The 55329-nt window shown below is 68.6% G+C and carries 52 protein-coding genes (1 of these 52 only partly in view); 6 read left to right on the top strand and 46 right to left on the bottom strand.

Annotated features, from left to right (window positions below; all coding sequences use genetic code 11):
* The 6 genes in view from BLQ61_RS00260 to BLQ61_RS00235 are tightly spaced (at most 27 nt apart) and all read right to left on the bottom strand, a layout consistent with a single transcriptional unit that may run on beyond the window.
* On the bottom strand, window positions 1-797 hold the 5' portion of the coding sequence (locus BLQ61_RS00260) for an acyl-CoA dehydrogenase family protein (RefSeq protein WP_091565236.1). Its footprint begins 385 nt before the window's first position; only the first 797 of its 1182 coding nucleotides appear in the window; it begins with the start codon at window positions 795-797; its stop codon lies off the left edge, out of view.
* Window positions 798-817: 20 nt separating this feature from the next.
* Window positions 818-1990: a lipid-transfer protein gene (locus BLQ61_RS00255; RefSeq protein WP_217629370.1), complete on the bottom strand. Its 1173-nt coding sequence runs from the start codon at window positions 1988-1990 to the stop codon at window positions 818-820.
* 22 nt (window positions 1991-2012) lie between these two features.
* A complete protein-coding gene (locus BLQ61_RS00250) occupies window positions 2013-2429 on the bottom strand; it encodes a MaoC family dehydratase (protein ID WP_091566409.1) in 417 nt (138 codons plus the stop codon).
* A 14-nt stretch (window positions 2430-2443) separates the two neighbouring features.
* A complete protein-coding gene (locus tag BLQ61_RS00245; RefSeq protein ID WP_091565230.1) occupies window positions 2444-3556 on the bottom strand; it encodes an acyl-CoA dehydrogenase family protein in 1113 nt (370 codons plus the stop codon).
* A 21-nt stretch (window positions 3557-3577) separates the two neighbouring features.
* Window positions 3578-4528, bottom strand: coding sequence for a Zn-ribbon domain-containing OB-fold protein (locus BLQ61_RS00240; protein ID WP_091565227.1), 951 nt, complete (start codon window positions 4526-4528; stop codon window positions 3578-3580).
* A gap of 27 nt (window positions 4529-4555) precedes the next feature.
* A complete protein-coding gene (locus BLQ61_RS00235) occupies window positions 4556-5356 on the bottom strand; it encodes an SDR family oxidoreductase (RefSeq protein ID WP_091565225.1) in 801 nt (266 codons plus the stop codon).
* A gap of 121 nt (window positions 5357-5477) precedes the next feature.
* Here BLQ61_RS00235 and BLQ61_RS00230 point away from each other — a divergent pair, with 121 nt between their 5' ends.
* Window positions 5478-6296, top strand: coding sequence for an enoyl-CoA hydratase (locus tag BLQ61_RS00230; protein WP_091565223.1), 819 nt, complete (start codon window positions 5478-5480; stop codon window positions 6294-6296).
* A gap of 40 nt (window positions 6297-6336) precedes the next feature.
* On the opposite strand, the gene BLQ61_RS00225 is transcribed toward BLQ61_RS00230, so the two are convergent.
* Together BLQ61_RS00225 and BLQ61_RS00220 are read right to left on the bottom strand one after the other, a co-directional pair.
* Window positions 6337-6714 (bottom strand): SgcJ/EcaC family oxidoreductase, encoded by a 378-nt coding sequence (locus tag BLQ61_RS00225; RefSeq protein WP_245703745.1) that lies wholly within the window; start codon window positions 6712-6714, stop codon window positions 6337-6339.
* A gap of 14 nt (window positions 6715-6728) precedes the next feature.
* Window positions 6729-7502, bottom strand: a complete 774-nt coding sequence (locus BLQ61_RS00220; protein WP_091565218.1) for an SDR family oxidoreductase — start codon at window positions 7500-7502, stop codon at window positions 6729-6731.
* 237 nt (window positions 7503-7739) lie between these two features.
* Between BLQ61_RS00220 and BLQ61_RS00215 the strand changes: the two genes are divergently transcribed.
* The gene (locus BLQ61_RS00215; RefSeq protein WP_091565216.1) at window positions 7740-9866 is read left to right on the top strand and encodes an oxidoreductase; all 2127 of its coding nucleotides are present in this window, start codon (window positions 7740-7742) and stop codon (window positions 9864-9866) included.
* Window positions 9867-9997: 131 nt separating this feature from the next.
* Here BLQ61_RS00215 and BLQ61_RS00210 read toward each other — a convergent pair whose 3' ends face one another.
* Window positions 9998-10771: a glucose 1-dehydrogenase gene (locus tag BLQ61_RS00210; RefSeq protein ID WP_091565214.1), complete on the bottom strand. Its 774-nt coding sequence runs from the start codon at window positions 10769-10771 to the stop codon at window positions 9998-10000.
* Window positions 10772-10906: 135 nt separating this feature from the next.
* Window positions 10907-12331 carry an aldehyde dehydrogenase family protein gene (locus BLQ61_RS00205; RefSeq protein ID WP_091565212.1) on the bottom strand — a complete coding sequence of 475 codons (1425 nt, stop codon included), beginning with the start codon at window positions 12329-12331 and terminating at the stop codon, window positions 10907-10909.
* Window positions 12332-12494: 163 nt separating this feature from the next.
* Here BLQ61_RS00205 and BLQ61_RS00200 point away from each other — a divergent pair, with 163 nt between their 5' ends.
* The 3 genes from BLQ61_RS00200 to BLQ61_RS00190 all read left to right on the top strand — a co-directional run bounded on the left by BLQ61_RS00200 (window position 12495) and on the right by BLQ61_RS00190 (window position 15959).
* A complete protein-coding gene (locus tag BLQ61_RS00200; RefSeq protein WP_245703744.1) occupies window positions 12495-13835 on the top strand; it encodes a spinster family MFS transporter in 1341 nt (446 codons plus the stop codon).
* 26 nt (window positions 13836-13861) lie between these two features.
* Window positions 13862-14713: an SDR family NAD(P)-dependent oxidoreductase gene (locus tag BLQ61_RS00195; protein WP_091565209.1), complete on the top strand. Its 852-nt coding sequence runs from the start codon at window positions 13862-13864 to the stop codon at window positions 14711-14713.
* Between the two features lie 130 nt (window positions 14714-14843).
* Window positions 14844-15959, top strand: coding sequence for an aromatic ring-hydroxylating dioxygenase subunit alpha (locus BLQ61_RS00190; RefSeq protein ID WP_091565206.1), 1116 nt, complete (start codon window positions 14844-14846; stop codon window positions 15957-15959).
* A 108-nt stretch (window positions 15960-16067) separates the two neighbouring features.
* On the opposite strand, the gene BLQ61_RS00185 is transcribed toward BLQ61_RS00190, so the two are convergent.
* The 25 genes from BLQ61_RS00185 to BLQ61_RS00065 form a co-directional block, all read right to left on the bottom strand.
* On the bottom strand, window positions 16068-16784 hold the full coding sequence (locus BLQ61_RS00185; RefSeq protein ID WP_091565204.1) for an EthD domain-containing protein: 717 nt from the start codon (window positions 16782-16784) through the stop codon (window positions 16068-16070).
* A 64-nt stretch (window positions 16785-16848) separates the two neighbouring features.
* Complete coding sequence (locus BLQ61_RS00180; RefSeq protein ID WP_091565201.1) at window positions 16849-18162, bottom strand: MFS transporter; 1314 nt, start codon at window positions 18160-18162, stop codon at window positions 16849-16851.
* Between the two features lie 14 nt (window positions 18163-18176).
* A complete protein-coding gene (locus BLQ61_RS00175; protein ID WP_091565199.1) occupies window positions 18177-19886 on the bottom strand; it encodes a GMC family oxidoreductase in 1710 nt (569 codons plus the stop codon).
* A 286-nt stretch (window positions 19887-20172) separates the two neighbouring features.
* Complete coding sequence (locus BLQ61_RS00170) at window positions 20173-20916, bottom strand: SDR family NAD(P)-dependent oxidoreductase (RefSeq protein ID WP_091565196.1); 744 nt, start codon at window positions 20914-20916, stop codon at window positions 20173-20175.
* Window positions 20917-21073: 157 nt separating this feature from the next.
* Window positions 21074-22318 (bottom strand): helix-turn-helix transcriptional regulator, encoded by a 1245-nt coding sequence (locus BLQ61_RS00165; protein WP_091565193.1) that lies wholly within the window; start codon window positions 22316-22318, stop codon window positions 21074-21076.
* Between the two features lie 40 nt (window positions 22319-22358).
* Window positions 22359-23561, bottom strand: coding sequence for an acetyl-CoA C-acyltransferase (locus tag BLQ61_RS00160; RefSeq protein ID WP_091565191.1), 1203 nt, complete (start codon window positions 23559-23561; stop codon window positions 22359-22361).
* 73 nt (window positions 23562-23634) lie between these two features.
* Complete coding sequence (locus BLQ61_RS00155; RefSeq protein ID WP_091565188.1) at window positions 23635-24120, bottom strand: MaoC family dehydratase; 486 nt, start codon at window positions 24118-24120, stop codon at window positions 23635-23637.
* Between the two features lie 3 nt (window positions 24121-24123).
* A complete protein-coding gene (locus BLQ61_RS00150; RefSeq protein ID WP_091565184.1) occupies window positions 24124-24909 on the bottom strand; it encodes an SDR family oxidoreductase in 786 nt (261 codons plus the stop codon).
* A 134-nt stretch (window positions 24910-25043) separates the two neighbouring features.
* Window positions 25044-26216: an acyl-CoA dehydrogenase family protein gene (locus BLQ61_RS00145; protein WP_091565181.1), complete on the bottom strand. Its 1173-nt coding sequence runs from the start codon at window positions 26214-26216 to the stop codon at window positions 25044-25046.
* Window positions 26213-27367, bottom strand: coding sequence for an acyl-CoA dehydrogenase family protein (locus BLQ61_RS00140; RefSeq protein ID WP_245703742.1), 1155 nt, complete (start codon window positions 27365-27367; stop codon window positions 26213-26215). Before BLQ61_RS00140 ends, BLQ61_RS00145 begins: the two co-directional genes overlap by 4 nt.
* Window positions 27368-27437: 70 nt before the next feature.
* A complete protein-coding gene (locus BLQ61_RS00135) occupies window positions 27438-28313 on the bottom strand; it encodes an SDR family oxidoreductase (RefSeq protein WP_091566403.1) in 876 nt (291 codons plus the stop codon).
* Between the two features lie 62 nt (window positions 28314-28375).
* Window positions 28376-29974 carry an amidase gene (locus tag BLQ61_RS00130; protein ID WP_091565174.1) on the bottom strand — a complete coding sequence of 533 codons (1599 nt, stop codon included), beginning with the start codon at window positions 29972-29974 and terminating at the stop codon, window positions 28376-28378.
* Window positions 29975-30099: 125 nt separating this feature from the next.
* Window positions 30100-31254, bottom strand: a complete 1155-nt coding sequence (locus BLQ61_RS00125) for an acetyl-CoA C-acetyltransferase (RefSeq protein ID WP_091565171.1) — start codon at window positions 31252-31254, stop codon at window positions 30100-30102.
* Complete coding sequence (locus tag BLQ61_RS00120) at window positions 31251-32390, bottom strand: acyl-CoA dehydrogenase family protein (RefSeq protein WP_091565168.1); 1140 nt, start codon at window positions 32388-32390, stop codon at window positions 31251-31253. Before BLQ61_RS00120 ends, BLQ61_RS00125 begins: the two co-directional genes overlap by 4 nt.
* A gap of 23 nt (window positions 32391-32413) precedes the next feature.
* The gene (locus BLQ61_RS00115) at window positions 32414-33568 is read right to left on the bottom strand and encodes an acyl-CoA dehydrogenase family protein (protein ID WP_091565164.1); all 1155 of its coding nucleotides are present in this window, start codon (window positions 33566-33568) and stop codon (window positions 32414-32416) included.
* A gap of 55 nt (window positions 33569-33623) precedes the next feature.
* Window positions 33624-34382, bottom strand: coding sequence for an enoyl-CoA hydratase family protein (locus BLQ61_RS00110; RefSeq protein WP_091566401.1), 759 nt, complete (start codon window positions 34380-34382; stop codon window positions 33624-33626).
* Window positions 34383-34417: 35 nt separating this feature from the next.
* Entirely contained in the window at window positions 34418-35545 is a 1128-nt protein-coding gene (locus tag BLQ61_RS00105; protein WP_091565161.1) for an NAD(P)H-dependent flavin oxidoreductase, read from the bottom strand.
* Window positions 35542-36450: an enoyl-CoA hydratase gene (locus BLQ61_RS00100; protein WP_091565156.1), complete on the bottom strand. Its 909-nt coding sequence runs from the start codon at window positions 36448-36450 to the stop codon at window positions 35542-35544. Before BLQ61_RS00100 ends, BLQ61_RS00105 begins: the two co-directional genes overlap by 4 nt.
* A 1-nt stretch (window position 36451) precedes the next feature.
* Window positions 36452-37222 carry a CoA-transferase subunit beta gene (locus tag BLQ61_RS00095; RefSeq protein WP_091565155.1) on the bottom strand — a complete coding sequence of 257 codons (771 nt, stop codon included), beginning with the start codon at window positions 37220-37222 and terminating at the stop codon, window positions 36452-36454.
* Window positions 37223-37234: 12 nt separating this feature from the next.
* A complete protein-coding gene (locus tag BLQ61_RS00090; protein ID WP_091565154.1) occupies window positions 37235-38113 on the bottom strand; it encodes a CoA transferase subunit A in 879 nt (292 codons plus the stop codon).
* A gap of 29 nt (window positions 38114-38142) precedes the next feature.
* Window positions 38143-39057, bottom strand: a complete 915-nt coding sequence (locus BLQ61_RS00085) for a VOC family protein (RefSeq protein WP_091565153.1) — start codon at window positions 39055-39057, stop codon at window positions 38143-38145.
* A gap of 333 nt (window positions 39058-39390) precedes the next feature.
* On the bottom strand, window positions 39391-40479 hold the full coding sequence (locus BLQ61_RS00080) for an alkene reductase (protein ID WP_091565152.1): 1089 nt from the start codon (window positions 40477-40479) through the stop codon (window positions 39391-39393).
* Between the two features lie 19 nt (window positions 40480-40498).
* Window positions 40499-41158 (bottom strand): nuclear transport factor 2 family protein, encoded by a 660-nt coding sequence (locus BLQ61_RS00075; RefSeq protein WP_091565139.1) that lies wholly within the window; start codon window positions 41156-41158, stop codon window positions 40499-40501.
* 14 nt (window positions 41159-41172) lie between these two features.
* Window positions 41173-41958 (bottom strand): SDR family NAD(P)-dependent oxidoreductase, encoded by a 786-nt coding sequence (locus BLQ61_RS00070; RefSeq protein ID WP_091565136.1) that lies wholly within the window; start codon window positions 41956-41958, stop codon window positions 41173-41175.
* 28 nt (window positions 41959-41986) lie between these two features.
* Window positions 41987-42721 carry an SDR family NAD(P)-dependent oxidoreductase gene (locus BLQ61_RS00065; protein ID WP_091565135.1) on the bottom strand — a complete coding sequence of 245 codons (735 nt, stop codon included), beginning with the start codon at window positions 42719-42721 and terminating at the stop codon, window positions 41987-41989.
* Window positions 42722-42854: 133 nt separating this feature from the next.
* On the opposite strand from BLQ61_RS00065, the gene xth reads away from it, so the two are divergent.
* Window positions 42855-43634 (top strand): exodeoxyribonuclease III, encoded by a 780-nt coding sequence (gene xth / locus BLQ61_RS00060; RefSeq protein ID WP_091565129.1) that lies wholly within the window; start codon window positions 42855-42857, stop codon window positions 43632-43634.
* An 82-nt stretch (window positions 43635-43716) separates the two neighbouring features.
* Here the strand turns inward: xth and BLQ61_RS00055 are convergent, their stop codons facing one another.
* From BLQ61_RS00055 to BLQ61_RS00005, 11 genes are all read right to left on the bottom strand, one after another.
* The gene (locus tag BLQ61_RS00055; protein WP_091565127.1) at window positions 43717-44676 is read right to left on the bottom strand and encodes a ferritin-like domain-containing protein; all 960 of its coding nucleotides are present in this window, start codon (window positions 44674-44676) and stop codon (window positions 43717-43719) included.
* 183 nt (window positions 44677-44859) lie between these two features.
* Window positions 44860-46368, bottom strand: a complete 1509-nt coding sequence (gene ntrC / locus BLQ61_RS00050) for a nitrogen regulation protein NR(I) (RefSeq protein WP_091565125.1) — start codon at window positions 46366-46368, stop codon at window positions 44860-44862.
* Between the two features lie 20 nt (window positions 46369-46388).
* On the bottom strand, window positions 46389-47462 hold the full coding sequence (gene glnL, locus BLQ61_RS00045) for a nitrogen regulation protein NR(II) (RefSeq protein WP_091565124.1): 1074 nt from the start codon (window positions 47460-47462) through the stop codon (window positions 46389-46391).
* 83 nt (window positions 47463-47545) lie between these two features.
* Window positions 47546-48046, bottom strand: a complete 501-nt coding sequence (locus tag BLQ61_RS00040) for a hypothetical protein (protein ID WP_091565123.1) — start codon at window positions 48044-48046, stop codon at window positions 47546-47548.
* Between the two features lie 92 nt (window positions 48047-48138).
* Window positions 48139-49554 (bottom strand): type I glutamate--ammonia ligase, encoded by a 1416-nt coding sequence (glnA, locus tag BLQ61_RS00035; protein ID WP_091565122.1) that lies wholly within the window; start codon window positions 49552-49554, stop codon window positions 48139-48141.
* 126 nt (window positions 49555-49680) lie between these two features.
* Window positions 49681-50502 carry a competence/damage-inducible protein A gene (locus BLQ61_RS00030; protein ID WP_091565121.1) on the bottom strand — a complete coding sequence of 274 codons (822 nt, stop codon included), beginning with the start codon at window positions 50500-50502 and terminating at the stop codon, window positions 49681-49683.
* Window positions 50499-51350 carry an EI24 domain-containing protein gene (locus tag BLQ61_RS00025; RefSeq protein ID WP_091565119.1) on the bottom strand — a complete coding sequence of 284 codons (852 nt, stop codon included), beginning with the start codon at window positions 51348-51350 and terminating at the stop codon, window positions 50499-50501. The genes BLQ61_RS00030 and BLQ61_RS00025 overlap by 4 nt, the downstream gene beginning before the upstream one ends.
* 48 nt (window positions 51351-51398) lie before the next feature.
* Entirely contained in the window at window positions 51399-52385 is a 987-nt protein-coding gene (locus BLQ61_RS00020; protein ID WP_091565117.1) for a sterol desaturase family protein, read from the bottom strand.
* Window positions 52382-53215, bottom strand: coding sequence for a polysaccharide deacetylase family protein (locus BLQ61_RS00015; protein ID WP_175488176.1), 834 nt, complete (start codon window positions 53213-53215; stop codon window positions 52382-52384). The genes BLQ61_RS00020 and BLQ61_RS00015 overlap by 4 nt, the downstream gene beginning before the upstream one ends.
* A complete protein-coding gene (locus BLQ61_RS00010; RefSeq protein ID WP_091565109.1) occupies window positions 53202-54182 on the bottom strand; it encodes a YncE family protein in 981 nt (326 codons plus the stop codon). Before BLQ61_RS00010 ends, BLQ61_RS00015 begins: the two co-directional genes overlap by 14 nt.
* Before the next feature lie 194 nt (window positions 54183-54376).
* Window positions 54377-55132, bottom strand: a complete 756-nt coding sequence (locus BLQ61_RS00005) for a 16S rRNA pseudouridine(516) synthase (RefSeq protein ID WP_091565107.1) — start codon at window positions 55130-55132, stop codon at window positions 54377-54379.
* Window positions 55133-55329 lie beyond the last annotated feature (197 nt).

Below are 55329 nucleotides of genomic sequence, written 5' to 3'. Positions count from 1 at the left end.
TTGGCCCAGGCCAGCACCTTAGTGAATGGTGCGAAGACCTTGTCGGACCAGGCGCCCAGGCCCAGCCGTTCGTGGTTAAGCTGATCGGTGATCAGCTTCCAGCCGCCGTCGAGCTTGCCGATCAGCCGGTTCGCGGGCACCCGCACGTTGTCGTAGTACGTGGCCGATGTGAAGTTGCCGACGGTCTGGATCAGCGTATGCGAGAAGCCTTCGGCTTGGGTGTCCAGCACCATGATGGAGATGCCTCGGTGGCGCGCCAGATCGGGGTTGGTGCGCGCCGCCAGCCAAACGTAGTCGGCGGATTCGATGCCCGATGTCCAGAGCTTTTGCCCATTGACCACGAAATGCCCGGTCTGCAGGTCGCCGTGCAACGTGGCCTGGGTCTTGAGCATCGCCAGGTCCGAGCCCGCGCCGGGCTCGGAGTAGCCGATGGCAAAGATGATGTCGCCGCTGGCCATACCGGGCAGGAAGGCCTGCTTCTGCTCATCGGTTCCATGCTCCATCAAGGCGGGGCCAACGGTACTGATGGTGACGAACGGCAGCGGGGCACCGGCGATGTTGGCTTCCTCGAAGAAGATCAACTGCTCGGTGGCGGACAAGCCCTGCCCGCCGAACTCCTTGGGCCAGCCCAGCGCCAGCCAGCCGTCCCGGCCCATCTGCCGGATCAGGGCACGGTACTCGTCGCCGCCCTCGGCGCCGCGCATGCGCGCCCTCAGTTCGGGCTGCATCAGGTTCTGGAAATAGTCGCGCACCTTCAGGCGCAGCGCCTGCTGCTCAGGGGTTAGATCAATCATCATGGTTGGCACTCCCCTTCGGTTTAGGCTGCGTCGCCCAGGATCAGGCCGCTAGTGGGCACGCCGGTGCCCGCTGTGACCACCATGTTGTGCACGTCGGCCACTTGGTTGACGGAGTTGCCGCGCACTTGGCGCACCGCCTCGGCGATGCCGTTCATGCCGTGGATGTAGGCCTCGCCTAGCTGACCGCCGTTGGTGTTGATGGGCAGGCTGCCACCACGCGCATGCTCGCCCGCGCGGATGAAGTCCTTGGCCTCGCCGCGCTTGACGAAGCCGAACTCCTCCAGCTGCGGCAGCACGAACGGCGAGAAGTGGTCGTACAGGATGGCGCTTTGCACGTCCTTCGGACCCAGGCCGCTTTGCTGCCAAAGCTGGCGCGCCACGTGGCCCATCTCGGGCAGGCCAGTGATGTCCTCGCGGAAGAACGAGGTCATGCTCTGCTGTCCCTCGGACATTCCCTGCGCCGCTGCCTTGATATAGACCGGCTTGGACTTCAGGTCGCGCGCGCGCTCGCTGGAGGTGATGACCATGGCCACCGCGCCATCCGACTCCTGGCAGCAGTCCAGCAGGTGCAGCGGCTCGCAGATCCAGCGGCTGTTCTGGTGGTCCTCCAGCGTGATCGGCTTGCCATGGAAGAACGCCTGCGGGTTCGTCGCCGCGAAGTCGCGCACGGCCACGGCCACGCGGCCAAAGTCCGCGCTGGTGGCTCCGTAGGCGTGCATGTAGCGGCGCGCGAACATGCCCACCCAGGCGGCCGGCGTGTGAAAGCCGTGCGGCATGTACCAGCCGTAGTTCACGTTATCAAAAAACGGGGTGCTGCCAAAACCATAGCTGCCCGAGCCGAAGCGGTACCAGCTGCGCTCGTTCATGGCGCGGTAGACCACCACCGTCTTGGCGACACCGGTGGCCACCGCCATGGCCGCGTGCAAAAGGGGCGCGCAGGCCGCGCCGCCGCCGTGCGGCGCTTGCGAGAAAAAGCTCACGTTGCGCGCGCCCAGCAGGCGGGCGATCTCGTACTCGGGCACCTTGTCCACCGTATAGGACGAGAACCCGTCCACGTCCTTGGGATCAATGCCGGCGTCGGCTAGCGCAGCCAGCGTGGCCTCCATGGCCAGGCGCAGTTCGGTGCGGCCGGAATTCTTGGAAAACTCGGTGGCGCCCAGGCCGGCGATGGCGGCACGGCCGGAAATGTTCATGTCGTTCACGCAAATTCTCCTGTCAGGCCAGCGCCACCTGCACGGTGCCGCTGACATGCGGGCCCATGCCGTTGGTGCCCTTGATGGTGACCTGCACGCTGCGCGTGGCTTCGTCCTTGGCGGTCACGGCGCCGGTCAGGCGCATGCTGTCGCCGGGATAGTTGGGCGCCCCCAAGCGGATCTTCAGATCCATCAGCCGCGCCTGTGGGCCCGCCCAGCCTTCGACGAAGCTCTGCACCAAACCGTTGGTGGTCAGGATGTTCATGAAGATGTGCGAGGAACCCAGCTCACGCGCCGCCTCCAGGTCATGGTGACCCGGAAAGTAGTCGCGCGTGGCCAGCGCGCCGCCGGCGATCAGCGGCACGGTGATGGGCACGGTCTTGGCGGGCAGCTCGTCGCCGGTCTGCACGGTATCGAAACGGAGGTTGGAGGTATCCATGGTCTGCATCGCTTTCACCGGTCTTCGGGCAGGTCGTACTTCCAGCCCAGGTTGTCGTGGTCGGCCAGCCACTGGCCCAGCGCCTGCAGGTGGTGTTCGGCGCTGCCGCCCTCCACCGCCAGCGCACGGCCCCAGAACAGAAAGCGGTGGATGGGGTAGGTCACGTCCACGCCCATGCCGCCGTGTACGTGCTGCGCCACACGGCCCACTTTCAGCCCCAGCTCGTGGGTCTGCGCTCGTACGGCGTGTGACTGCGGCGCGCAGGGCAAGCCCTGGTCCAGGCGCCAGACCAACTGATACAGCGCGCTGCGCTGGGCCTGCATGAGGATGTAGTTGTCGGCCATCTGCCCCACCACCAGCTGGAAGGTGCCGATGGCCCGGTCGAACTGCTTGCGCTCGCTGACGTACTGCACGGTGCGCTGCAGCTGCTCCTGCGTCACGCCCTGCTGCAGCGCGCCCAGGCAGGCGGCGGCGTGCTGCTGTACCCAGGCCAGTGCCGGCGCGTCCAGCACGGCCAGCGCCGGCGCGTGGTCAAAGGCCAGATCGGCCACGGCGCAATAATCCTGGCGCATGCCGTCGACGCGCGCCACGCACTGCCCGTCGAGCGCCACCAGCACCAGACGCTCGCCGCCGTTCGCCGCTGCAGCGATCAGCGCATGGCTGGACTGGCCGGCCAGCGCCACCGCGTCCAGTCTGCCGCAGAGCCTGCCGTCCTGCAGGCGCAGCCGCGCGCCGCGCGCGTCGTTGGTGGCCTGCAGCGACAGGGCCAGCAGCTGCCCGCCCATGGCGGCTTCAGCCACCTCCTTGGCCTCTGCGGAGCCGGAGGCGAAGCGCGACAGCGCCGCCACCCCGATCTGCTGCTGCCACAGTGGCACCTGCGCCAGCGCCCGGCCCTGCTGCTCCAGCACGGCCAGCAATTCCGTCATGCCCAGACCCAGCCCCCCCGCGTCCTCCGGTACGACGATGCCGTGCAGGCCGGCGGTCAGGCATTGCTGCCACAGCTCCTGCATGAACGGCTGACCCGACAGGTCGTGCTCGCGTAGCTTGTCGTCGGTACAGTAGTCAGCGAACAGGCCTTGCGCCATGTCGGCGAAGGCGCGCTGGTCTTCCGTGAACTGAAAATCCATGTATAGGGTCTCCTTAGAGCGTCAGGCCACGGGCCGGAACTGCGGCAGCACCAGTTCGCCGTCGTTGAAGGCGTTGAACTCGACCTGCACCTTCTGGCCGATCTGCACGTCTTGCGGCTTGATGCCCACCAGTTGGGCGATCAAGCGCGAACCCTCCTCCAGTTCGATCAGGCCGATGGGGTTGGGGTGATCGAACGGAGGCACCTCCGGGTAGTGCATGACGACGAAGGAATACACCGTGCCGCGCCCGCTGGCCTGCACCGTGTCCCATTCGAAGGAATGGCAGCTCGGGCATACTGGGCCGGGCGGGTGATGCAGCTCGCCACAGCCTTTGCAGCGCTGGATTAGCAGCTTGCCTTCCCTGGCGCCCTCCCAGAAGAAACGGTTGTCGTCGCTCACGCCCGGCATGGGACGGCGCGCCTTTTGCGGGGCCTCGGCCGGTGCAGCCGCGGGCTTGGGCTGCTGCGCCGGGCGAAACTTGAATACGCGGAACAACAGCTGGCCCACGTGCTCGTCCCGGCCGTTCTTCGCGCCGATGGAGTAGTAGTCCATGACCAGCGTGACGAAGTGACCGGTGCCCAGGGCGGTGGTCTTTTGCTCGCCGACGCTGTCCAGGCGGGTGGTGTAGTACAGGTCCTCGCCCTCGACCACGTCGCGGTCGAAGGTCAGTTCGGAGTTCACCGCCACCACCGAGCCAAAACCCTGGCCTTCCAGCAGCTTGAGCACCTCATACGGGTTTTCGGTGGTCGAGCCAGGCGGGTAGTTGTTGGCCACCGGCCCTTCCATGCACCACACCTGCAGCATGGCGGGCGGCGCGATGGCCTGGCCGGCGGCGTTCTGCTTCACCGCCACGCCCATGATCTCGCACCACTGGCGGATCATCGGCGCGTTGACCTTGTCCCAGGCATAGACGCGCCCGTATTCCTTGCCCACCAGCGCGCGCACCTGCGCCATCCAGTCCTGGTCCGTCACGTTCGACTCCTTGTGTGAAATGGGTTCTCAGCCGGCCGCGGCCGGCCGCTGCGCGGGCGTGGCGTTGGCCGCACCCAGGAAGGCCGGGCGCTCACCACCGCCGTGCAGCAGCAGGTTGCTGCCACTCATGTAGGCCGCGCGTGGCGAGGCCACGTACAGGCACGCCTGCGCGATGTCCTCAGGTTCGGCCAGGCGGCCGGCGGGGATGGTCTGGCCGACGGCGGCGATGCCCGCCTCGTCGCCGAAGTGCAAGTGGGACTGCTCGGTGCGCACCAGCCCGGGGCTCACCGCCACCACGCGCACCTTCGGGCCCCACTCGACGGCCAGCGAGCCCACCAGGCTCAACACCGCCGCCTTGGCCGCGCCATAGGCGGCCGTGCCGGGCGACGGGCGCAGCGCGCTGATGCTGCCGATGCAGACGATCACCCCCCCGCCGTCCTGCTGCTGCATGACGGCGTTGGCCGCCTGTGCGGTGTGCAAAACGGAAAACAGGTTCAGGCGCAACACGCCCTCGTGAAAGCGCGGCGACACGGTGGCCGCGTCCACCGCAGGCGCGCCGCCGGCGTTGTTCACCAGCACGTCCAGGCGGCCGTGGCGGTGCTGCACCTCGGCGACCAAGTCCTTGACGGCCTGGGCCTCACGCACGTCGCAGGCGAAGAAGTCGGCCGTGCGGCCCTGGGCGGCAGGCAGGTCGTCCGGCTGGTGGCGCCCGCATACCACCACCGTAGCGCCAGCCTGCAGGAAGGCCTGGGCAATGCCACGGCCGATACCCTTGGTGCCCCCGGTGACCAGCACCACCTGGCCCTGAAATTCTTGTGTCATATCCATGGCCGGAAATTTAGGTTTCGGCCTGTGCAGCAGATACGTCCAAAAGGACGATGCAGCTGGACTACGGGAAAACGACCATGTTCAATCCCGACGTGCCTCGTCAATACGCCAACGCCCAGCCATGCAGACCCCACCCGACAACCACCCACTCAAGGCCGAAGACAGCGCCGAGCCAGAACTACTGGTCGAGCACCTGCCCGACGGCGTGGCGCTGGTGCGCCTGCACCGCCCGCAGGCCACCAACGCGCTGAGCCTGTCGCTGCAGGCCGCGCTGTCGCGCACCTTCCTTGCGCTGGGTCAGGACGCCGCTGTGCGCTGCATCGTGCTGACCGGCGGCGACAAGGTCTTCGCCGCTGGCGGCGACATCAAGAGCATGGACGACTGCGGCCCCATCGAGATCCTGCAGCGCCATACCGAGCGTGTCTGGGCGCCGATCGAGAAGTGCCCCAAGCCGATCATCGCGGCGGTCTGCGGCTATGCCTTCGGCGGCGGCGCGGAACTGGCCATGCACTGCGACATCATCGTCGCTGGCCAGGGCGCCAGCTTCGCCCAGCCGGAGATCCGCATCGGCATCATGCCGGGCATCGGCGGCACACAGCGCCTGGTGCGCGCGGTGGGCAAGTTCAACGCCATGCGCATCCTGCTCACGGGCCGGCCGGTGTCGGCCGCCGAGGCACAGCTGATGGGCCTGGTCAGCCTGGTGGTCGAGGACGCACAGGTGCTGGACGAGGCGCTCAAAATGGCACGTCAGATCGCGGCCATGCCGCCGCTGGCCGTGGAGCAGATCAAGGAGGTGGTGATCGCCGGCATGGACGCCTCGCTGGACACCGCGCTGATGCTCGAACGCAAGGCCAACCAAATCCTGTTCGCCACCCGGGACCAGAAGGAAGGCATGAACGCCTTCATCGAAAAACGCCCGGCCCGCTTCGAGGGCCGCTGACGCCCGGCGGGCCGATAGGCCAGCCGGGCTCTCTGCTCCGTCAGCCCTCGGTGCGCGTGTTGTCCGGACCGAAGAAGGCGCGCATGTGCGTGATGCGCCCCTCGGCATCGAAACGGAAATGGTCGATGGGCGCGATGACCAGGCGCCGCGGCCCTTGCTGCAGTGTGACGGTGAAGGCGAAGGCCGCCTCGCCCGCCACCGCGCGCACCGCGCCCTGCAGCGCCACCTCCAGCTTCATCGCCAGGGAGCGGGCATAGAACGCGCGGATAGCCTCGTGGCCGCGCTGCGGCTCGGAGCCCACCGGGTCCTCCACCTGGGCATCCGGCGCGTACAGGGCAACGATGGCCTCCAGATCGGCGGCATTGAGCGCAGCAATGTAGCGCTGGACGACAGCCTGCATGTGTTCAGTGGTCGGCATGGCGGTGTTTCCTTTCAAAATTGGGTGGGGCGCATCTGCGCGTCGATGCCGCCGTCGATGCAGATCTGCGCGCCATGCACATAGCTGGCGCCGCTGCCCATCAGGAAGGTGATGACCGAGGCCATCTCGGCGGGCTCGGCGCGTCGGCCCAGCGGCGGTACGAACTTGGCGATGGACTCGCCGAAGCGCGGATCTTGCAGCCCGGCCTGCAGCAGCGGCGTCTCGGTGGCGCCAGGGGCGACGGTGTTCAGCCGCACGCCTGCCTGGCCCCAACTGCCGGCGCGCTTGCGCACCGCCACGGTGAGCGCGTTCTTGCTGCCGGCGTACGCCAAGTTGCCGCCGTGTTCGCCGGCGCCGCGTACGATGGCCTGGGCTTGTGCCTCGTCGCCGCCCTCCAGCGCCTGGGCCAGCGGATTCTTGTCCCACAGCAGATGCGCCGAGGCGACAGAAGAGATGACCACCGCCGCGGGCGCCGTGCCGCGCTGCAGCGCCGGCAGCAGGCCATCGAGCAGTTCCACCGCGCCGAAGTAGTTGACCGAGACCACCTTGCCGACGTCGGGGGTCTGCGGCCCCAGACCGGCGCACAGCACCAGGCCGTCAAGGCGGCCGCCGCAGCGCGCCAGCGCTTCGTGCAGCGCCTGCTGGCGCCCGGCGGACGTGGACAGGTCGGCGACGATTTCCGCGTCGCGGATATCGATGCCGATGATCTGGTGGCCCGCGGCCTCCAGGGCTTGTCGGGTGGCCGCGCCGATGCCGGTGGCGCAGCCGCTCATGAGGGTCAGGGGCATGGTGTCTCTTTCGTCTTGGGATGGATGGAAAAGCCGGCCAGCAACGGGCCCGCGGCGCGCATCAAAGCCGAGCCCACGGCGGCGCGCCACGTACAAACGGACGACGTACTTCCCCCAGCACGCGCGCAGACTGACACTTCCTACACTGCGCCGCAGCAAGCGCGCGCATGCCGTGCACGCCGCGCACGCGCACTGGCAGTGCCGGACCCACGACCACAACCCACTCCCCTGTCCACCATGACCCATCCCTACGCCTCCCTGTTCCAACCTGGCCGCATCGGCACCATGCAGGTGCGCAACCGCATTGCCATGGCCCCCATGGGCGAAAACTACGGCGGCACGGATGGCATGTGCACCGAACGCACGCAGGCGTACTACGAGGAGCGCGCCGCCGGCGGCACCGGGCTGATCATCATGGGCACGGCCTCCATCGCCTGGCCGGCCGGCACCAGCGAGCCCTACCAACTGGGCGTATCGAAGGACGAGTTCATCCCCGGCCTGGCCGAGGTGGTGCGCCGCGCGCACGCGCATGGCGCCAAGATCGCCATCCAGATCAACCACAGTGGCAAGGTCGCGGCCAACGACCGGTCGCAGGGCCGCGAGATGTGGGTGCCCTCTCTTCCGCCCGAGGTGGTGCCGCACGAGTCCATGCGTACCATCACGCCCAAGGAGTTTTCCACCTTCGTCGGCGTCGGCCCCTATCCCGATCGCTACCGCGTGCTGGGCCACGCCGACATTCGCCAGGCGGTGCAGTGGTTCGGCGACGCCGCCGTGCGCGTGCAAAAAGCCGGCTTCGACGCGGTGGAGGTGCATTGCGCGCACAACTACCTGATCGCCGGCTTCCTGTCGCCGTATTTCAACCAACGCACCGACGAGTACGGCGGCAGCTATGAGAACCGCACGCGCTTCCTGCGCGAGGTGCTGACCGAAGTGCGCCAGCGTGTCGGCCCCGACTTCCCCGTCTGGGTACGCCTGGACTCGCAGGAGATGCACACCCCCGGCGGTATCACCCTGCAGGAGGCGCTGCAGACCGCTCGGCTGTGCGAGCAGCTGGGCGTGAACGCAATCAGCGTCTCGGCCTACGCGCGCCTGACCACCGGCAGCGCCTTCACCGACGCACCCATCCCGCAGCAGTGCAATGCCTTCCTGGACTATGCGGGCGAGTTCAAGAAGGCCGTGAGCCTACCCATCATCGTTGCTGGCCGGCTGGACTTCCAGGAAGCGGCGAAGGCCGTGGCCGAGGGCCAGATCGACTTCGCCGCCCTGGGCCGCCCGCTGCTGGCCGATCCGGCGGTGGCCGCCAAGCTGGAGCGCAACGCGCCGCAGGAGCTGCGCCCGTGCATCTACTGCTACGTCTGCGTGAGCGAAATTTTCGTCAACCGTGGCGTGAAGTGCGCGGTGAACGCCCGCACCGGGCATGAGTTCGAGATGCCGGTCGTGATGGCCGAAAAGCCGCGCCACCTGCTGGTGGTGGGCGGTGGCCCCGCCGGCATGGAGGCAGCGCGCGTGGCGGCCGAGCGTGGCCACCGCGTGACTCTGGCCGAGCGCAGCGACCGCCTGGGCGGCACGCTGTTCTTTGCCGCCTTGGCCTACCCCGAGAACGGTCGCCTGCTGGACTACCTGGTCGGGCAGATGCAGCACCCGCGCATCGACGTGCGCCTGAACACCACCGTGGACCGCGTGCTGCTGGAGGCGCTGCAGCCCGACGAGATCCTGGTGGCCACGGGCGCGCGCCGCTCCGCGCCGGCCATCCCCGGCGCCGAGCAGGACCATGTCTGGAGCGGCGACGAGCTGCGCCGCCTGATGACCGGTGACCGCGCCGACGAGATCGCCCGCACCAAGCTCAGCCTGGCCGAGCGCGCCATGTTCAAGGCCGGCGGCATGCTGCGCGTCACCGACAGCACCAGCGCCATCCAGAGCCTGTCCAAGCTGTGGATGCCCTTGGGCAAGCGCGTGGTCATCGTCGGCGGCGGGCTGGTCGGACTGGAGCTGGCCGAGTTCCTGCTCGACCGGGGCCGCCAGGTGACGGTGCTGGAGCCCGGCAGCCACCCGGGCAGCGAACTGTCGATTGTGCGCCGCTGGCGCGTGGTCGAGGCGGTGAAGGCGCATGGCCAGCTCAAGTTGAACGCTCAGGTGCAGCGCATCGAGCGCAAGGAGGTGGTATGGACCGACAAGGCCGGCCAGGAGCAGCGCACGCCAGCGGACTCGGTGGTGCTGGCCATCGGCGCCGAGCCAGACGCTAGCGTGGCCGACGCGCTGCAGCAGCTGACCCGAGTGCCGCTGCGCCGCTTGGGCGACTGCGCCGACCTGGGCTATATCGAGGGCGCGGTGCATTCGGGCCACCACGCCGCACTGGCCCTGTGAGGAGCCCCTTTCACTCACTATTGTTTCGATAGCTGAAGGCCCGTGCCAAAAAAGGGCTAGAGGCACATTTCGCTCAAAACCACGAAAAAAGGAACCCAGCGGTTCCTTTTTTTGCTGCCCAGGGTGCCGGTTCAGAAGTTGGGCGCCTCGACCCCGCCGTCCACGCCCAGCACCTTGCCGGTGATCCAGCTGGACGCGGGCGAGGCCAGGAACAGCGTGGCGGCGGCGATGTCCTCGGGCTGGCCCAGGCGGCCCAGCGGCGTGGTGCGTTCCATGCGCTCCTTGCGGTCGGCCGTCAGGTACGGGGCGAGGGCCTCGGTCATGATGGTGCCGGGCTCGATGGCGTTGATGCGCACCGCTGGGCCATAGTCCTGCGCCAGGTTGCGCGTCAGGTGGTTCAGCGCCGCCTTGGCGGCCGAGTAGGCGCTGAAGTTCTTCTGGATCAGGCGCGCGGCCATGGACGAGATATTGATGACCGAGCCGCCGCCGGCCGCCTCCATGGCCGCCGCCGCCTTCTGGATCAGGCTGTAGGCCGGCACCACGTTGAACGCCAGCACCTCGCCCAACGCCTTGCCGCCGACCTTGCGCGGATCGTTCGGGCCGCCGCCGCCGACGTTGTTCACCAGGATGGTGAGCTTGCCCAGCTCGGCCACGGTGCGGCTGACCAGCTGGTCCAGGTCGGCCTCCTGGTTGGCGTCGCCCGGCACCACGATGGCGCGCCGGCCCAGGGCGGTGATCTGGGCGTGCACATCGTGCAGGTCGGCCTCGGTGCGGGCGAACAGCGCCACGTCTGCGCCGGCGCGCGCCAGCATCAGCGCGCAGGCACGGCCGATGCCCTTGCCGGCGCCGGTCACGGCGGCCACCTGACCCTGCACGGAAAACTGGTCGAACACATTCGCGGTCATCGCGTCTCCTTGGACATTCTCATCGGCAACAAAAAACGGCGCACGCGGCGCCGCGCGGATACGCGGCGCATCGTGCGCCGGAGTGCGGTGCGCCACATCCGCCAAACAGACCATGGCGCCCTGCGGGCAGCAGGCTCAGGGCGTGACGGACGCCAGCAGCGTAGGCAGCAGCTGCGCGTGGTAGGGCGGCAGCATGCCCCACTCGCGCCGCGGATCGTGCCCGCCGGCCTTGTAGACCGCGCGCGCGTGACTGAACTGCAGGAAGCCCTCGCGCCCGTGGTAGTGGCCCATGCCCGAGGCACCCACGCCGCCGAACGGCGCGTCGTGCAGCGCCGGATGCATGGCCACGTCGTTGATCGACACGCCGCCCGACAGGGTGTGGTCGAGCACCCACTGGCATTCCTGCTCGTCGCTGCCGAAGTAGTACAGCGCCAGCGGCCGGTCGCCGTCGTTGATGCGCTGCACGGCATCCTGGATGCGCTCGAAGGTACGCAGCACCATCGCCGGGCCGAAGATCTCGTGGCGCGAGATGTCGCAGTCGGCAGGTGGGTTGACCACCAGCGCCAGCGGCATGCGCCGGTCCTGGCCGCTGCTGGCGCTGCCCACCTCCACCACCCGCGCGCCGCGGCTGCGCGCGTCCTGCACGTAGCCCTGCACGCGCGCGAAGTGGCGCGCATCGATCACCGGCGTCAGGTCGCGGTTGCCCTCGACGCTGGGGAACAGCGCGCCGTACTGCGCGGCCAGCGCCTGCAGCAGGTCTTCCAGCCGGCTGGCGTGCACCCAGACGGTGTCGGCCGAGACGCACAGCTGACCGGAGTTCAGCGCCTTGGCCACGGCGATGCGCTCGGCGGCGGCAGCGATGTCGGCGCTCTCGCTGACCAGCACCGGAGACTTGCCGCCCAGCTCCAGCGTGACCGGCACCAGGTTCTTTGCGGCAGCGCCCATCACGGCTTTGCCAACGGCGGTCGAGCCGGTGAACACCAGGTGGTCCCAGGCTTGGGCGGAAAACTCGGCCGCCACGTCGGCGCCGCCCTGCACCACCGCCAGCACCTGCGGATCGAAGCGCTGGGCTACCGCGTCGGCCAGCACCCGCGCGGTGCGCGGCGCGATCTCCGAGGGCTTGAGCACCGCTCGGTTGCCGGCGGCAAAGGCACAGGCCAGCGGCGACAGCAGCGTGAACAGCGGCGCGTTCCAGGTGCCGATGATGCCGACCACGCCCTTGGGCTGGTAGCGCACCCAGGCGCTGGCGCCGTAGGCATCGAAGGGCTTGACCGCCTCGCGCGGCGAGTCCGCCAGCCAGCCGCGGAAGCTGTCGCGCGCATGTTTCAGCGACGCCAGCGAACCCAGGATGTCGTTGGCCAGCGAGAACTCCACCGGCCGGCCGCCGAAGTCCTCGCCCATGGCTTGGCACAGCGCCTGGTGTTGCTCGACCAGCAGGTCGATGACCTGCTGCAGGCGCTGCGCGCGCACGTCGGCGCCGACTGGGCCCTCGGCGATGAAGGCGGCTTTCTGCAGCTGCTGCAGCTGCGTCAGGGACAGGGCGGGAGGGGCTTGCGTCATGGTGTCTCCAGGGGTTGTGCGGGTCGTGCCGTCGGGCCTGCGCGCGGCTGCGGGCTTGCGCCCGGGCAGCTCGCGCGTCCCGCCATGCTGCGGCCTATGGTTTACCCCATCTTCGTCCAAAAGGACGATGGCGCTGCCTGACCCGGCTCGCACGATGCGGTGCATGACTACCGCACACACCCAGCCAGAGGTCAACTGGCGTACCCACCTGAGCCTGGGCTTGCTGGCCACGGTCTACATCTTTTCCTATATCGACCGTCAGGTGGTGTCGATTCTGATCGAGCCGATCAAGCGCGAATTCAGCGCCTCGGACACGGAAATCGGCCTGCTGACCGGTCTGGCGTTCGGCCTGCTGTATGCGGTGCTGGGCATCCCGGTGGGTCGCCTGGCCGACCGGCGCAACCGGCGCAGCATCATCGCCGTATGCTGCGGCCTGTGGAGCCTGGCGACCATGGCCTGCGGCATGGCCACGATGTACTGGCAGCTGCTGCTGGCGCGCATGAGCGTGGCCGTGGGCGAGGCCGGCAGCATGGCGCCGTCGATTTCCATGATCTCCGACCTGTACCCCCCGAAGCGCCGCTCGCTGGCCATCAGCATCTTCATGATGGGGCCCAACCTGGGAGTGCTGGTCGGGCTGGCGCTGGGCGGCCTGATCGCCCAGCATTACGGCTGGCGCGCTGCGTTCCTGGCCTTCGGCATCCCCGGCGTGGTGTTGAGCCTGATCGTCTATCTGCTGGTCAAGGAGCCGCCACGCGGCGCCTTCGAGCCCGGCGGCAACCAGCACGCGGCGGTGCCGCCCGGTCCGGTGAACGAGCCGCTGCTGCGCCAGCTGGCGCGCTTGCTGTCGCTCAAGCCGTTGCGCCTGGTGGCGCTGGGCTGCGGCGTGGCGGCCATCACTGGCTACGGCTACGGCATCTGGGCGCCGAGCTTCTTCATGCGCGTGCATGGCATGGGCATCGCCCAGGCGGGCCTGTTCTTCGGCCTGGCCAGCGGCATCGGCTCCATGGCCGGCGCCCTGTTCTGTGGCTGGCTCAGCGACCGGCTGTGCCAGCGCAGTACGCGTTGGCAACTGGGCCTGCCCACCCTGGGCGCAGCCGTGGCGCTGCCCTTGGGTATCTGCATCTTCCTGTGGCCGACGGCGGACTACTGGGCGCTGGGCACGGCGCGCGTGCCGCACGCCATGCTGTTCGTGATGCTGTTCGCCTTCTTCGCCAGCTGGTGGCCGACCCTGTCGTACAGCGCCGTCAGCCAGATGGTCAGCGCCCGCGAGCGCGGCGTGGCGGCCTCGCTGTTGAACCTGTTCGTGACGCTGCTGGGCGTGGGCCTGGGCCCGCTGGTCACCGGCAGCCTGAGCGACCATTTCTCCAGTGTCTACGGCGGCGATGGCCTGCGCTGGGCACTTGTGTGCGTGGTGTCGGTGATGGGCATCACGGTGCTGCTGCTGGGCGCTGCCTCCGGCCCCTACAAGCTGCGCCTGCAGCAACTGCAGGCGGCAGCCGCCTGATGCCCGCCTTCCCTTTGGATATCCGCATGACCCACCCCAGCCCTGTCGTCTTCATCACCGGCGCCAGCCGCGGCATCGGCGCCGCCACGGCGCTGCATTTCGCGCGCCAGGGCTGGCAGGTGGCCTGCACCGCACGCACCCTGCACGAGGGTGCCCAGCTGCAGCACCAACTGCGCCGTCCCGACGGCCAATTGCTGTCTGGCAGTCTGGCCTCGACCGCCACCGCCATCGAGGAGGCTGGCGGCACGGTCTTCGCGCACGGCATGGACCTGATGGACCTGGCCTCCATCGACGCCGCCGCCGACGCCGTGCTGGCGCACTTCGGCCGGGTGGACGTGCTGATCAACAATGCCGTCTACCAGGACCGCGAGGTCAACCACCTGCTGCCCGAACTGCAGCCCGAGGCGCTAGCCCGCGCGCTGCACGGCAACGTGGTGGCGCCCTTCCACCTGGCGCAGCGCGTGCTGCCGGCGCTGCTGGCGCAGGGCGACGGGCGCATCGTCAACGTCTGCTCGGCTGCCGGGCAGTTCAACCCGCCGGTGCCGGCCGACCAGGGCGGCTGGGGCTTTGCCTACGGCGCTTCCAAGGCGGCCATCGCCCGCCTGGCCGGGTGCATCAATACCGAATACCGGGGCCGGGGCATCTGCGCTTTCAGCGTCAACCCCGGCGTGGTCGGCACCGAGGCGGTGCGCGCCACGCTGGGCGACGACGGTGTGCTGGCGCAGCGCTACGGCATGGCCACGCCCGAGGAGATCGCCCGCGCGCTGTTCTGGCTGGCCACGGCCGAGGAGGCGCCCCGGCTGGCGCGGGCCCCGGCCATGATCGACCTGCAGCCGCTGCTGGAGCAGCAGGCGAAAACGGCCGCGGCACCAGCCTGAGGGCCCGCCGATCGGGCGAATCGTTTGCGCTAGATCAAACCCGCGCCGGCACGCTCGTCCAAACAGGGTATGCCCGCCAGGCGCGAGTTTCCGAAGATCGTCCCGTCCACCACCCACAAGGAGACACCCCATGGCAACCACGAAAGAGTACCGGCTCGGCGAGTTCACCTTCCCGCGCGGCTGGTTCATGATTTCCGACTCCGAGGCACTCAACACCCACAAGCCCGTGGCCGTGCGCTTCTTCGGGCAGGATTTCGCGCTGTACCGCGGCCGCGAGAGCGGCAAGGTCGTCCTGCTGGACGCCTACTGCCCGCACATGAAGACGCACCTGGCGGCGCGCAACACCACCAGCTACGTGGTGCTGGACGGCGGTGGCAGCAACGTCGAGGGCGACGGCATCCGCTGCCCCTACCACGGCTGGCGCTTCGGCGCGGATGGCAAATGCAACCACATCCCCTATCACGACGGCCCGATCCCGGCGGCGGCGGCCGTCAAGAGCTGGCGCGTGGAAGAGCGCTACGGCGCGGTCTGGGTCTGGTATGACCCCGAGGGTGGCGAGCCCGACTATCCCCTGCCCCAGTTCGACTACTGGGACGATGAGAGCGTCGTCAACGGCGTGTGGGACCAGGTCGGCGAACTGGCCCAGCACCCGCAGGAAGTCGTGGACAACATCTGCGACTACGGCCACCTGAGCCCCATCCACGGCTCGACCGTGGAGCACTACGAGAACGAGTTCAAGGGCCACCACGCCATCCAGCGCCAGAGCGGCGGCCACCGCACGCTGGTGGGCGAAGGTGGTGCCAGCGACAAGCTGCAGACTATCACTTCCTACCACGGCCCCGGCATCCTGGTGTCGCAGCTCAGCGGCATGTTCGACTCGTTCATGATGATCATGCACACCCCCATCGATGATGGGAAGGTGCGCGTGTGGCATAACCTGCTGGTGCGCACAGCGCATGGTGGCAAGCCGACGGCGGCGGACTTGGTTTCGGCACGGCAGTTCCAGCAGGCCAGCATGGCGGCGTTCGCGCAGGATTTCGAGGTCTGGAACCAGAAGGCCGCTTGCCTGAATCCGCTGTTCATCCCCAGCGACGGCCCGTTCATGAAGGCACGCGTCTGGTACAAGCAGTTCTACAACCCGCGCGCCAAGGCCCAGGAATTCCTGGAGCAGTGCGAGGGCATCTATGTACCCAAGGGCATCGCACCCTTCACGCCGCAGCAGCGCGCGGAGGCAGTGCCGGCCTGACGCGGCACTGCAGGTGGCGCACCCCGCCGTGCGCCACCACACCAGCTTTGGCTACAGCCCATGCTGCCCGGCATGGGCTGTTTGCGTTTGCCGGCGACCCGGTGGGTGTCAGGGCCGGGCGTGCGTCACCTGCGTCAGCACCAGTACGCTGCTGCCCCAGGCCGGCGGCTGCATGTGCAGCGCCCGCGCTGCCGCGCGCGCCTCGGGCAGCGACGCGAACCACCACTCCATGACCTGGCGGAAGCGGTAGCCCGGCGGCGGCAGCTCGCGCACCAGGTTGCGGACGATGCGCTGTGCCTGCCCCAGCGCGCCGCTGTTCCAGCCGTACGGCGGCGCGAGCATGGCCGTGTCGGCATCCTGCCAGTCCTGCGGCGCCGGCTGGTGCTGCACGAAGCCGGTCAGGATCACCTGCCCGATGCGCGGTGGACCGGGCGGCAAGGACGCCTGCTGGTGCAGCACGTCCTGGCTGGCCAGCAGCGTGAAGCCGCGCACATGGCCGTCGAACACGCGCAGCTCGTCGGGACGCATGATGGCCAGCGTCTCCGGATCGTCCCAGATATCGCGGCCGGCGGCGCGATCGGCCAGCACCATCAGGTTCACGCCGTCGTACTCCTGCGACAGCACCGCCTCGTCGGCCGACAGCACGCGCGCGCACTGTGCCACCGAACGCACGCGCCGGCCCACGTTGGCGCACTGGCGGCCCAGCGCCGAATGCTCGCGCCAGGCCTGCGGGAAGTCCTGCGGCGCCAGCCGTGGGTTGCGCCGCGCCAGATAGATCATTTTCCAGACCGGCTGCATGTCGCCTTGGTGCGTGGCATCGGCCATGGGGTTGTCCTGACAAGCCGCTCGGGATGGTGTAAGTGGAAAAGAGCACATGGTGGTCAAGGGCTTATCCGGCGGCCGGCACCTGCAGCGCTGGCCAGCCTGCCTGGGCCTGGTGCAAGGCGACCGGGTAATGGGTCAGCGCGCGCACATAGGCCCACAGGCCGGGTAACAGCAGGCAGACCATGCACAGCAGCGCATAGCGCAGGCCCTGCCCGCCGGTGGCCGCGTTGAGCAGGTCGCTCAGCCAGCCGGTGGCGATCGGGCCCAGGCCATTGCCCAGCACGGCGCCGGCCATCAGCACCATGGCGCTGGCCGTGGCGCGGCGCTGCGGCGGCACCACCAGGCTCAGCGCGGCATAGGTGGCGGGCGCCCAGGTGGGCGAAAAGAATGCGAACAGCAGCATGCTGGCCAGTGCCGGCACGAAAGCCGCGTTGCCCAGCAGCAGGTAGCCGAGCACGAATACCAGCGAGATCGACACGCCCAGCAGCGGCACGCCGATCTGCCAGCGCTCATCGCGCCGCGCCAGCCGGTCAGTCAGCCAGCCCGAGGACAGGCTGCCGCACACCGACAGCACCGCAGCCACCGCCGAGATGCCGCCTGCCTGCCCCAGGGTGAGCTGAAAGTGGCGTGCCAGCAGCGCCACGTTCCAGACCCCGACCGCCAGATTGACGATGAAAAAGCACGCCGAACCGACGATCAGGCAGCGGGTGATCGGCTCGTGCCAGATCAGCCGCACGGCCGGCTGGTGCGCTGCGCCCGAACGCCCGTTGGCGTCGGCCGGGGATATTCCGCTGCGCACGGGCTCGCGCACCGACCAGCGCAGCAATAACGAGAACACCACGATCGCCAGCCCGACCAGTGCCAGCGTGACGCGCCAGCCCCACCACTGATACAGCAGCGGCCCGATCAGCAGTGCCAGCATGGCACCGAACGCGCCGCCGACGCCGAACACCGACATGACGCGCGAACGCTCGGATGGCCGGTACAGATCGGCCAGCATCGACATGGAGGCTCCCCCACCCCCGGCATCGCCCACCGCGGCGCCGCACCGCGACGCAGCCAGCCCCAGGGGGCCGGTGGCCAGCGCACCCGTGGCCGCCACCATTCCGCCAATTCCCCGGCACCAGGCGATCAGGCCGCGGCGCTCGATCCGGTCGCCCATCCGGCCCAGGGGGATGCCCAGCATACCGAACGCCGCAGCGAACCCCAGCCCGGTGATCAGTCCGATCTGCAGGTCGCTGAAGCCGAATTCCTGCTTGATGGGCTGCAGCAGCACCGCCAGGATCTGCCGGTCCATGAACGACAGCGCCGACAGCGCAGTCAGCAGTAGCAGCACATAGCGGCGCGCCGGATCGGCGACAAAGGTGGAGTGGGACATGGGACAGACGGGTTTCAGGAAGCGATTGCAGCGGCCTCGGCGGCATGTGGCAGGGGCGCGGAGTGCGGCAAGGTCAGGGGCGGCAGGGCCGGACGGCCGAGCACCAGGTCAGCGCCCTTGTCACCGATGACCACCGACGCGGCATTGGTGTTGCCCGAGACCAGGTGCGGCATGACCGAGGCGTCGATCACGCGCAGCCCGTCCACGCCGCGCACGCGCAGGTCCGGCGTCACCACCGCCAGCGGATCGTCGGCACGGCCCATGCGGCAGGTGCCGCTGGCGTGGTGCCCCGAGCCCAGGTACTGCGCCAGCCAGTCGAGCAGCTCGGCGTCGGTCTGCACCTCGGGGCCAGGGCGCGTCTGCGCTTCTATCCATTCGGCCAGCGCCGACTGGCGCGCGATGTGCATCACCATGCGCATGCCATGCAGCAGCGCGATGCGGTCGCGCTCATCGTGCAGATAGTTCATGCGCACACTGGCCAGTGCCAGCGGGTCAGCACTGCGCAGGCGCAGCTGCCCGCGCGAATGTGGACGCACCTGGTAAGGCGCCATGGTCATGCCGGGAAAAGGCTCGGTGCGGTAGGTCTTGCCGTCGCGCATGAAGGCCTCGATATCGCCCGTCACCGGCAAGCCGTGGATCTGGATGTCGCGGTAGGGCAGTGCCGGGTCGCTGCTGCACCACGCGGCGAATTCGGACGCGGGCATGACCATGGCGCCGCGGCGCGTCAGAAAGTAGCGCGTCACCGCTGCCAGCATGCCAAGGCCGCGCAGCGAGGCATTCAGGCTGGGCGTGCCAGCCTTCAAACGCCAGGACATGGGCACGATGGCGTGGTCCTGCAGGTTCTCGCCCACGCCGGGCAGGTCGCGCACCACCTCCAGGCCCAGTTCGCGTAGGTGTTCCCCCGGCCCGATGCCCGACAGCATCAACAACTGCGGCGACTGCAGCGCACCCGCACACAGCAGCACTTCGCGCGTCGCGCGGGCGCTGTGCCGGCCGCTGGTTGCGTCCTGCCACTGCACGCCGCAGGCGCGGCCCTCGTGCACCTGGATGCGCGTCACCTGCATGTGCATGCGCACCGCCAGGTTGGCGCGGCGCATCGCCGGCTCGATGGCGTTGCGCGCGATGGAGGAGCGCCGGCCGCCTTGCACGTTGACCTGAAACAGCCCTGCACCGTCCGGGTGGCCGTTGTTGAAGTCCGGGCAGCGCGGCAGGCCGGCCTGGACTGCGGCCTCGACCATGCGCTGCGACACCGGGTGCGCGGCCGGCAGGTCGCTGGCGGTCAGCGGTCCACCGCGGCCATGCCAGGGGCGGGCGAAGTGCGGCGCCTGGCTGCACTGGCCCTCGGTGCGCACGAAGTGGGGCAGCAGCTCGTCATAGCTCCAGCCGGTCGCACCCAGCGCGGCCCAGCTGTCGTAGTCGCTGCGGTCGCCGCGCACGTACATCATGCCGTTGATGGACGACGAACCGCCCAGGCGCTTGCCGCGCGGCAGGTCGATGCAGCGACCGCCGGCGTAGCGCTCAGGCTCAGTGCGGTGGCCCCAGGAATATTTCGGGTCATGCACCATCTGCCCCCAGCCGGAAGGCATGTCCACCAGCAGGTCCTTGTGCGTCCCGCCGCCTTCGAGCAGCAGCACGCGCGTGCCGCTGTCCTCGCTCAGCCGGGCGGCCAGCAAACCGCCGGCGGAGCCGGCACCGATCACGATGTAGTCGAAACACTCCGCCACGCGGCATCTCCTGGAATGCGGGCAATGGACGCACATGCACCTGCCCATCTGCAAGGCTGCCACGCACCGGCGCTGCGCACCTACCCGTTTCAGACTAGGGACAAGCCTGCGTGTGTGCAATAACTCAGAACGTGTGAATAAATCCGGCGTGGCCGAGCAGTCCGCGAAGACGCAGCCGATCCAGGCGCAAAGCGCAGCCATGGCGCGGGCTATGGCGAGCATTTGCAACAACGAACGGGTGTGTTTTGGCGGGATGAGCGGGCATGGCGGGTTCTTTCACACGTTCTCAGGCCACCAGGGAGCCGCCGTTCACCGCCAGCACCTGGCCATTGACCCACTCGGCCTCTGGCGAGGCCAGGTAGACCACGGCCGCGCCCACGTCCTGCGGCGAACCCGCGCGCCCGACTGAGGTGCCCTTGCGCGCGATCTTCTCGGAGCCTTCCCAGTTGTTCATGGTGCCCAGCGACAACGCGTTGGCGGTAACACCATGCGGCCCCACCTCGCCAGACAGGTTGCGAATGAAGCCCGCCGCAGCAGCCTTGGCCGCGCCGTAAGCGCACAGACCCATGCCGGTGGCAGTACGCGCCGCATCGGAGTTGATGGCCACCACACGGCCCCAGCGGCGCTCGATCATGCCGGGCAACAGGGCCTGGCAGGCGTGCATCAGACCGTGCAGATTGAGCTGCAGCCAGGCATTCCATTCGGATTCGGGCGACTGCAGGAACGGCGTGTAGCCCCAGCCCTGCGCCGGGATGCCGGCGTTGTGCACGAAGATATCCACGGCACCTGCCTGGTGCAGCACCTGCTCGACCATGGCAAAGATCGCGCCGCGGTCCGTCATGTCGGCCGCGGCGGCGTGGGCCTGAAAACCTGCGTCGCGCAATTGCCGGGCCGCCGCTTCGGCACGGTCGGCATGGAAGTCGTTCACGATGACGGTCGCGCCCTGCGTCGCCAGCGCTTGCGCCACGCCGAACCCCATGCCGCGGCCGGCGCCGCTGACCAGGGCCACTTTCTTGTCCAGACGGAACATTGCTGCCTCCTCTCATGTGATTGCTGTGACAGGAGGGCAATGTGCGGCTTCGTGGCGCAGGCTTCATCCTCCGAAAGGACGAGCGGGATCCTTTCGTGCCCCTTGCACAACGGCGCCGGTCACCGCCCCGGCGCGCCGATCAGGAAGAAAAGGCCGCCTACTTGTCGCCTAACCAGGCGACGCTGTTGAGGAAAATGCGCACCAGCTCGGTCTGGCGCCGCACGCCGGTCTTGGAGAAGATGGAGCGCAGGTGCGCGCGTGCGGTGTTGCGCCGGATGTTCAGCAGCTCGGCGGTTTCTTCCAGCGACAGGCCATTGGCCAGCTGGATGGCCAGCGCGGTTTCGGCTGGCGTCAGCTGGAACAGCTGCTGCGCCAGTTTGACCGGCGGATCGGCCTTGCCGCTGGTGTCGCGCACGAAGACCGCGACACTGGGCCGCTGCTTGCCTTCGGTCCACTCATCGGCCGACATGCTTTGCACCACCACGCCCCAGTTCAGCTGGCCGGACTGGCGGCTGATCGCCATGCCCTCGGTCATGCTCAGGCGCGATACGCGGGTGTGCAGCAGCGCATCCTTGATCAGGCGCTGCAGCTTGCGGTTGTCGTTGGCATAGGTCGCCTCGAGCATGCCGCCGCTGACCTTCAGGCCGTCCTGCTGCTCCAGGATGCTGGAGGCGGCCGGGTTGCTCTCAATCACCTGGCCGTTCTGGTCCAGGATGATCACGCCGACCATCAGCTGCGCCATGGCGCGGCTGTACAGCGAGATGACCTGGCGGTCCTGGTTCATCGACAGGTGCAGGTTCAGCGCGCGCTTGATGTGCGGCAGCAGCATGGTGCCGAACTCGCGCTCGCGCGGACCGAAGTTGGGCATGCTTTCGGGCCGCGTCACCCGCAGGCCATAGACGCAGCCGTCCTTGGTGACCACGTCGGCCGCCAGGACGTGGAACACGCCCAGGTCCCGGCACCAGTCGAGGTAGTAGCGCGAATTGCGCCACTCATTCTCGGGCACCAGGTCGCCCAGCGTGGTGATGCGGTCGGTGGCCAGATCGCGCAGGGGGCTGAGGCCGATGTTGGTGCTGCCGCTCAGAAATTCCTGGCGGTCGGCGGCGGCGGAGATGATCAGCCCGACATCGTCGCCATTGCCGGGGCGCACGATCAGAGAGGCGAAGTTGCCGCCTAGCTGCTTGCGCAGCGCGGCCAGGAAATCCTTCCAGGCCTGCGGGTCCAGCGCTGCCTCGTACAGCAGCGCGGACAGCTGGCTGAACTGCTCCACGGTGATGAAGTCTTCGGCCGCGCTGGCGCTGACCGGCGGCCGCTCGACCACCGGCAGGTCCTTGAGCACGCACGCCAGGGAGCCTGCCGTGTAGCCCGCAAAACCCATTCTGGCAAATGCACTGTCACTCATGAGGCACCGACCTGTTGCTGGCGATATGTGACGACTCGACTCAGTGGATCTCGAACAGCCCGGCGGCGCCCATGCCGCCGCCGATGCACATGCTCACCACGGCATAGCGCGCGCCGCGCCGGCGGCCTTCCAGAAGCGCATGGCCCACCAGGCGCGCGCCGGACATGCCGAAAGGATGACCAATGGCGATGGCCCCACCGTTGACGTTCAAGCGGTCGTCGGGAATGCCGAGGATATCGCGGCAGTGGATCACCTGGCAGGCAAAAGCCTCATTGATTTCCCACAAATCAATGTCCTTCACCGACAGTCCATGCTGCTGCAGCAGCTTCGGGATGGCGTAGACCGGGCCGATGCCCATCTCGTCGGTGCGGCAACCGGCCACCGCCACGCCGCGGTAGGTGCCCAGCGGCTCCAGGCCGCGCTCGCGTGCCTGCTCGGCGCTCATCAGCACGCTGACGCTGGCGCCGTCGGACAGCTGGGAGGCATTGCCAGCGGTGATGAACTGTCCCTCGGGCACCCACTGGCCGTTCTTCCACACCGGTCGGAGCTTGGCCAGGCTTTCCAGCGTGGTGTCGGTGCGGTTGCCCTCGTCCTGCGTCAGGGTCACCTCCTCGGTGCCGACGACGTTGCCTTCCTTATCGAACAGTTGCTTGATGCTGGCGAGCGGCACGATCTCTTCGGCGAACAGGCCCCTGGCCTGCGCCGCCGCCACGCGCTGCTGGCTGCGCAGGGCGTATTCGTCCTGCGCCTGGCGGCTGATGCCGTAGCGCTGGCTGACCAGCTCGGCGGTCTCGATCATCTGGATGTAGGCGGTGGGCTCGGCAGCCAGCACAGCCTTGGACTGGGCACGGTAGCTGTTCTTGTGCTTGTTCTGCACCAGCGAGATCGATTCCAGCCCGCCAGCCACGGCCACGTCCAGCTCGCCGGCCATGATGCTCTTGGCGGCGGTGGCGATGCTCATCAGGCCCGAGGCGCACAGGCGGTCGATGGCCATTCCGCCCACGCTTTCCGGCAGCCCGGCGACATAGGTGCACAGGCGGCCCAGGTTGTAGCCCTGCGTGCCCTGTTGCGCGGCAATGCCGAGGATGACGTCGCCCACATCCGCGCCGTCCACCTTCGCCTTGTCCAGCGCCGCGCGGATTACGTGGCCGCCCAGCACCGGCGCCTCGGTGTCATTGAAGGCGCCGCGGAAGGCCTTGCCGATGGGGGTGCGTGCGGTGGAAACGATGACTGCGTCTTGCATGGGAAGTGCTTTCTTTCAGATTCAGGAATGGGCGAAAACGGGAAACGGGCCAACGGCAGCGCGCCGCTGCCGCTCAGAAATACAGCCGGCTGATGGTGTCTACGACGCAGCCGGGCTTGTCCTGGCCCTGCACCTGGACGGTGATGCGCACCGTCACCTGCACGCCGTCGTCGCCGATGGCGCTGGCCGCCACCACCTCGCCGCTGCCGCGGATGTTCGAGTCGACACGCACCGGCGCCGGAAAGCGCACCTTGTCGCAACCATAGTTCACGCCCATGCGCAGGCCCTCGTAGCGCACCAGCTGCGGCAGGAACAGGTTGGCCAGCGACAGCGTCAGATAGCCATGCGCCACGCAGGCGCCGAACGGGCCGGAGCGTGCCCGCTCGGGATCGACGTGGATCCATTGCTGGTCGCCCGTGGCGTCGGCGAACTGCTGAATACGCGCTTGGGTGATGGGCATCCAGCTGGTCTCGCCCAGGGGCTGGCCCACAGCGGCCAGCACCGCGGCCACGGAATCGAACACCACGCCGGCCGGCGCCCCGGAAGTCGTCGCGCTCATGCCTCAGGCCCTCTGCGAGCTGACCGACACCACCTCGCCGGTCATGTAGGACGAGTAGTCGCTGGCCAGGAACACCATGACGTTGGCGACTTCCCAGGGCTCAGCGCCACGGCCGAAGGCTTCCTTCTCGGAGAGCTTTTGCAGCAGCTCCTCCGAAGCCGATTTTTTCAGGAAGGCATGGATGGCGATCGACGGCGCCACGGCGTTGATGCGCACGCCGTGCGGCGCGGCCTCCAGCGCCGAGCAGCGCGTCAGGGCCATCACGCCGGCTTTGGCGGCGGCGTAGTGCGCCTGCTCGACCTGCGCGCGCCAGCCCAGCACCGAGGCGTTGTTCACGATCACCCCCTTGCCGCGCGGCTGCATATGCCTGAGGGTGGCACGCGTCATGCGGAAGGTGCCGGTCAGGGTGACGTCGATGACCTTGTGCCACTCCTCGTCAGGCATGTCCACCACCTTGCAGCTGGTGCCCAAGCCTGCGTTGTTGATGAGCACGTCGATGCCGCCCATGACCTGCTGTGCGGCGTCGATCAGCCCTTGCACCTGATCCTCCTGACTCACGTCGCACAGCTGGCCGTGCACGTTTTCCAGGCCAGTCTCGCGCTTGATCTGGGCCACGGCCTCCTGTAACCGGCGCTCGTGCACGTCGGAAATGAACAGCGCCTGGCAGCCCTCCTCGGCGCAGCGTTTGGCAGCGGAAAACCCGATGCCGGCGCCAGCGGCAGCCGTGACAAGGACGGTCTTGCCCTTGAGCAGGCCGTGCGGGGCAACGTAGGAAGGTACAGAGGTCATGGCAACTGCTGAAAAAAAGTAAACAGATTGCCGTCGATCATCAGCCCCCGGTTGCGCTGCAACATCGTCTGCCTGGACGATGCCGGGTGTATGTCAAAAGTCGGGCGCCCACGCGCCCTCTACACACGCCGCGCCTATCGCGGCATGCCCAGGCCGCGCTCGGCCATGAGGTTCAGCTGGATTTCGTTGGTGCCGGCATAGATGGTGTCGGCCCGGCTGACCAGCCACAGCTGCTGCAGCGCTGCCAGGTCGGCATCGTCCTGCAGGAGCAGGCCGGCATCGCCCAGCACGTCCATCGCCAGCTCGCCCAGGTCCCGGTGCCAGTTCGACCAGGCGTACTTGGACACCAGCGTGACCCGCGCCGGCGCGTCGGCAGCCAGGGCGCGCAGCGCGTGGCTGCGCAGAGTCTGGAGACCCAGCGCGACCACCGCCAGCCGCTGGCGCAGCAGCGGGTCGCGTGCCGCGCCATTGCGCCGCGCCAGCGCCAGCAGCAGCTCCAGCTCGTGCCGGAAATGCGCCTGCTGGCCCAACGTGGAGGCGCCGCGCTCGCAGCCCAGCAGGTACATGGCCACCTTCCAGCCGTCGCCCACCGGGCCCAGGTGCAGGCTGCCCTCGGTGCGCGCGCCGTCGAAGAAGACTTCGTTGAACTCGGACGTCCCGGTGATCTGGCGGATCGGCCGGATCTCCACCCCCGGCTGGTGCAGCGGCACCAGCAGCAGCACCATGCCCTGATGGCGGCCACCGGCCGCCGCACCTTCCTGCGTGCGCGCCAGCACGAAGATCCAGTCCGACTCGTGTGCCCACGAGGTCCAGACCTTCTGGCCGTCGATGACCCATTCGCCGGTGGTTTCGTCGCGGCGCGCCCGGGTGCGGATGGCCGCCAGGTCGGAGCCGGCACCGGGCTCGGAATAGCCCTGTGCCCAGTAATCCGTACCGGCCAGGATGCCAGGCAGGAAGCGCGCTTTTTGTTCCGGCGTGCCGTAGGCCATCAGGGTCGGCGCCAGCAGCGTCTCGCCGATGTGCCCGATGCGCCCCGGACCGCCGCAGCGCACGTACTCCTCGTGGAAGATCAGCTGCTGCGACAGCGGCAGGCCGCGCCCGCCGTACTGCGCCTCCCAGCCGATGCCGGTCCAGCCGCCGCGGGCCAGCTCCTGCTCCCACTCCTTGGCCAGCTGCGCATCATAGCCCTGTGCCCCCAGGCCGCTGACATGCTTGAGCGCAGCGAAGCGGCCGCTCAGGTGCGCGGCCATCCAGGCGCGCACTTCGGTACGGAAGGCGCGGTTGATTTCCGATTCCTGCATGTTCATGCCACTGCCTCCTTAGCCTCGTGCTGTTGGTCCAGCAACCGCACTGCCGCCTGCTCCAGCCACTCCGCCACCGTGCCCATGCGCTGGCTGCCAGCCTGTGCCCGGCGGAAATACAGGTGCGGGTCGTATTCCCAGGTGAACCCCACGCCCCCGTGCAGCTGGATGCATTCACGCGTGCAGAACAGCGCCGCCTGCGTGGCCTGCGTGCGTGCCTGCGCAGCAGGCAACAGCAGGTCGCCCGCCGAATCCGGCGCATCGGCCAGGAAGGCCGCCTCATAGACCGCCGAACGTGCCAGCTCGACCTGCACCAGCATCTGCGCGGCGCGGTGCTTGACCGCCTGGAAGCTGCCCACCGGCTTGCCGAATTGCTGGCGCTCGCAGGTATAGGCCACGGCCAGCTGCAGGGCGCGATCGGCCGCGCCGACCTGCTCGGCCGCAAGGCCGATGGCGGCATGCTGGCGCAACGGCTCCCACAGCTGCGCCAGAGCGTCGCCCTGCAACAGCACATCATCCGGCGAAACGGCCACCTGCACTGCCTGTATCCGCGCACTGCTGCGGCTGCCGTCGACCGTGGCCTGTGGCTGCAACTGCAGGCCGGACGCCTGCACCGTCAGCGCCACCAGCGCATACGTGCCGTCCGGCAGCTGCGCGGGCAGCAGCAATGCATCGGCATGGGCGGCAGATGCGACCTGGGGCCAGATGCCATCCAGCTCCCAGCCACCTTCGGTCCTGCGCTGCAGCTTGGCCTGCGCGCCCAGGCTGCCGTCCACTGCCATGCCCAGCACGCAGATCTGCCCGGACAGCGCCAGCCGCTCGACAGCCGCCAGGCCGGAGGCACCGCCATGCTGCGCCAGATGGCGCCACAGCGGCGCAGGCGCCACCACGGCGTCGAAGAAGGGAATGCAGGCCAAGTGCCAGCCCAACTGCTCCTGCAGTAGTACCAGCTCGGTCAGGCCCAGTCCCATGCCGCCGGCCTGCTCGGGCACGGCCAGCGCCGTCCAGCCCAGCGCACAGGCCTCCTGCCAAAGCGCGCGATCCAGGCCGCCCTGTTCCAGCACCTGCCGCACGCGTTCGCCGGAGCTGCGTTCCTGCAGCACCTGCGCCGCGCTCTCGGCGATCATCTTTTGCTCGTCGTTCAACCGTAGTTCCATCACCGCTCACCAGGAAATGAACACAACCACCGGCGTGACGGCAGGTAGGCCCTGCCGCCCTGTACCGACTTCAGGTGCCGTAGACCTTCTGCGGCGTGCGGCCCTGGGCGATGAGCCCGTCGACCACCTCGGTCAGCTCGGCCGGCTCCCAGCGCGCCTGCTTGTCGCGGATCTGGCCGGTGAACCAGCCATCCGCCACCGACAGCTCGCCGCCCTTGGCCTCGAAGCAGCGGCCGGTGACGTGGCGCGACAGCGGGCTGCCGAGCCAGACGACGATGGAGGCGACGTTCAGCGGGTCCCACACGTCGAAACCGGACTCGGGCTTCTTCACCATGTCGGGCATGGCGCCCTCGGTCATGGCGGTGCGCGCCGCCGGCGCCAGGCAGTTGGCGGTGATGCCGTAGCGTGCCAGCTCGGCCGCCTGCACCAGCGTCAGGCCCGCGATGCCGGCCTTGGCCGCGGCATAGTTGCTCTGGCCGATGGATCCTTGCAGTCCCGCGCCCGAGCTGGTGTTGATGATGCGCGCATCCACCTCCCTGCCGGCCTTCTTCTGGTCGCGCCAGTAGCCGCCGAACACCTTGGCCATGCAGAAGTGCCCGCGCAGGTGCACACGCATCACCATGTCCCAGTCTTCCTCGGACAGCGACAGGAACATGCGGTCACGCAGCACGCCGGCGTTGTTGACGATGACCTGCACGTCGCCAAACGCGGCCAGCGTCGCATCCAAGATGGATTGCGCGCCGGCCACGGTGGTGATGTCGCCACTGTTGGCCAGCGCCTGGCCGCCGGCCGTCCTGACCTCGTCGGCCACCGCCTGCGCGGCCTCGGCGCGGATGTCGTTGACCACCACGTTCGCGCCTTCCTGCGCGAAGGCCAGGGCATAGGCGCGCCCCAGGCCGCCGCCGGCGCCGGTGATGACCACTGTTCGGTTGTTGCAAATACCCATGGGTTTCCTCTTCTTGCTTGCCATGCAGGCGACGGCCCCGGCCGCGCCTGCGCTGTTGAACATCAGGCCTGCAGCGCTGACAAATCGGGACGGCGCTGCGCCCAGGGCTGCGCCTGCTCCAGCTGCGCCGCCAGGCGCAGCAGCCGCCCTTCGCCGCCGAACGGCGCCACGAAATGCGAACCCACTGGCAGATCCTGCGCCGTCCAGTGCAGCGGCACCGACATCGCCGGGTGCCCGCTGATGTTGAACAGCGAGGTGAAGGCCGACGACTTCATGGCCTCGGCGGCGTAACTCTCATAGGGCTGGTCCAGTCGCAGCGCACCCAGCAGTTGCGCCGGCACGGCCGTGGTCGGGGTCAGGATCAGGTCGTAGTCGGCCAGGAACGCGTCCAACAGCTGGCCGGCGCGGTCGAAGCCGGCACGGCCGCGGTACAGGTCCAGCGCGCTGGCCTTGCGCGCACCCTGCAGCGCCAGCCAGTTCAGCGGCTCCATCTCGTCCTCGCGCACTGCGCGGCCCAGCTGCTTTTCGCGGTACTGCACCGCGCTGAGCAGTCCGGCCGACATGCCCGGACCCATGCCGGCATAGATCTCGGCCACCGGCAGCTGCGGCATGGCCTCCTCCAGCACATGGCCCATGGCCTCGCACAGGGCGACCGCGCGGTCCACCGCCGCCAAGCAGTCGGCATGCACCGGCACACCGAAATAGTTCTTGCGCCAGACGGCGATGCGCAGCCGGCGCTCAGGCTGCTGCAGCGCCTGCAGGTAGCCGCCCTGCACGTCCAGCGGCGGGTGCACGCGCGAGCCGGCCTCGGGGCCGGCCGTCAGGTCGAGCAGCAGCGCGCTGTCGCGCACGCTGCGGCTGATGACGTGGTTCACGCTCAGGCCAATGGCACCGTCCAGCGCGTCCGGGCCCGCCGGCACACGGCCGCGGCTGGGCTTCAGGCCAAACAGGCCGCAGTGCGCCGCCGGGATGCGGATCGAGCCCCCGCCGTCGCTGGCATGGCCCACGGCAACGATGCCGGCCGCCACCGCCGCCGCCGTGCCGCCGGACGAACCGCCGGTGGTGTGGCCGGGACTCCACGGGTTGCGCGTGGCGCCGTACAGCCGCGACTCGGTGGTCGTGGTCATGCCGAACTCGGGCGACGCCGTCTTGCCGAAGATGTTCAGTCCGGCGGCCTTGTAGCGCTGCACCAGCGTCGAGTCGCGCGGCGCCACGGCGTCCTTGAAGAAGGCGCAGCCGTTGCTGGTGACGGTGCCGGCCATGGCCACGCCCAGGTCCTTGAGCACGAAGGGCACGCCCCACAGTGGCGCCTGTGCCGTGGCACGCTCGCGCGCATCGCGCCCCAGGGCCGAGAGTTGCCGCGCCTGCGCGCGCGCCTGGTCGTAGTCGCGGATCACCACTGCGTTCAGCTGCGGCAGGGCCTCGACGCGCGCCAGTGCGGCATCCAGCGCTTCCAGCGGCGTGATGTCGCCGCGGCGCAGGCTGTGCGCCAGCGCCATGGCGTCGTCCGGCGCAACGTCTGCCGCGACCGGCCTGGCCGGCGTGCGGGCCTGGGCTGCTGGCAGCGCGGTGGTCGCGGCGGCGGCCGCGGCGCCCATGAGAAAGGCGCGGCGTTCGAGATGCTGGGGAATGTCTGGCACGCTGTTGTCTCCGTCGGTCATTTCTTGTGTTTTTCCGGCGCGCGGCGGTTCTGCCCGGGCTTCGGGCTGGCACCGGCATGGCGGCCGTGCCGCGGCCACGGCCGCATGGGGCGGCGCCCCATGCGGCCTTCAAGGGGGCAATGGCCCTACATGCGCTCGATGATGGTCACGTTGGCCTGGCCGCCGCCCTCGCACATGGTCTGCAGGCCGTAGCGGCCACCGGTGCGCTCGAGTTCGTGCAGCAGCGTGGTCATCAGCTTGGCCCCGGACGCGCCCAGGGGATGGCCGAGGGCGATGGCACCGCCGTTGACGTTGGTGCGCGCATGGTCGTAGCCGGTTTCCTTGAGCCACGCCATGACCACCGAGGCAAAGGCCTCGTTGATCTCGACCAGGTCGATGTCGGACATCTTCATGCCCGCCTTCTTCAAGGCATGTTCGGTGGCCGGGATCGGCGCCGTCAGGTGCCAGATCGGGTCGTCGGCGCGCACGCTCATGTGGTGGATGCGCGCGCGCGGCGTGAGGTTGTAGCGCTTGAGCGCCGCCTCGGACACCACCAGCACGGCGGCGGCGGCGTCGCAGGTGGAACTGGACACGGCGGCGGTGATGGACGGATAGGTCGGGTCCACTGGCTCCAGAGTGGCCATCTTCTCCAGCGTGCTCTGGCGCGCTGTCTCGTCCATCCGGAAATCGCCGAAGGGCACGATCTCGCGCTCGAAGCGGCCCTCGGCGATCGCCCGCAAGGCGCGGTCGTGGCTTTCCTTGGCGAACACCTCCATGTCGGCACGGCTGGCGCCCCAGTGGTCGGCGATGCGCTGGGCAGCGTAGAACTGGTTCACCGGGGCGTCACCGAAGCGGGCCTGCCAGCCACGGCTCTCGGCGAACGGCGTGGTGAAGCCCAGCGGCTGGCCGGCCAGCATGGCCGAGGAAATCGGAATGGCACTCATGGTCTGCACGCCGCCGGCCAGCACCACGTCCTGCGTGCCGCTCATCACCGCCTGCGCAGCGAAGTGGATCGCCTGCTGCGACGAGCCGCACTGGCGGTCCACCGTGGTGCCGGGCACATTCAGGGGCATGCCAGCTGCCAGCCACGAGGTGCGCGCGATGTCGCCGGCGAGCGGGCCGATGGTGTCGACGCAGCCGAAGATCACGTCGTCATATTCGTCGGCCGGCACGGCGTTGCGCTCGACCAGTGCCTTGATCACATGCGCACCCAGGTCGGCGCCGTGCACATGGGCCAGCGAACCCTTGCGCTTGCCGGTGGGCGAGCGCAGGGCATCGACGATGTATGCCTGCGCGCTCATGCCGCCACCTCCTCGGGCACAGCCTGGCGCACGGGCACGGCCTGCCCGGCGGCACCCACGTCCTGCCGGTCGAAGGTATGGCCCGGCCCGATGGGCGGGTGCTCGCCTTCCAGCAGACCAGTGGCCAGGTTGCCGCTGTGGTGGGCGCGGTCGCCCCAGGCAGCGTCTAGCGCCCAGGCGCGCTTCATGAACATCTGCAGGTCGACCTCCCAGGTGTAGCCCATGGCACCGTGCACCTGCAGGCCGTTGCGCGCCGCGAACCAGCCGGCCTCGCCGCACTGCAGCTTGGCATGCGATACACGCAGCGCTGCCTCGGGCTCACCGTGTTGCAGCGCGTAGAAGGCGCGGTACAGCACCGGCTTGGCGAATTCGACCCGGGTGACAATATCAGCCAGATGGTGCTGCACGGCCTGGAAGCTGCCGATGGCGCGGTCGAACTGCTTGCGCTGCGCCGCATAGTCCACCGACAGGTCCAGCATGCGCTGGGCCAGCCCCACCAGCTGCGCCGAAGCCGCCAGGGCGCCGCGCAGGCCGGCCTGGCGCCAGACGGCAGCGCCGCTGGCGCCGTCGAGAATCAGCGTGGCAGCACCAGGCGTCCACTGCACCTGGCACAGCCGGCGCGAGGAGTCCAGGCTGCGCAGCGGCGTGATGCGGCAATCGGCCGGCAGCACGGCGTGCAGCTCCAGTCCGGCCTCGGTGCGGTGCGGCAGCAGCAGCAGGTCCGCCGTGGCCGCACCCAGCACGTGCAGGTTCAGTGGATGGCCCACGGCAACGCAGCACTTGCCCGCAGCGATGCGCGGCAGCCAACGCACGCGCACCGGATGCTCGGGCGGCAGCGCCGCCAGCATGCCGACAGCAACATAGGCGGTGTCGGTCACGCAGTCGGGCAGCGCGTAATAGCCGGTCTCCTGCAGCAGCAGCGCCCAGTCGATGTCGTTCATGCCCATGCCGCCTTCGGCCTCGGGCACCGACAATCCCAGCAGGCCCTGCTCGGCCAGTCGGGCCCACAGCTCGGGCGCATGGCCGGACTGGGTTTCCCAGATGTCGCGCAGATGCTCGGGCGCGGCCTCGGTCATCAGGAAGCGGCTGATGGAATCGCGAAACGCGATCTGGTCTTCGGAGAAGGTGAAATCCATGGTGTGCTCCTCGGGCCGCAGCCTCAGGACTTGGGCAGTCCCAGCATGCGCTGGGCAATGATGTTGCGCTGGATCTCGTTGCTGCCGGCGTAGATGGGGCCGGCCTGGGCGAACAGGAAGCCTTCCAGCCATTCGTTGGCCTCGCCGTCGTCCAACACCTCGGCGCGCTGGCCCAGGATGCGCATCGCCGTGTCGTGGATCAGGATGTCCAGCTCCGACCAGGCCAGCTTGTTGGTGCTGGCCTCGGCGCCGATGCGCGCGCCCTTGTGCAGGCGGCCGACGGTGTGGTAGGACGACAGCGTGTAGGCCTCGGCGCCCATCCAGGCACGCAGCACGGCGTCGCGGATGGAAGGGTCGCGGTCGGCCTGCGCGCGGTTGCGCTGGTACAGCTGCGCCAGCTTTTGCGCGCTGCGCTGGTAGCGCGCGGGCGAGCGCAGCAGCAGGCCGCGCTCGAAGCCGGCGGTGGCCATGGCCACGTTCCAGCCCTTGCCCTCGCCGCCGATCAGGTTCTCGGCCGGCACCTCGACATCGTCGAAGAAGATCTCGGCGAAATGGTCGGTGCCGTTGATGGCACGGATCGGTCGCACCGTGATGCCGGGCGAATCGAGTGGCACCAGGATGTAGCTCAGACCGTGATGCCGGCTGGAGGCGGGGTCGCTGCGGAACAGGCCGAACAGCCAGTTGGCGAACACCGCTCGGGTGGACCAGATCTTCTGGCCGTTCAGGATGAATTTATCGCCCTGGCGGATGGCGCGGCTGCTGATGGCCGCCATGTCCGAGCCCGCGCCCGGCTCCGACCAGCCCTGTGCCCACATGTCGTCGCAGCGCGCCATGCGCGGCAAAAAGCGTGCCTTCTGCTCTTCGGTGCCGAACTCCATCAACGTCGGCCCGAGCAGCAAGATACCGTTCTGGTTCACCCGCGCCGGGGCATCCGCTGCCCAGTATTCCTCCTCGAAGATCAGCCATTCATTCAGGTCGCAACCGCGCCCGCCCAGCTCTTTGGGCCAGGTGACGCTGCTGAAACCGGCACTGGCCAGCTGGGCTTCCCAACGGCGGTGCTGCTCGAAACCCTCGCGTGTGTCGTAGCTTTGCAGCCGCTGCGCGGGCACGTTGTCCTTCAGCCAGGCACGCACCTCGGCGCGGAACGCCTGCTGGGCGGGGGTGTAGGTCAGATCCATTGCGATATCTCTTGGGTTGCGCAATCTGCTGAGTGAATCGGTGTCTGAAGGATGGTCAGAACTTGGCGTCCCGCTTCTGAACGAAGGCATCGCGCGTCTCGGCGGAATCCGGGCTCATGTAGGCCTGCAGGGTAAAGCCCTGCTCCCAGCGGTACTTGTCCTCCAGGTTGCCGTCCTCGATGCCGGTGAGGGCTTCCTTGGCGATGCGGATCATGGCCGGGCTCTTGGCGGCGATCTTGCCGGCAACCTCCATGGCGCTCTCGCGCAGCTGCTCGCGCGGCACCACGCGCTCGATGGCACCCAGGCGCAGCGCCTCGGCGGCGCCGATCATCTCGCCGGTGAAGAACAGGTAGCGCGTCTTTTGAACGCCGAACATGCGCTGCAGGTGCGCCGCACCACCCATGGCGCCCCGGTCCACCTCGGGCAGGCCGAAGGTCGCGTCCTCGGCGGCGATGACGATGTCGGCTGCGCCGCAGATGCCGATGCCGCCGCCCAGCACGAAGCCATGCACGGCCGCGATCACCGGCACCTGGTTCAGGTGTACGGCCTTGAAGGTGGCGTAGTTGCCGGCATTGACCTCGACGATGAGCTTGTCGTTGGCAGCCAGCTCCTTGATGTCCACGCCGGCGCAAAAACCCCGGTTCTCGGCGCGGATGACGATCACGCGCACCGCCGGGTTGTCGCCCAGCGCCTGGATCTCGCGCGCCAGGCCGTTCCAGCCGGCCGCGTTCAGCGCGTTGACTGGCGCACGGTCTATCACCAGCTCGGCGATGCCGCTGTCATGGAGGGTGGAGTGGAACTGAGGGCTGGACATGGAAAAGATGCTTTTCAAAGTATTGGAAACACGCCTCAGGCGACGGCCGCCGCCCGGCTGGGGGAAGCGGGCACGGCAGGGCCTGGAGCCGTCAACCGGTTCAGCGCGTCGCGCCGCTCCAGCGCCTGGCGCACGATGCCGGAGATCACGCTCTCGCAGCTGTCCAGGCGCGGAATCAGCGCCGCCACCTGGCCGGCGGACATCACGCCTTCGGCCGGGTTGCCCTGCACCATCGAGCGCTGCAGCAGCATGGGCGCGTTGGCAGCCATCACCGTCTGCGCTACCGAGGACGAATCCTCGCGCAACGCCTTCATGAAGATGCTGGCCGCCTGGGCAGTGGTCATGCCGGTCTCGGACTTCCACTGCAGCGCCAGCCCCAGGGCAATGCGCAGGCGCTTGAGTGGGCTGGCGCGCTCGAGCATGGTCAGGTATTCGTTGGGGATCATGCGCTGCGGCATGCCGTCCACCAGATAGGAAATGGCGATCTTCTCGGCGTCGCGCGTCTGCACATAGCGCTGCAGCGTGGCGTCCGGCACCTGGGAATCGCTGGTCATCAGGAAGCGCGTGCCCATGGCGATGCCCTGCGCGCCATAGGCCAGCGCCGCCAGCAGGCCGCGTCCGTCGTAGAACCCACCGGCAGCGATCACCGGCACCTGCACCGCGTCCACCACCTGCGGCAGCAACACCGTGGTCGGCACGCTGCCGGTGTGGCCCCCGCCTTCGCCGCCCTGCACCGTGATGGCGTTGGCACCCATCTCGATAGCCTTGAGCGCATGCTTGAGCGCTCCCACCGTGGGCATGCAGACGACGCCGGCGTCGCGCAGCCGGCCGATGACCTTTTTGTCCGGCCCGCGGCCATAGCTCACCGCGCGCACGCGGTACTTCACCGCCAGGTCCAGCAGTTGCTGGGCGTTGGGCTGGAACATGTGGAAGTTCAGACCGAACGGACGGTCATCCGTCAGGCGCTTGACCTTCAGGATCTCGCCCTCGATGCGGTCGGCGGCGATGGTCGCGCCGGCCAGGAAGCCGAAGCCCCCGGCGTTGGTCGTCGCTGCCACCAGGTCGGCGCCGGCCACCCAGCCCATCGCCGTCTGCACGATGGGGTAGCGGCAGCCCAGCAGCTCGCACAGCGGCGTGTGCAGTTCGGAAGCAGGACCGTTCACGCGGCCTCCCGCTTGTTCGCCTGGACCATGGACTTGGCGTCGTGCCCGCCCAGCTGCCCCGCACCCATGGCCTGGCTGTGGGCATGCGCGAAGTGGTGGTAGCCGAAGGCCATTTCCATGGTGGCGCGCAGGCCCTGCAGCTCCTCGGCGCGGTTGACCACCGTCTTGGTCAGCGCCAGCCCCAGACGCGGCTGCTGCGCCAGGCGGCGGGCAATGGCGTAGGTCTGCTCCTCCAGTTCGGCGCGCGGATAGACACGGTTGACCATGCCCATCTGTGCGGCGCGCTCGGCACCCATGCGCTCGCCCAGCAGCAGGAATTCCTTGGCGATGCGCGGATGCAGTTCATGGGCGTGGGCAAAATACTCCACGCCCGGGATGCCCATGCGCACCACCGGATCCTGGAAGAAGGCATCGTCGCTGGCGACGATCAGGTCGCAGACCCAGGCCAGCATCAGCCCTCCGGCGACGCAGGCGCCCTGCACCATGGCGACCATGGGCTTGGGAATGTCGCGCCAGCGCCGGCACATGCCCAGGTAGACCTCCTGCTCGCGCGCGAACAGCTGCTCGCCGCCCGGCTTGTTCACATGGTCCCACCACAGGTGCTTGCGCTCGAAGCTCTTGTTGATGTCCCGCCCGGGCGTGCCGATGTCGTGGCCGGCGCTGAAATGCTTGCCGCTGCCGCGCAGCACGATGACCTTGACCGCGTCGTCGTCGACGGCGCGGCGGAACGCCTCGTCCAGGGCGTAGGTCATCTGCGAATTCTGCACGTTGTTGAACGTGGGGCGGTTCATGGTGACCGTGGCGATGCCGTCCTGCGCCTCGTAGAGCACGGGCTGGTCGGTCTCGTACACGGCACTGTCCTCGCGCTCGACGAATTCGCTGGTGGCAGTGGCAGAGGGGTTCATGTCAGGCTCCGAGCACCGTGGCGCGCAGGTTGTGCGGATCGAGCTGCGCCAGCAGCGCCAGCTGCTCGGGCGTCGGGTCGGGCGTTGCGCCCACGTTGGCCGGCACATGAATGTCAAAGCCAGTCGCCTCCTGCACCTGCTCAACCGTCACGCCGGGGTGCAGCGACACCAGGCGCATCTGGTGGTCGGGGCCGCCGAAATCCAGCACGCACAGGTTGGTGTAGATGAAGCGGATGTCGGTGGTCTCCTCCAGCGTCCAGCCGCGCGCCAGGCGAGCCGGGTTGTAGCCGACCGAGGCCACCATGTCGACCTCGCCGTCCACGAACACCTTGCGGCTGTGGTTGGGGATGAAGAACGAGTTGGCGTGGTTGATGGAGTTGCCGGGAAAGCCGCGCACGCCCAGCATCATGGCCTTCGGCCGGTCGTAGTCGCCCCCGACCATCGAGATGTTGGCCTGGCCGAAGCGGTCCACCTGCACCGGGCCGACCATGGCGTGGCGCTTGCCCCCCCAGACGTTGTCGAAGATGCGCGAGAAACCCATCCAGGTCTCGCGCTGGAGCTGGTAGTCGCCGCGCGGGCCCACCGGCACCGGCTCGCGCACCAGCCAGGCCTCGGAGTCGGTCATCAGGAGGTCGGTGTTGACCGACTTCATGCACACCGAGGCCGCCAGGCGCGGCACCAGGCCGATGCCGGTGGCCAGCACCTCGCCGTCGTCCTTCCAGGCCTGCGCCGCGGCGCAGATGATGCGGTCGACCAAAGCAATGTCACTCATCGTTGTCCCCTCTCAAAACACCGGCAGGGGCAGGCGCTTGATCGCCTCCATGCCGCCAACCTGTCGCTGATAGTCCTGCTCGCCGCATTGCACGTACTTGGCGAAGTAGGCGTCCCAGCCGCCGTCCTCCTTGGCGCTGGCCACGTATTCCTTGAAGTGCTTGGTGTCGAAGCCGTACAGCGGCGCGCACGACGAGGGATGGGCACCGCCGGACAGGTGCACCACGCCGGTGGTCTCCGAGCGCTCCCAGAACACCAGGCGCGCATCGTTCTCGCTGGCGAACGCGGCGTCTTCCACCAGCTCGTCGCAGCTCACGTAGGTCTGCTTGGCGGCACGCACGAACAGGTCGTCCAGGTAGTGGTCCGGGCCGCTGATCTGGCACACGCCGCGCGCGTCGGCGCGGTTCACGTGCACCAGCGCCACGTCCAGCGGCAGCGCCGGCATGGCCACCCACTGCTTGTTGTCGTAGGGCGAGTCGATCAGGCGGAGCTGCGGGTTGCGCGTCAGCACGTCGGTGCCCAGGCCGATGCGCGTGGGAATGAAGGGCACGCGCATGCCGGCGGCCTTCAGGCCCAGCACCATCTGGCCCTCGTCGATCTCCATGACCTCGATGGCGCCTTCCTGGCGTGCCTTGCGGAAGTACGGCTCCAGCGGGATGAAGTCCAGCGTCACGAAGGCGAAGATCAGCTTCTTGACCTTGCCGGCGGCGCACAGCATGCCGACGTCGGCGCCGCCATAGGCGACCACCGTCAGATCCTTGACCGGGCTGCGCAGCAGCTCGCGCACCAGCGCCATGGGCTTGCGGCGCGGGCCCCAGCCGCCGATGCCGACGGTCATGCCGTCCTGGATCGAGGCGACCACCTGCTGCGGATTCATCAATTTATTGGCCATGTCTTTCCTGCTCGTTCTTCACTCGACTGTCAGGCGGCTTGCGCGGGCTCGGCCGGGCGGGCGATGCTGAAGTCATGCCCCCACAGGCTGACCTGCGTGAATTCGTGGGTGATGTGCTTGTCCCAATCGACGATGGCGCCGCCGTAGCCGTACTCGACATCGAAGTTGGACGGCGAGCGCATGTAGAAGGAGATCATCTTGTCGTTGGTGTGCTGACCCAGCGTGGCGGTCTGCACCACCCTCTGCGCCTTCATGCGGTCCATGGCGCGGCCCACCTCGGGCATGTTCTCCACCTCGACCATGACGTGCACGCAGCCGCTGGGCACCGGGAACTCGGCCAGCGCCAGGCTGTGGTGGCGGCCGTTGGCGCAGTGGAAGAAGTGGATGCGCACCACCGGACCGGCATCCCCACCCGGGCGGAAGTTGTAGATGTCGGCCAGGCCGAAGCCCAGCACGTCACGGGCGAAGACCACCGTGGCCTCGAAGTCGGGCGCCGGCAGCACCGTGTGGCCCATGCCGTAGTCGCCCGTGATGAACTTCGATACACCCTGCGGCGAGGCGAAATGCTTGAAGTCGGACTTGAAGCCCCAGACGATCTCGTGGCGGTTGCCCGACGGGTCGCGGACCACGGCCATCTGCTGCACGCCGCGCTGGCGGCATAGCGCCTCGTCGGCCAGTTCGTAGGCTTGCTTGGCCTGGTCCAGCACCTTCAGTGCCTGCGCGAAGGCGTCGCGGTTGGCCACCTCCCAGCCCGAGGCCAAGTAACGGTCGGACTCGCCCGGCAGCACCTGGAAGCGGAACTGGCGCTCGTCCATCTTGATCTGCAGCGCCCCGCCCTCGCCCGGCGTGGCCATCATGCCCAGCACGTCGCGCGCATAGTCGCTCCAGCGCTGCACGTCTGTGCTCTCGGCGACCACATAGGCCAGTCCACGTATTTCCATCATGACTTTTGTGCCTCCATACCGGTTGTTTTGAGGGTGTGTATGGAGCGGATTCTGGTGGCGCGCCCGCCGCGCAACATCGTCCATTGAGACTAACGAAGACTGCTGCTTTTGCTACACAAAAAATAGCTTCAGACCCTTGTGGAATATGGGCTGCAGGCCGAATCGTCTTCAAACACCGCAAACGCATGTCGCATCTGCGACGGTAGGCCCCGAACCGCCGGATGCCGGACAAAAAAAACGCCGGTGCCCGGAATGGCGGGCTACGGCGCGAAATGGCGGCACAAGGCCGGCCCAAGGAATCCACGCGGCTGGCGCGCGGCGCCAGCCGCTGCATCAGGCAGGCTGCAGGGGCTGCTGCGCCAGCGGGTAGTCGGTGTAGCCGGCGGCGCCAGGCGTGTAGAGCGTCTTGCGATCGAAACGTGCCAGCGGCAGGCCCCGGCGCAGCCGCTCGACCAGGTCCGGGTTGCCGACGAAATGGCGCGCGAACGAGATCGCCTGGCCTTCGCCCGCGTGCAGCGCCGCGCGGGCGCTGACCGCATCGAAGCCATCGTTCAGGATCAACCGCGGGCCGAAGTGCGCGCGCGCCAGGGCGAAGGCATCGAGCCGCGGGTCGGCCGCGCGCATGACGTGCAGGTAGGCCAGATCCAGGCCGCCGGCCTGACGCATCAGCTCCGCGTGCGTGGCGCCCGAGTCCTCGTCGGCAGTGTCGTTGTAGGTATTGCCCGGGTTCAGCCGCAGGCCGACCCGGCCGGCGCCAATGGCGCCCGCCATGGCCTGCAGGCATTCCACGGCGAAGCGCACGCGGCCGCGCGCGTCACCGCCGTAGACGTCGCTGCGCTGGTTGGTGGCCGAGCTCAGAAACTGCATGGACAGGTAGCCGCTGGTGCCGTGCAGCTCGACGCCGTCGAAGCCGGCGTCGATGGCGCGCTGCGCCGCGGCTGCATGGCCGGCGATGGCGGCGCGCACCTCGTCGGCGCTCAGCTCCTCGGGTGCGTCGAAGTCCTGCATGCCGGCGGCATCGGTCCAGACTTGGCCGCGCGCCTGGACGGCCGAGGGCGCCACGGTGCGCACGCCGGCCGGCTTGATGTGCCGGCTGCCGATGCGCCCGGAATGCATGATCTGCAGCACGATCGTGCCGCCGCGCGCGTGCACGGCGTCGGTCACGCGCTGCCAGCCGCGCACCTGCGCGGCGGTGGCGATGCCGGGCTGGCGGCAGTAGGCCTGGCCCTCGGCCTCGGGCCAGGTGCCCTCGGCCACGATCAGTCCGGCGTCGGCGCGCTGGCCGTAGTGCTCGGCCATCAGGGCGTTGGGCGTGCCGTCGGCCTCGGCGCGGTTGCGCGTCATGGGCGCCATGACGATGCGGTTGCGCAGCGCCAGGCGGCCCAACTGCACGGGGGTGAAGAGGATGTCGTGGTCGCTCATCTCGGAGGCTCCTCGGGCGTCAGCGCACGCGCATGCGCGGGTCAGGCGCGCCGCGGCGCATGCTGCGCAAAAACTGCTCCAGCGGCGCCGGGGCGGCCACCTCGGGTAGCTCGTCCTTGCCCGGGCGCTGGGCCCAGAACTCGCGCCAGCTGGGAAACAGCTCGTGGAACGCGCCGCGGTAGGGCTCGCGCCCCGGCCAGCGCATCTTCATGTCGCCGATCGGCGGCTTGTTCAGGTCGGTGGCGTACCAGTAGCACGGCAGGCGGCGGCGGAAGAACCACTGCCCGTCGATGCGCTCGTAGTCGTCCCAGTAGAGCATCTGCATGACGACCCACTCGGCGCCGCACTCGTGCTCGTTCTTGGAGTAGACGACGCCGGTGGCGTGGTCGCGGTCGGCGAACTCGATGATGTGCTGGCCCAGGTGGTGCGAGGTGCCGGTGAACTGGTCGCGCAGCGTGCTGTCCTGCCAGGCCTTGAAGTGCGCCCGGCCCACCTTTTCGCGGCCGACGCGGATGTCGGGCGCGAACAGGTTGACGTGAGCGTCCATGTCGCGCATGTCCAGGGACAGCGAATACTTGCCCGCCAGCTGGCGGATGGCGTCGAGCGACTCCAGCCGGTCGATGCGCTCTTCCAGCGTGGCCGGCCAGACCGGCACGCTGGCGTTCTGCTGATCCTGCATGCTCGTGCCTTCGCTCACAGCGCGGTCACCAGCACGGCCGATCGGCCGCCGTCCACCGGCAGCGCGGCGCCGGTGATGTAGGCGGCCTCGTCGCTGGCCAGGAACAACACGGCGCTGGCCAGCTCTTCGGGCTGGCCGACGCGGCCCATGGGGATGATCTTTTCGGTGTTGCGGCGCGTGGACTCGTCCGACAGCATGCCGGCGGTGGCCGGCGTCTCGACCACGGCCGGCACTACCACGTTCACGCGCACGCCGCTGGCGGCGCCTTCGGCCGCGGCGGCGCGCGAGAAGTTGATGATCGCCGCCTTGGCCGCCGAGTAGCCCGACATCTGCGGCGTGCCCAGCGTGCCGCAGATGGAGCTGACGTTGACGATGGCGCCGCCACTGTCCTTCATCAGCTTCATCGCCGTGCGCGTGCCCCAGAAGGTGCCGTCCACCGAGGTGGTGAAGTTGGCGCGCCAGTCCTCGGTGGACATGCCCTCGATGCCGCCCCAGGTGTAGGCCATGGCGTTGTTCACCAGGATGTGCAGCCCGCCGTGCGTGGCCGCGGCCTGCTCCAGCGCGCCCACCAGCTGTTCTTCCACGCCCACGTCGGCCACCATGGCGTGCGCCTGGCCGCCGGCGGCGCGGATCCGACCCACCACCTCATCCAGCGGCGCCTGGCGCCGGCCGCAGATCACCACCGTGGCGTCCTCTTGCGCGAAACGCTCGGCCGTGGCGGCGCCGATGCCCGACCCGCCCCCGGTCACGAAGGCCACCTTGCCTTGCAGACGCCCGCGCTTGTCGTTGTTCTGGCTCATAGCCTGTCCTTTCCTTGTCTTGCGAACCTCAGAGGAACGCGCTGCCGCCGTTCACGGCCACGTTCTGCCCGGTGACGAAGCCGCTGTCGTCGCTGGCCAGGAACAGCGCCACGCGGGCGATGTCCTCGGGCTCGGCCATGCGGCCTAGGGGCACGCCGGCGATGATGGCGTCGGTCCACTCCTGCGGAATGCTCTGCATCATGGGTGTGTTGGTGGGCCCTGGCACCAGCGTGTTCACGCGGATGCCCTTGGGCGCCAGCTCCTTGGCCATGCAGCGCGTCAGGCCCATCAGCGCGGCCTTGGACGCGCAGTAGTGCGCCGGGCCGTCGCCACTGACCGCCGAGGTACTGGAGATGTTGACCACCGCGCCGCGCGTGCCGGACGCCAGCATCAGCTTGACCGCCTCGCGGGCGCAGTAGAACGCCCCGTCCAGGTTCACGCCCATGACGCGCTTCCAGGTCTCGTCCGGGATGTCGGCGAACTGATCGACCGAGCCGATGCCGGCGTTGTTCACCAGCACGTCCACGCGGCCGAAGGCCTGGCCCAGTTCTTGGAACAGCGCCGCCACCGCCTGGCTGTCAGCGACGTTGACCGCGCGCGCCCAATGCTCGCCCTCCAGACCCTGCAGGCTCTCGCTTGCGGCCTGCTCGTTCAGGTCCAGCGCCACCACCATGGCGCCTTCCTGGGCAAAATGGCGGGCGATCGCGCGCCCCATACCCTGGCCGGCGCCCGTTACCACTGCCACTTTCGTTGCCAAACGCATTGTTGTCCCCTGTTGCCGAAGCTGTTGAATCTGTCTTCAGCGTAGGCACAAATCCGGGCGCACCCATCGTCTGATGGGACTAGAAAACCGTCTCCCCCCTTGCGTCTCCTTCCTCTTTCGCCGACAAGAACCCATGCAAATTGCTACTTGGAACGTCAATTCCCTGTCCGTCCGCCTGCCGCAGGTGCTGGACTGGCTGCGCACCAACCCGGTCGAGGCGCTAGGCCTGCAAGAGCTGAAGCTGGTGGACGAGAAATTCCCGCACGCCGCGTTCGAGGAGCTGGGCTACCACGCCGTGAGCTTCGGCCAGAAAACCTACAACGGCGTCGCCTGGATCAGCCGCGCGCCGCTGCAGGACGTGGTGCGCAACATCCCCGGCCACGACGACACGCAGGCGCGTGTCATCGCTGGCACGCTGCCCACCGCAGCCGGCCCGCTGCGGCTGGTGAACGGCTATTTTGTGAACGGCCAGGCACCGGGCAGTGACAAGTTCGCCTACAAGATGGCCTGGCTGGAGGCCCTGCAGGCCTGGCTGCGCGAGCAGCTGGCGCAGTGGCGGCGCCTGGCGCTGGTGGGCGACTTCAACATCGCCCCGGAGGACCGCGACTCGTTCGACCCGGTGGGCCTGGCCGGCAGCATCCACCACACCGACGAGGAGCGTGCGCATTTCCGCGGCTTGCTGGGCCTGGGGCTGCACGATGCCTTCCGCCTGTTCGAGCAGCCGGACAAGACCTTTTCCTGGTGGGATTACCGCATGCTGGGCTTCCAGAAGAACCGCGGCCTGCGCATCGACCACATTCTGGTCAGCGATGCGTTGAAGGATGGCGTGCAGGCCTGCCAAGTGGACCGCGCGCCACGCAAGAACCCGCAGCCCAGCGACCACGCGCCGGTGGTGGCGACGCTGGCCGGCTGACCGGCACGCACAAGAAAATGGCCGCCCGGCGACAGGCGGCCATCCGCGCCGGCCATGTATGGCCGGCATCCGAGAGGCGGTGTTACGACGCCGCGTCGTAGCGGTCGCGCAATGCCTTGATCTCATCGTGGTTGCGCTGCACGCCCTGCGCCTGGCGCTCGACCAGCGCGCGGATGTTGGCCGGCAACGTTGCCTTCAGGGCCTTGCGGTAACGCGCCACGGCAGCATCCTCGCCACGCTCGCACTCGTTCAGCACGGCCTTGTCGTCGTTGGTGGACAGGGCGGTCTTTACCGACACCCAGCCGCGGTGCAGCGCACCCGACACCGTGCCACCATCGGACGGCTCACCGCCGTGGGCGCGGATCTCGCGCTCCAGCTCGGCGGCAGCGGAGGCGCACTCGGTCGCATGGCGCATCAGGATTTGCTTCAGCTCAGGGCTGTCCGCACGCTCGGCCGAGGTGCGGAAGCCATATTCGCCATCGCGGCTGCACTCCAGCAGGTCGTCCAGCACGTCCACCACGTCGTCGTTGTCCACCGTGCCATTCAGCGTCGTGCCGTTGGTAGTGATGGGCGGGGTGACGGCGTTGGTGCGGGCACGCTCCCAGGCGGCCTGGGTAGCAGGGCGGGCCTGCTCCCAGTCCAGCGTGCTGGTACCGCGTGCCGTGCCCCAGTCACGCGACAGCTGCGGCTCGACAGCGGCGAAGTCGCCTTCGTAGCGGCCCACCGAACTCCAGCCCAGCTCATACGCCGGACGGTATTCATCATAGGTACGGCCGCCCTGGTAGTAGGGCTCGCGGTGATAGCTCTCGCGCCAATAGGCATCTTCGGCCGTGGGGTTGACCGACTCGGCCGCGGCCTTGCCCGCCAGGCCGCCGACGATGGCGCCGGCGATGCCGCCGACCGCAGCGCCGATCGGGCCGCCGAACGCTCCGGCAGCAGCACCGGCCACGGCGCCACCGGCGGCGCCGACCCCGGTTCCGACGGGGTGCGCGCCCGGCTCGTTGGTGAGCGGGTCACGGTTGGCATCCTTGAAATCCGACATGAAGATTCTCCGGTTGGTTGAACAATGCGGCCATTCTTCAAGTCGGGCTGTGCCCGCCGGGTCAGCAGCGCGAGCGCAAATGTGTAGGACGCGCCGCCGGGCGGCATGTCCATTCTCCCTTCACGTCATCACTATCTTGTTGATAGCTGCAGGCCCTTGTAAACAAAGGGCTCGGGCCGTTTTTCATTCAAACTTCCCGCGAACGCCCGTGCCGCTCGCGGAATCGGCTGGACTGCCCTCGGGAGTATCCAGGCGCAGCTCGTGCAGCTTGCGCGCCAGGGTGTTGCGCCCCATTCCCAGGCGCTGCGCGGCCTCGATGCGCCGCCCCTGCGTGGCCTGCAGCGCGCTGCGGATGAGCACCGCCTCGAAGCGTGCGGCCAAGCCAGTCCAGATGTGCGCGCGACCAGCGTCCAGCAGCTGGCGGGTCTCCTGCGCCAGTGCCGCCTCCCAACCGCCAGCGCCGGCCTGGGGGCTGACCGGCGCGGCCGCGGCCGTCACACCCGAATCGGCGCGCACCTCGGGCGGCAGGTCGGCGCTGGCGATCATCTGCGCCGGCGCCATCACCGTCAGCCAGTGACAGATGTTCTCCAGCTGGCGCACGTTGCCGGGAAAGGCATAGCGCGCCAGGCAGGCCATGGCCTCGTCGTCCAGGCGCTTGGGCGCCACGCCCAGCTGGCGCGCGGCCAGCGCCAGGAAGTGGCGCGCCAGCATCGGCACGTCCAGGCTGCGCTCGCGCAGCGGCGGCAGGCGCAGGCGGATGACGTTCAGCCGGTGGAACAGGTCCTCGCGGAAGCTGCCGGCGCGCACGCGCTGCTCCAGGTCTTGGTGCGTGGCAGCGATGACGCGCACACGCACGTGCACGCTGACATGCCCGCCCACGCGGTGGAACTGGCCCTCGGAGAGCACGCGCAGCAGCCGCGTCTGCAGCTCCAGCGGCATGTCGCCGATCTCGTCCAGGAACAGCGTGCCGCCGTCGGCCTGCTCGAAATGCCCTCGCCGCTGCGCTGCCGCGCCAGTGAAGGCGCCGCGCTCGTGGCCGAAGAGCTCGCTTTCCAGCAACTCGCGCGGGATGGCGGCGGTGTTGATGGCGACGAACGGCCCGCCGGCGACCGGCGAGTGGCGGTGCAGCGCACGCGCCACCAGTTCCTTGCCGGTGCCGGTCTCGCCGGTCACCAGCACGCTGGCCAAGCTCTGGCTCAGGCGGCCGATGGCACGAAAGACCTCCTGCATCGCCGGCGCTTGGCCCAGCATCTCGGGTGGCTGCGCCTCGCCTGGCGGGTCGCCGGCCGGCCCGGCGCCACGCTCGGGCAGCGCGCGGCGCACCAGCGCCACCGCCTGCTGCACGTCGAAGGGTTTGGACAGGTAGTCGAACGCCCCGCCCTGGAACGCGGCCACGGCGCTGTCCAGGTCGGAATAGGCGGTCATGACGATCACCGCCATCCGCGGCAGCTGCTGGCGCAGTTCGGCCAGCAGCTGCAGGCCGGAATCGCCCGGCATGCGGATATCGCTGAGCAGCACCTGCGGCGTTCCGTGCCCGGCAGCGGCGGCTGCATGCAGCGCCTGGCGCACCGCATCGGCACTGGCGAAGCTGCGCGAGGCCAGGCCTTCGCGCGCCAGCGCACGTTCGAGCACGAAGCGGATCGACGGGTCGTCGTCCACGATCCAGATGGCGGGTGGGTGCGGATGGTCCATGGTCGACACGCTTGCAAGGATCAGGCCAGCGGCAGCACCAGCGAAAAGCGCGTGTGCCCGGGCCGGCTGTCGCATTCGACCAGGCCGCCATGGCGCTGGGCGATGGCCTGCGCCAGCGTCAACCCCAGCCCGGTGCCGTCGGCGCGGCCGGTGACCAGCGGCAGGAAAATGCGCTCGCGCAGCGTCTCGGGCACGCCCGGTCCGTTGTCGATCACGTCCAGCACCAGCGCCAGCCGGTGCTGGCGGTGGCCCAGCACCACCTGGTGCGCCACGCGCGTGCGCAGCACGATCTCGGCATCACCCGCCGCGATGCGTTCGGCCAGCGCCTGGCAGGCGTTGCGCAGCATGTTCAGCAGCGCCTGTACCAGTGCCGCGCGGTCGCCGTGCAGCTCAGGGATCGAGGCGTCATAGTCGCGCCGCAGCGCCAGCCCCTGAGGGTGCTCGGCCTGCACCAGCGTGCGGACGTGCTCGCAGATTTCATGGATGTTCACCTGGCCGGGCTGGCCGCCGGCGCGGTGCGGCTCCAGTAGCCGGTCCAGCAGGGCGCGCAGGCGATCGGCCTCGGCGATGATCAGCCAGGTGTAGTCGGCCAGCTCCGGGCCCGGCAGCTCCAGCTGCAGCAGCTGCGCCGCGCCGCGGATGCCGCCCAGCGGGTTGCGGATCTCGTGCGCCAGGTTGCGCACCAGTTCCCGGTATGCCTCGCCCTGCTCGCGCAGGCGCTCCTCGCGCTCCTGGCGCATGTGCGCTCCGGGCAGCGCCAGCTCCAGCACCAGCGTCGGCCGCACGGGCCCCGCCGCGCGCAGGCAGGCCTGCACCTCCACCGGTGCCTGGTGCGCGCCGATCAGCTGCGCGGAGAACCGCACTTCGGCATCGTCCAGCGTGCCGACATCGGCCAGCGCCCGTGCCAGCGGCCCGGCATCGGCCAGCAGCCGCGCTAGCGGCATTCCCGCCAGCATGCGCCGCGACAGACCCAGCAGGTTTTCCAGCGCACAGTTGGCAAACAGCACCGCGCCCTGGCGGTCGAGCACGGCGACGGGCGTGCCGATCCAGTCCAGCGCCTGCCAGTCAGGCGATACTGGGTCAACAGGGATCATGGAAGCGGCGATGGGGGTCCTTGCGTACAGCGGGCGCGGATGCGCGAGAGAAACCGCCACTGGGCTGGCACCGGACGACGGCTTCAGCGGTTCAGCCGGCCCAGCTCGCGGCGGATGCCAGCCACGTCGGCCTCGGCCCGGGCCACGCCGGCTTTCAGCTCGGCGGTGCGCTCCAAGTAGCCCTGGGGGTTGCGCAGCTCCAGCGCGGTGCGCTGCGGCGCACCGTCGTTGTATTCGCGGCGCAGCTCGGCCAAACGTGACTCGGCCTTGCGCAGTTCATCTTCTAGGATGGCACGGGCGTCGGCGTCGCGCGCGCGCTGGTCCGCGGTGGCCACGCGCGGCGCGCCGGCGGGCGAGGCACTGGCCGCCGCCGCGGGCGCCGATGGCGTGGCCGCAGGCGCAGCGCGGCGCGGCGTGGCCTGCAGCACGGTGACGTTGCCGCCCTCGACCAGGCGGCAGCCGCGCTCTTTGGCTTGGCTGACCTGGTTGGTGTATTCGTTGCCGCAGCGGTAGATGCGGTCCTGCGCGCCCACCGGCAGCGCGGCCGCCAGTGCCGCGGCCAGGACGATCAGGGTGTGTTTCATGGGCATGGATCCTTGCGGGCGGCGCCGCCGACCGGGCGGCGCGCCGTGAGCCGGCAAGTATCCCTGAATCGTCCGCCGGGGCAAAACCCGGCTTACAGCGAGTAGTACATGTCGTACTCGACCGGGTGCGGCGCCATGCGGAAGCGCTGCACCTCGCCCATCTTCAGCTCGATGTAGGCATCCAGCATGTTGTCCGAGAACACCCCGCCCTTGGTCAGGAAGCCGCGGTCCTGGTCCAGCGCCTCCAGCGCCTGGTCCAGGCTGTGGCAGACGGTGGGCACCAGCTTGTCTTCTTCAGGCGGCAGGTGGTACAGGTCCTTGGTGGCGGCCTCGCCGGGGTGGATCTTGTTTTCCACGCCGTCCAGGCCGGCCATCATCAGCGCGGCGAAACCCAGGTAGGGGTTCATCAGCGGATCGGGGAAGCGCGCCTCGATGCGTCGGCCCTTGGGGTTGGCGACGTAGGGAATGCGGATGGACGCTGAACGGTTGCGCGAGCTGTAGGCCAGCTTGACCGGCGCCTCGAAGCCGGGCACCAGGCGCTTGTAGCTGTTGGTGCCGGGGTTGGTGATGGCGTTGAGCGCGCGCGCGTGCTGGATGATGCCGCCGATGTAGTACAGCGCGAAATCCGACAGACCGGCGTAGCCGTCGCCGGCGAACAGGTTCTTGCCGTCCTTCCAGATCGACTGGTGCACGTGCATGCCCGAGCCGTTGTCACCGGCGTAGGGCTTGGGCATGAAGGTCGCCGTCTTGCCGTAGGCGTTGGCCACGTTCCAGATGACGTACTTCATGGTCTGCGTCCAGTCGGCGCGCTCGACCAGCGTGGAAAAGCGCGTGCCGATCTCGTTCTGGCCGGCGCCGCCCACCTCGTGGTGGAACACCTCGACCGGGATGCCCAGCTGCTCCAGCAGCAGCACCATCTCGGCACGCATGTCGTGCGTGCTGTCCACCGGCGGCACGGGGAAGTAGCCACCCTTGGTGGTCGGACGGTGGCCACGGTTGCCGCCCTCCAGCCTGGCGCCGCTGTTCCACGGCGCCTCGTATTCGTCGATCTCGAAGAACACCTTGCCGGGCTCGTTGCTCCAGCGCACGCCGTCGAAGATGAAAAACTCGGGCTCCGGGCCGAAGTAGGCGGTGTCGCCCAGGCCCGAGGCCTTGAGGTAGGCCTCAGCGCGCTTGGCGATGGAGCGCGGGTCGCGGTCGTAGGCCTTGCCGTCGCCGGGCTCGACCACGTCGCACTGCAGGATCAGCGTGGTTTCTTCGAAGAACGGGTCGATGTTGGCGGTGGTCGGATCAGGCATGAGCTGCATGTCCGAGGCCTCGATGCCCTTCCAGCCAGCCATGGACGAGCCGTCGAAGGCGTGGCCGTGGCTGAACTTGTCCTCGTCGAAGTGCGACACCGGCACGGTGACGTGTTGCTCCTTGCCACGAGTGTCGGTGAAGCGCAGGTCGACGAACTTGACTTCGTTCTCCTCCACCATGTTCATCACGTCAGCAACGGTCTTGGCCATCAGGTTCTCCAGGTTGAGCGGCTCATCGATAGGAATACAAGGATCTCAGCATTTTGCGTGCCAGCACGGGCGAGGGCCGGCACGGCGGCGCAGCCCCACGGGGTCGGCCAACGCTGTGCCCGGCAATCAGCGCTTGCGCACCAATTCGGGGCCGAGTGATGCACTAGATTGGTGCAGTTCGGATTGCAGCGCCTGCCAGGCCGCGGGCACCAGCGGCGCCGGCCCCTTGACGCCCAGTTCGATGTGCCGGCCGTGCACCGGATGGTCGACGCTGGGCAGGCTGAACACCTTGATGCCAGGGTGCGCGGCCTCGATGCGCTCCATCAGCGGCGTCAGTGCCGACTCCATGGCGCCGAACAGCACCACAGAATGCTCCAGCTGCGGCGTGCGGTCGAACCACTGGCGACAGGTGTGGTCCAGCACCCACTCGATCATCGGCCAAGCCATCACCGGAAACCCCGGCACGAAGTGCACCACGCCACCGCCCACGCCATCGCACGAGAAGCCGGGAATCTTGTTGTAGGGGTTGGGGATGATGCGCGCGCCCTCGGGCAGCATGCCCATCTGCAGGCGCTGCAGGTTGTCGGCGCGCTCGGGCGCGAAGGCTTCGCCCTGCTCGCGTGCCATGTCCTGCATGCGCTCGCGGATCAGCGTCTGCGCGTGCTCGTGCGGGCGCAGCGCGCGGCCGAGCGCCGCCGCGGCGCTCTGGCGCGTGTGGTCATCGGGCGTGGCGCCGATGCCGCCGCAGCAGAAAGTCACGTCGGGACTGGCAAAGGCGCGTTGCAGCGTGGCCGTGAGGCGGCTGCGGTCATCGCCCACATAGTCGGCGTGCGACAGCGCCAAGCCGCGCTCGCCCAGCAGCTCGATGACCTTGGGCAGGTGCTTGTCGGCGCGCTTGCCGGAGAGGATTTCGTCGCCGACGATGATGAGGCCAAAGGCAGGGATCATGGTGCAGGAAGGTTGGAAGAAGCCGGCGGACTGCCGACGCCGGACAGGGTGTCTGGGGACTGGCGCAGCTGCTCCAGCGCCGCCAGGCAGAAATGGGTGAACCACAGTGAGGAAAACACGAAAACCAAGGTGTAGATCCAGATGGCCAGCGGCACCAGGATGAAAAAGGCTGCGGCGAACACCACGCCGGACAGCCACACCACCCCCGGTGCGGCACCCAAGAAGCCGCACAGCACGCCGATGACGAGCAGTTGCCACTGGTGGCGCTGGAAGATGGCCATGCGCTCGGGCTTGCTGGCGTGCTCGGACAGGGCGTCGAAGGCCATGACGCGATAGTTCAGCCAGCCCCAGATCAGCGGCGGCAGCACCAGGACCAGCGGCGGTATCAGCCACAGCGGCATGGACACCAGCATCGCCGCCAGTGCCGCCAGGGTACTGCCTGCGGCCCAGGCGATGCTGGCCGCCAGCGAGGCGCCGTGCCGACGCTCAAGTTGTGCAAAGCGGCGCGCCGCCACCAGGCGCACCAGCGCCGGCGTCACCAGCGCAGCCACGGCCAGTACGCAGACGATGACGATCACCGGCAGCGCCGCCAGCACCACCAGCCATGGCGCCAACGCACCGGACGGATCGCCCAGACCGAGGTGGCCGAGCCAGCCCCACAGCGTAGCCAACCAATGCGCGTGCTCCAGCGCCGACTGCGTCCAGGCCACGGCATCGGCCCACAACAGCCAGCCGCCGACGCCTGCTACCACGGCGATCAGCGCCAGCGGCAGCAGCGACAGCGCGATGACGCGCGGCACCAGGCAATACGCCGCGGCGCGCCAGAAGGAATCGACCAGCAGACCCATGGCGCGCAAGCATAAGGGAAGGCCGGGCGGGTCGCCCTGCCCCTGCACTCAGGCCCGACCGGCCAAGCGCAGCAGGCCGCGCCACTGCTGTTGCCAGAAGCCCCGCCCATAGTCGCGCAACCGCCCATTACGCCCGGGCACCACCTGGTCGAGCACGCCGGTCGGCCCCTCGCCGCCGCTGAAGTCGGCCGTGCCCAGCAGCATGTCCCACCACGGCAGCAACACGCCATAGTTGCAGCTGTAGGGCACGGGCGCGCCGCTGACGGCAGCCGCGACGGGTTCGATGGCATGGTGGCGCCGATGGAAACGCGGACTGACCCACAGGCGCCCGCCCAGGCGGCCGAAGCCGGCGCGCAGGTTGGCATGCTGCAGCGATTCGCTGAGCTGGGTAATGGCGACGATGGCCACGAATTGCCCGGGCGCAACGCCGATGCACTGCGCCGCCAGCACCACGATGGCATCGCGCAGCAGGTCGTCCAGCAGGTGGTTGCGGTTGTCGCTCCACAGCGTCATCTGGCGCTGCGAGTGGTGCAGGGAATGCAGCCGCCACCACCAGTCGAAGCGGTGCTGGGCGCGGTGCAGGCAGTAGTCCAGCAGGTCGAATGCCAGCAGATACAGCAGCAGGCTGGCGAGCGGCCGGTCGGTCACGCCCGGCCACAGCGCATCCAGCTGCATGCCGTGCCAGCCGTGCACCCGAAGGGCGCCGAACGCCGCGTCCCACAGCGGATCGACGGTGAAGAACAGTGCCAGCCGGAACAGGCCCAGCCGGTGCACCAAGGTGTAGAGCACGTCGGTGCGTACCGCGGCGCGGTCGTGCACCGGCTCGACCGGGCGCCAGCGCTCCAGCGGCGCGATCACGGCGACCATCACCGCCAGTTGCACCAGACCGACCAGCAACCAGCCGGTGGCTGCATAGGCATCTTCCAGCACGCTGGCCATGCCCAGATGGAATAGCAGCGGCTGGACCAGTCCTTCGAACAGCCACTGCTGCGCGGCATCGAATGTGGCCGCGAGCCAGGCCAGCCACTGCGTCATGGCGGGCCGCCGCGGCGCGTGGCGCCATAGACCGGATGCTCTGCCAGCGTGCGAAAGCACAGCCCGCGCGCCTTCAGGCCCTGAATGAGTGGCTCCAGCACCGCGGGCGCCCAGGCGTCCTTGCGCGACCAGATGCCCAGGTGCGCCAGCAGGATGTCGCCGCTGCGCACGTCGCGTAGCGCGCGCTTGAGCAGCGCCTGGTTGCTGAACCGCTCGCTGGGCAGCTCGTCACCCAGGAACCCGGCGGGCGACCAGCCGACATGCGTGTAGCCACAGCGCTGCGCTGCCGCCAGCAGGGCCGGCGAGGTCTTGCCGCCCGGCGCGCGGAACAACGGCATAGGCGCGCGGCCGGTGACGGTGCGCAGGCGCTCGGCGGCGGCATCGATTTCCTGGCAATACTCTGCCTCGGTCAGCGTGTAGCGGTTGCCGGCTCGCGGGCCGGCCGAAGGCTGGACACGGAACAGCGGCTTCCCATCGGCGCCCGCGGCGTCGGCACGCCAGTAGGTGTGGTGCAGGGTGTGCGAGGCGAACTCGTGCCCTTCCGCCGCACGCGCTCTCCACCAGGATGCCCAGTGCGGGTCCAGGCTGCTGCCGCCGTCCTGGGTGCGCTCGTCGGCGGCGAAAAAGGTCACGCGCACCCGCTGACGTGCCAGCACCTCGGCCACCAGCGGCGCCACGCCCATGTGGCCGGTGTCGAAGGTCAGGTAAACCGTCCCTTTGCAGTCACTTTGGCCTTCAGCCATTGAAAACAAAGGGCATCCAGCTATCAATAACGCAGCAATCAGCCGCTGTGCAACGACACCACGGGCCCGCTCTTCACCGCTGTGCATGGCGCAGCGTCCAGACACCATGCGGGGATTTGCCGACCGGCACGGTCTTCACCACCTTGCGTTGCTCGGTGTCGATGACCAGCAGCTTGCGCGCCCAGCGTGCACTCACGTACAGCAACCGCCCGTCGGATGACGCATCCATGCAGTCGGGACCGCCAGGAGCGGGATAGCTGTCCACCACGCGCAGCGCCTGCATGTCGATCTTGCTAATGGTGTTGGCGACACGGTTGCTGACATACAGGTGCCGCCCATCTCCCGCGGCGCGGAAGGCATGGGCCCCATCGGCGGTCTTGATGCGCTGGACGCTGCGCGGCTGGGTGCCGCCAAGGTCGAACACTTCGACACTGTCACCGCCAGTCAGGCCGACGAACAGGTGTTTACCGTCCGGGCTGCCATAGACATCCGCCGGCATGGGCCCGGTGGGCACGCGCGCGCGGATGGTCTGGGTGGCCATGTCGATGGCCACCAGTTCGTCACTGTCCTGCATGGTGGCGTAGACCGTGCGGCTGGCGGCGTCGATCCACAGGTGGCTGGGTGTCTTGCCGGTGGCCACGCGCTGCGCTAGGCGCAATTCGGTCCCGTCCCAGCGGTAGAAGTCCACATGGTTCAGGCGGTTGGCGGCGATGACCAGCCACTTCATGTCGGGGGAGAAGCGCAGGTGGTAGGGGTCCAGGATGCCGCGGATCGTGCGCTGCACCTGGGCGCTCTGCGGGTCGATGAAGGTCAGGCTGTCGCCCAGTGCATTGGCGACGACGATGGATTTCTCGTCGGGCGTCAGATACAGATGGTGCGGCTCCTTGCCGGTGGGAATGCGCTCACGCTCCTTCCAGCTGACCGGGTCGATGACGCTGATGTCACCCTGCAGCGAATTGAGCACGAACAGCGGCGGCGGCGGCTCCTGCGTCGCCCGCACGGCGCAGGGCAGAAAAAAAGCGGCCAGCGAGCTGCACAGGGCCAGTCGCCGCATCCATGAATTCGCGTTTCGCACCTGCCTGCCCTTTGCTGGAATGATCAAGTTGGCCCCGGCAACGTCAACAAGCGGAAAACATCGGCATGCCGCCGCTTGTTCCGGGTTGGACTCAACGGGCGCGCGGGCCAGCCAGTTGACGATGCCTGAGTTGCTAGCGAGAGAAATCCAGTGGTGCAACCAAGGCCATATGCTCAGGCCTGCCTCAACGACTCCAGCTGCGCATGATAAAGCCAGCACCATGCACCCGGCGCAAGGTCCGGTGGCAACTGCAGTCCACCGATGCGCGAGCGGTGCAGCGCCTCGACCCGGTTGCCGACGGCCGCCAGCATGCGCTTGACTTGGTGGTATTTGCCCGATGTCAGCGTGAGGTCGATCACATGGTCTTGCCGGCGCTCGCATGTGGCAGCCTGCACGGGGCGCGGGTCATCGTCCAGCACCACGCCCGCCAGGAGGCGTTCGATCTGTGCATCGGACACTGGGTGCTTAGCGGTCACGCGGTACACCTTGGGCACCTGCTTCTTCGGAGAGCTCATGCGATGGATGAACTGTCCGTCGTCGCTGAGCAGCAGCAACCCGGTCGTGTCCTGGTCGAGGCGTCCGATGGCCTGGACGCCCTGCACTGCGCCCTTGGCAGGGCGCTGGCGCAGCGGCGCCGCCAACAGCGAATACACGCTGGGATAGGCCGACGGTTTTTGTGAACACTCCACACCGGCCGGCTTGTGCATGGCAATGTAGGCATGGCGGTGGTATTCCCACGCCTGGCCCTGCACCATGAAGCGCAACCCATCTTCCTGCACGTCCGCAGCTGGGTCGTCACAGATCAGCCATCGTGCCGGGGCATCGCCATCGCCCTGCTGCTGCAGCGCCACGAATCCCCGCTGCACTAGGCCGGCACAGACACGCCGCGTACCAAAGCCTTGAGTGAACAACAAATCCTGGAGCTGCATGGAGGAAATATCGCGATTAATAAAAGGGGCCGCTTGAAAGCAGGCTTATGGAATCCCCAACGCCGAACGCCCTCCCACTCTTTGGGAGTGGGAGGGCGTTGGTATTGGCGGAATGGGGGTAGCCTGACGATGACCTACTTTCACACGGGAATCCGCACTATCATCGGCGCGAAGTCGTTTCACGGTCCTGTTCGGGA

Origin of the sequence: Oryzisolibacter propanilivorax, assembly GCF_900103645.1 — a bacterium.
Lineage (GTDB): Bacteria > Pseudomonadota > Gammaproteobacteria > Burkholderiales > Burkholderiaceae_C > Melaminivora > Melaminivora propanilivorax.
This window is presented reverse-complemented; position numbering and strand designations above follow the sequence as displayed.

What these genes read in the sequence shown, in the direction of transcription:
- BLQ61_RS00150 (WP_091565184.1), bottom strand. Translation starts at nt 24,909, where the DNA reads ATGACCTCTGTACCTTCCTACGTTGCCCCGCACGGCCTGCTCAAGGGC.
- BLQ61_RS00030 (WP_091565121.1), bottom strand. Translation starts at nt 50,502, where the DNA reads ATGATCCCTGCCTTTGGCCTCATCATCGTCGGCGACGAAATCCTCTCC.
- BLQ61_RS00070 (WP_091565136.1), bottom strand. Translation starts at nt 41,958, where the DNA reads ATGAGCCAGAACAACGACAAGCGCGGGCGTCTGCAAGGCAAGGTGGCC.
- glnA (WP_091565122.1), bottom strand. Translation starts at nt 49,554, where the DNA reads ATGGCCAAGACCGTTGCTGACGTGATGAACATGGTGGAGGAGAACGAA.
- BLQ61_RS00180 (WP_091565201.1), bottom strand. Translation starts at nt 18,162, where the DNA reads ATGTCCCACTCCACCTTTGTCGCCGATCCGGCGCGCCGCTATGTGCTG.
- xth (WP_091565129.1), top strand. Translation starts at nt 42,855, where the DNA reads ATGCAAATTGCTACTTGGAACGTCAATTCCCTGTCCGTCCGCCTGCCG.
- BLQ61_RS00185 (WP_091565204.1), bottom strand. Translation starts at nt 16,784, where the DNA reads ATGGCCGATGCCACGCACCAAGGCGACATGCAGCCGGTCTGGAAAATG.
- BLQ61_RS00230 (WP_091565223.1), top strand. Translation starts at nt 5,478, where the DNA reads ATGCAGACCCCACCCGACAACCACCCACTCAAGGCCGAAGACAGCGCC.
- BLQ61_RS00005 (WP_091565107.1), bottom strand. Translation starts at nt 55,132, where the DNA reads ATGCAGCTCCAGGATTTGTTGTTCACTCAAGGCTTTGGTACGCGGCGT.
- BLQ61_RS00145 (WP_091565181.1), bottom strand. Translation starts at nt 26,216, where the DNA reads ATGAACATGCAGGAATCGGAAATCAACCGCGCCTTCCGTACCGAAGTG.
- BLQ61_RS00215 (WP_091565216.1), top strand. Translation starts at nt 7,740, where the DNA reads ATGACCCATCCCTACGCCTCCCTGTTCCAACCTGGCCGCATCGGCACC.
- BLQ61_RS00015 (WP_175488176.1), bottom strand. Translation starts at nt 53,215, where the DNA reads ATGCACAGCGGTGAAGAGCGGGCCCGTGGTGTCGTTGCACAGCGGCTG.
- BLQ61_RS00055 (WP_091565127.1), bottom strand. Translation starts at nt 44,676, where the DNA reads ATGTCGGATTTCAAGGATGCCAACCGTGACCCGCTCACCAACGAGCCG.
- BLQ61_RS00190 (WP_091565206.1), top strand. Translation starts at nt 14,844, where the DNA reads ATGGCAACCACGAAAGAGTACCGGCTCGGCGAGTTCACCTTCCCGCGC.
- BLQ61_RS00225 (WP_245703745.1), bottom strand. Translation starts at nt 6,714, where the DNA reads ATGCCGACCACTGAACACATGCAGGCTGTCGTCCAGCGCTACATTGCT.
- BLQ61_RS00140 (WP_245703742.1), bottom strand. Translation starts at nt 27,367, where the DNA reads ATGGAACTACGGTTGAACGACGAGCAAAAGATGATCGCCGAGAGCGCG.
- ntrC (WP_091565125.1), bottom strand. Translation starts at nt 46,368, where the DNA reads ATGGACCATCCGCACCCACCCGCCATCTGGATCGTGGACGACGACCCG.
- BLQ61_RS00095 (WP_091565155.1), bottom strand. Translation starts at nt 37,222, where the DNA reads ATGAGTGACATTGCTTTGGTCGACCGCATCATCTGCGCCGCGGCGCAG.
- BLQ61_RS00115 (WP_091565164.1), bottom strand. Translation starts at nt 33,568, where the DNA reads ATGGATCTGACCTACACCCCCGCCCAGCAGGCGTTCCGCGCCGAGGTG.
- BLQ61_RS00090 (WP_091565154.1), bottom strand. Translation starts at nt 38,113, where the DNA reads ATGGCCAATAAATTGATGAATCCGCAGCAGGTGGTCGCCTCGATCCAG.
- BLQ61_RS00250 (WP_091566409.1), bottom strand. Translation starts at nt 2,429, where the DNA reads ATGGATACCTCCAACCTCCGTTTCGATACCGTGCAGACCGGCGACGAG.
- BLQ61_RS00020 (WP_091565117.1), bottom strand. Translation starts at nt 52,385, where the DNA reads ATGACGCAGTGGCTGGCCTGGCTCGCGGCCACATTCGATGCCGCGCAG.
- BLQ61_RS00220 (WP_091565218.1), bottom strand. Translation starts at nt 7,502, where the DNA reads ATGCCCCTGACCCTCATGAGCGGCTGCGCCACCGGCATCGGCGCGGCC.
- BLQ61_RS00205 (WP_091565212.1), bottom strand. Translation starts at nt 12,331, where the DNA reads ATGACGCAAGCCCCTCCCGCCCTGTCCCTGACGCAGCTGCAGCAGCTG.
- BLQ61_RS00135 (WP_091566403.1), bottom strand. Translation starts at nt 28,313, where the DNA reads ATGGGTATTTGCAACAACCGAACAGTGGTCATCACCGGCGCCGGCGGC.
- BLQ61_RS00235 (WP_091565225.1), bottom strand. Translation starts at nt 5,356, where the DNA reads ATGGATATGACACAAGAATTTCAGGGCCAGGTGGTGCTGGTCACCGGG.
- BLQ61_RS00245 (WP_091565230.1), bottom strand. Translation starts at nt 3,556, where the DNA reads ATGGATTTTCAGTTCACGGAAGACCAGCGCGCCTTCGCCGACATGGCG.
- BLQ61_RS00125 (WP_091565171.1), bottom strand. Translation starts at nt 31,254, where the DNA reads ATGAGCGCGCAGGCATACATCGTCGATGCCCTGCGCTCGCCCACCGGC.
- BLQ61_RS00025 (WP_091565119.1), bottom strand. Translation starts at nt 51,350, where the DNA reads ATGGGTCTGCTGGTCGATTCCTTCTGGCGCGCCGCGGCGTATTGCCTG.
- BLQ61_RS00195 (WP_091565209.1), top strand. Translation starts at nt 13,862, where the DNA reads ATGACCCACCCCAGCCCTGTCGTCTTCATCACCGGCGCCAGCCGCGGC.
- BLQ61_RS00155 (WP_091565188.1), bottom strand. Translation starts at nt 24,120, where the DNA reads ATGAGCGCGACGACTTCCGGGGCGCCGGCCGGCGTGGTGTTCGATTCC.
- BLQ61_RS00170 (WP_091565196.1), bottom strand. Translation starts at nt 20,916, where the DNA reads ATGTTCCGTCTGGACAAGAAAGTGGCCCTGGTCAGCGGCGCCGGCCGC.
- BLQ61_RS00165 (WP_091565193.1), bottom strand. Translation starts at nt 22,318, where the DNA reads ATGAGTGACAGTGCATTTGCCAGAATGGGTTTTGCGGGCTACACGGCA.
- BLQ61_RS00040 (WP_091565123.1), bottom strand. Translation starts at nt 48,046, where the DNA reads ATGAAACACACCCTGATCGTCCTGGCCGCGGCACTGGCGGCCGCGCTG.
- BLQ61_RS00120 (WP_091565168.1), bottom strand. Translation starts at nt 32,390, where the DNA reads ATGGATTTCACCTTCTCCGAAGACCAGATCGCGTTTCGCGATTCCATC.
- BLQ61_RS00080 (WP_091565152.1), bottom strand. Translation starts at nt 40,479, where the DNA reads ATGAGCGACCACGACATCCTCTTCACCCCCGTGCAGTTGGGCCGCCTG.
- BLQ61_RS00255 (WP_217629370.1), bottom strand. Translation starts at nt 1,990, where the DNA reads ATGAACATTTCCGGCCGTGCCGCCATCGCCGGCCTGGGCGCCACCGAG.
- BLQ61_RS00010 (WP_091565109.1), bottom strand. Translation starts at nt 54,182, where the DNA reads ATGCGGCGACTGGCCCTGTGCAGCTCGCTGGCCGCTTTTTTTCTGCCC.
- BLQ61_RS00210 (WP_091565214.1), bottom strand. Translation starts at nt 10,771, where the DNA reads ATGACCGCGAATGTGTTCGACCAGTTTTCCGTGCAGGGTCAGGTGGCC.
- BLQ61_RS00200 (WP_245703744.1), top strand. Translation starts at nt 12,495, where the DNA reads ATGACTACCGCACACACCCAGCCAGAGGTCAACTGGCGTACCCACCTG.
- BLQ61_RS00160 (WP_091565191.1), bottom strand. Translation starts at nt 23,561, where the DNA reads ATGCAAGACGCAGTCATCGTTTCCACCGCACGCACCCCCATCGGCAAG.
- BLQ61_RS00100 (WP_091565156.1), bottom strand. Translation starts at nt 36,450, where the DNA reads ATGAACCCCTCTGCCACTGCCACCAGCGAATTCGTCGAGCGCGAGGAC.
- BLQ61_RS00110 (WP_091566401.1), bottom strand. Translation starts at nt 34,382, where the DNA reads ATGTCCAGCCCTCAGTTCCACTCCACCCTCCATGACAGCGGCATCGCC.
- glnL (WP_091565124.1), bottom strand. Translation starts at nt 47,462, where the DNA reads ATGATCCCTGTTGACCCAGTATCGCCTGACTGGCAGGCGCTGGACTGG.
- BLQ61_RS00130 (WP_091565174.1), bottom strand. Translation starts at nt 29,974, where the DNA reads ATGACCGACGGAGACAACAGCGTGCCAGACATTCCCCAGCATCTCGAA.
- BLQ61_RS00075 (WP_091565139.1), bottom strand. Translation starts at nt 41,158, where the DNA reads ATGCAGGATCAGCAGAACGCCAGCGTGCCGGTCTGGCCGGCCACGCTG.
- BLQ61_RS00065 (WP_091565135.1), bottom strand. Translation starts at nt 42,721, where the DNA reads ATGCGTTTGGCAACGAAAGTGGCAGTGGTAACGGGCGCCGGCCAGGGT.
- BLQ61_RS00085 (WP_091565153.1), bottom strand. Translation starts at nt 39,057, where the DNA reads ATGATGGAAATACGTGGACTGGCCTATGTGGTCGCCGAGAGCACAGAC.